At 65.3% G+C, this 57,671-nt stretch carries 48 protein-coding genes (1 of these 48 running past the window's edge); 8 read left to right on the top strand and 40 right to left on the bottom strand.

The features are described from left to right. Positions 1–1,369: the 5' portion of a polysaccharide deacetylase family protein gene (locus Q3866_RS04670; protein WP_301829991.1), read on the bottom strand. It extends 170 nt beyond the left edge of the window; the window shows 1,369 of its 1,539 coding nt (coding positions 1–1,369); its start codon is at positions 1,367–1,369; its stop codon lies off the left edge, out of view. 358 nt (positions 1,370–1,727) lie between these two features. On the opposite strand from Q3866_RS04670, the gene Q3866_RS04665 reads away from it, so the two are divergent. Both Q3866_RS04665 and serB read left to right on the top strand, forming a co-directional pair. Next, positions 1,728–3,815: a glutamine synthetase III gene (locus tag Q3866_RS04665; protein ID WP_301829990.1), complete on the top strand. Its 2,088-nt coding sequence runs from the start codon at positions 1,728–1,730 to the stop codon at positions 3,813–3,815. A 279-nt stretch (positions 3,816–4,094) separates the two neighbouring features. Further along, positions 4,095–5,231, top strand: coding sequence for a phosphoserine phosphatase SerB (gene serB / locus Q3866_RS04660; RefSeq protein ID WP_301829989.1), 1,137 nt, complete (start codon positions 4,095–4,097; stop codon positions 5,229–5,231). Positions 5,232–5,292: 61 nt separating this feature from the next. Here the strand turns inward: serB and Q3866_RS04655 are convergent, their stop codons facing one another. The 3 genes from Q3866_RS04655 to Q3866_RS04645 all read right to left on the bottom strand — a co-directional run bounded on the left by Q3866_RS04655 (position 5,293) and on the right by Q3866_RS04645 (position 8,083). Further along, positions 5,293–5,826: an HdeD family acid-resistance protein gene (locus Q3866_RS04655; protein WP_301829987.1), complete on the bottom strand. Its 534-nt coding sequence runs from the start codon at positions 5,824–5,826 to the stop codon at positions 5,293–5,295. Between the two features lie 209 nt (positions 5,827–6,035). Next, positions 6,036–6,617, bottom strand: a complete 582-nt coding sequence (locus tag Q3866_RS04650; protein WP_367881367.1) for a manganese efflux pump MntP family protein — start codon at positions 6,615–6,617, stop codon at positions 6,036–6,038. 206 nt (positions 6,618–6,823) lie between these two features. Next, the gene (locus Q3866_RS04645) at positions 6,824–8,083 is read right to left on the bottom strand and encodes an MFS transporter (protein ID WP_301829984.1); all 1,260 of its coding nucleotides are present in this window, start codon (positions 8,081–8,083) and stop codon (positions 6,824–6,826) included. A gap of 226 nt (positions 8,084–8,309) precedes the next feature. Between Q3866_RS04645 and Q3866_RS04640 the strand changes: the two genes are divergently transcribed. Beyond that, the gene (locus Q3866_RS04640) at positions 8,310–9,293 is read left to right on the top strand and encodes a zinc dependent phospholipase C family protein (protein WP_301829983.1); all 984 of its coding nucleotides are present in this window, start codon (positions 8,310–8,312) and stop codon (positions 9,291–9,293) included. An 81-nt stretch (positions 9,294–9,374) separates the two neighbouring features. Here Q3866_RS04640 and Q3866_RS04635 read toward each other — a convergent pair whose 3' ends face one another. Continuing rightward, complete coding sequence (locus Q3866_RS04635; protein ID WP_301829982.1) at positions 9,375–10,268, bottom strand: proline iminopeptidase-family hydrolase; 894 nt, start codon at positions 10,266–10,268, stop codon at positions 9,375–9,377. Between the two features lie 348 nt (positions 10,269–10,616). Between Q3866_RS04635 and Q3866_RS04630 the strand changes: the two genes are divergently transcribed. Beyond that, entirely contained in the window at positions 10,617–12,299 is a 1,683-nt protein-coding gene (locus Q3866_RS04630) for an ABC transporter substrate-binding protein (protein WP_301829980.1), read from the top strand. Positions 12,300–12,438: 139 nt separating this feature from the next. Here the strand turns inward: Q3866_RS04630 and Q3866_RS04625 are convergent, their stop codons facing one another. From Q3866_RS04625 to Q3866_RS04605, 5 genes are all read right to left on the bottom strand, one after another. Further along, on the bottom strand, positions 12,439–13,398 hold the full coding sequence (locus Q3866_RS04625) for an isoaspartyl peptidase/L-asparaginase family protein (protein WP_301829977.1): 960 nt from the start codon (positions 13,396–13,398) through the stop codon (positions 12,439–12,441). Positions 13,399–13,586: 188 nt separating this feature from the next. Beyond that, positions 13,587–14,636 (bottom strand): branched-chain amino acid aminotransferase, encoded by a 1,050-nt coding sequence (locus tag Q3866_RS04620; RefSeq protein ID WP_293673226.1) that lies wholly within the window; start codon positions 14,634–14,636, stop codon positions 13,587–13,589. 330 nt (positions 14,637–14,966) lie between these two features. Next, positions 14,967–18,179, bottom strand: a complete 3,213-nt coding sequence (gene carB / locus Q3866_RS04615; protein ID WP_301829974.1) for a carbamoyl-phosphate synthase large subunit — start codon at positions 18,177–18,179, stop codon at positions 14,967–14,969. Continuing rightward, entirely contained in the window at positions 18,180–19,466 is a 1,287-nt protein-coding gene (gene carA / locus Q3866_RS04610) for a glutamine-hydrolyzing carbamoyl-phosphate synthase small subunit (protein WP_301829973.1), read from the bottom strand. It lies immediately after the preceding gene. A gap of 688 nt (positions 19,467–20,154) precedes the next feature. Next, on the bottom strand, positions 20,155–20,751 hold the full coding sequence (locus Q3866_RS04605) for a sugar O-acetyltransferase (RefSeq protein ID WP_301829971.1): 597 nt from the start codon (positions 20,749–20,751) through the stop codon (positions 20,155–20,157). A 68-nt stretch (positions 20,752–20,819) separates the two neighbouring features. Between Q3866_RS04605 and Q3866_RS04600 the strand changes: the two genes are divergently transcribed. Beyond that, complete coding sequence (locus tag Q3866_RS04600) at positions 20,820–21,356, top strand: hypothetical protein (protein ID WP_301829969.1); 537 nt, start codon at positions 20,820–20,822, stop codon at positions 21,354–21,356. A 103-nt stretch (positions 21,357–21,459) separates the two neighbouring features. Here the strand turns inward: Q3866_RS04600 and Q3866_RS04595 are convergent, their stop codons facing one another. Then, positions 21,460–21,621: a hypothetical protein gene (locus Q3866_RS04595; protein ID WP_301829967.1), complete on the bottom strand. Its 162-nt coding sequence runs from the start codon at positions 21,619–21,621 to the stop codon at positions 21,460–21,462. A gap of 76 nt (positions 21,622–21,697) precedes the next feature. Here Q3866_RS04595 and Q3866_RS04590 point away from each other — a divergent pair, with 76 nt between their 5' ends. Beyond that, positions 21,698–22,267, top strand: coding sequence for a GNAT family N-acetyltransferase (locus tag Q3866_RS04590; RefSeq protein ID WP_301829965.1), 570 nt, complete (start codon positions 21,698–21,700; stop codon positions 22,265–22,267). A 720-nt stretch (positions 22,268–22,987) separates the two neighbouring features. On the opposite strand, the gene Q3866_RS04585 is transcribed toward Q3866_RS04590, so the two are convergent. Both Q3866_RS04585 and Q3866_RS04580 read right to left on the bottom strand, forming a co-directional pair. Next, positions 22,988–23,218, bottom strand: a complete 231-nt coding sequence (locus Q3866_RS04585; RefSeq protein WP_301829962.1) for a hypothetical protein — start codon at positions 23,216–23,218, stop codon at positions 22,988–22,990. A gap of 365 nt (positions 23,219–23,583) precedes the next feature. Beyond that, positions 23,584–24,339, bottom strand: coding sequence for a hypothetical protein (locus Q3866_RS04580; protein WP_301829961.1), 756 nt, complete (start codon positions 24,337–24,339; stop codon positions 23,584–23,586). A gap of 91 nt (positions 24,340–24,430) precedes the next feature. On the opposite strand from Q3866_RS04580, the gene Q3866_RS07800 reads away from it, so the two are divergent. After that, positions 24,431–25,264: a restriction endonuclease subunit S gene (locus Q3866_RS07800; RefSeq protein ID WP_367881368.1), complete on the top strand. Its 834-nt coding sequence runs from the start codon at positions 24,431–24,433 to the stop codon at positions 25,262–25,264. On the opposite strand, the gene Q3866_RS04575 is transcribed toward Q3866_RS07800, so the two are convergent. The 18 genes from Q3866_RS04575 to Q3866_RS04490 form a co-directional block, all read right to left on the bottom strand. Beyond that, on the bottom strand, positions 25,230–25,808 hold the full coding sequence (locus Q3866_RS04575; RefSeq protein ID WP_301829960.1) for a restriction endonuclease subunit S: 579 nt from the start codon (positions 25,806–25,808) through the stop codon (positions 25,230–25,232). The two genes, Q3866_RS07800 and Q3866_RS04575, sit on opposite strands and share 35 nt — an antisense overlap. After that, entirely contained in the window at positions 25,798–27,309 is a 1,512-nt protein-coding gene (locus tag Q3866_RS04570) for a class I SAM-dependent DNA methyltransferase (RefSeq protein WP_301829959.1), read from the bottom strand. Before Q3866_RS04570 ends, Q3866_RS04575 begins: the two co-directional genes overlap by 11 nt. A gap of 9 nt (positions 27,310–27,318) precedes the next feature. Next, a complete protein-coding gene (locus Q3866_RS04565) occupies positions 27,319–30,366 on the bottom strand; it encodes a type I restriction endonuclease subunit R (protein WP_301829956.1) in 3,048 nt (1,015 codons plus the stop codon). 253 nt (positions 30,367–30,619) lie between these two features. Next, complete coding sequence (locus tag Q3866_RS04560) at positions 30,620–30,943, bottom strand: hypothetical protein (protein WP_301829954.1); 324 nt, start codon at positions 30,941–30,943, stop codon at positions 30,620–30,622. A 184-nt stretch (positions 30,944–31,127) separates the two neighbouring features. Beyond that, on the bottom strand, positions 31,128–31,787 hold the full coding sequence (locus tag Q3866_RS04555) for a metallophosphoesterase family protein (protein ID WP_301829953.1): 660 nt from the start codon (positions 31,785–31,787) through the stop codon (positions 31,128–31,130). Positions 31,788–31,938: 151 nt separating this feature from the next. Beyond that, entirely contained in the window at positions 31,939–32,919 is a 981-nt protein-coding gene (locus tag Q3866_RS04550; RefSeq protein WP_301829951.1) for a 2-keto-3-deoxygluconate permease, read from the bottom strand. Positions 32,920–32,970: 51 nt separating this feature from the next. Then, positions 32,971–33,642: a class I SAM-dependent methyltransferase gene (locus Q3866_RS04545; protein WP_301829949.1), complete on the bottom strand. Its 672-nt coding sequence runs from the start codon at positions 33,640–33,642 to the stop codon at positions 32,971–32,973. Positions 33,643–33,835: 193 nt separating this feature from the next. Continuing rightward, the gene (locus Q3866_RS04540) at positions 33,836–34,723 is read right to left on the bottom strand and encodes a DegV family protein (protein ID WP_301829947.1); all 888 of its coding nucleotides are present in this window, start codon (positions 34,721–34,723) and stop codon (positions 33,836–33,838) included. A gap of 130 nt (positions 34,724–34,853) precedes the next feature. Beyond that, positions 34,854–35,612, bottom strand: coding sequence for an SDR family NAD(P)-dependent oxidoreductase (locus Q3866_RS04535; RefSeq protein ID WP_301829946.1), 759 nt, complete (start codon positions 35,610–35,612; stop codon positions 34,854–34,856). Positions 35,613–36,260: 648 nt separating this feature from the next. Then, positions 36,261–37,289: an ornithine carbamoyltransferase gene (gene argF / locus Q3866_RS04530; RefSeq protein ID WP_301829944.1), complete on the bottom strand. Its 1,029-nt coding sequence runs from the start codon at positions 37,287–37,289 to the stop codon at positions 36,261–36,263. A 216-nt stretch (positions 37,290–37,505) separates the two neighbouring features. Beyond that, on the bottom strand, positions 37,506–38,849 hold the full coding sequence (locus Q3866_RS04525; RefSeq protein ID WP_301829941.1) for an arginine deiminase: 1,344 nt from the start codon (positions 38,847–38,849) through the stop codon (positions 37,506–37,508). Position 38,850: 1 nt separating this feature from the next. Continuing rightward, positions 38,851–39,249, bottom strand: a complete 399-nt coding sequence (locus Q3866_RS04520) for a hypothetical protein (RefSeq protein ID WP_301829939.1) — start codon at positions 39,247–39,249, stop codon at positions 38,851–38,853. Between the two features lie 214 nt (positions 39,250–39,463). After that, a complete protein-coding gene (gene ruvB, locus Q3866_RS04515) occupies positions 39,464–40,543 on the bottom strand; it encodes a Holliday junction branch migration DNA helicase RuvB (protein WP_301829937.1) in 1,080 nt (359 codons plus the stop codon). Further along, complete coding sequence (gene ruvA / locus Q3866_RS04510; protein ID WP_301829934.1) at positions 40,544–41,185, bottom strand: Holliday junction branch migration protein RuvA; 642 nt, start codon at positions 41,183–41,185, stop codon at positions 40,544–40,546. Beyond that, entirely contained in the window at positions 41,182–41,757 is a 576-nt protein-coding gene (gene ruvC / locus Q3866_RS04505; protein ID WP_293826445.1) for a crossover junction endodeoxyribonuclease RuvC, read from the bottom strand. The genes ruvA and ruvC overlap by 4 nt, the downstream gene beginning before the upstream one ends. A gap of 171 nt (positions 41,758–41,928) precedes the next feature. After that, complete coding sequence (locus tag Q3866_RS04500) at positions 41,929–43,899, bottom strand: hypothetical protein (RefSeq protein ID WP_301829932.1); 1,971 nt, start codon at positions 43,897–43,899, stop codon at positions 41,929–41,931. 112 nt (positions 43,900–44,011) lie between these two features. Continuing rightward, positions 44,012–44,554, bottom strand: coding sequence for a DUF3267 domain-containing protein (locus Q3866_RS04495; protein ID WP_301829931.1), 543 nt, complete (start codon positions 44,552–44,554; stop codon positions 44,012–44,014). Next, positions 44,551–45,621: a GNAT family N-acetyltransferase gene (locus tag Q3866_RS04490; protein WP_301829930.1), complete on the bottom strand. Its 1,071-nt coding sequence runs from the start codon at positions 45,619–45,621 to the stop codon at positions 44,551–44,553. The genes Q3866_RS04495 and Q3866_RS04490 overlap by 4 nt, the downstream gene beginning before the upstream one ends. 463 nt (positions 45,622–46,084) lie before the next feature. Between Q3866_RS04490 and Q3866_RS04485 the strand changes: the two genes are divergently transcribed. Continuing rightward, the gene (locus Q3866_RS04485) at positions 46,085–47,020 is read left to right on the top strand and encodes a hypothetical protein (protein WP_301829928.1); all 936 of its coding nucleotides are present in this window, start codon (positions 46,085–46,087) and stop codon (positions 47,018–47,020) included. 536 nt (positions 47,021–47,556) lie between these two features. Here the strand turns inward: Q3866_RS04485 and Q3866_RS04480 are convergent. The 9 genes from Q3866_RS04480 to Q3866_RS04440 form a co-directional block, all read right to left on the bottom strand. Next, complete coding sequence (locus Q3866_RS04480; RefSeq protein WP_301829925.1) at positions 47,557–49,590, bottom strand: class I tRNA ligase family protein; 2,034 nt, start codon at positions 49,588–49,590, stop codon at positions 47,557–47,559. Positions 49,591–49,762: 172 nt separating this feature from the next. Beyond that, a complete protein-coding gene (locus tag Q3866_RS04475; RefSeq protein ID WP_301829923.1) occupies positions 49,763–51,190 on the bottom strand; it encodes an ATP-binding protein in 1,428 nt (475 codons plus the stop codon). A gap of 2 nt (positions 51,191–51,192) precedes the next feature. Further along, positions 51,193–51,876, bottom strand: coding sequence for a response regulator transcription factor (locus tag Q3866_RS04470; RefSeq protein ID WP_301829922.1), 684 nt, complete (start codon positions 51,874–51,876; stop codon positions 51,193–51,195). Between the two features lie 37 nt (positions 51,877–51,913). Continuing rightward, positions 51,914–52,600 (bottom strand): phosphate uptake regulator PhoU, encoded by a 687-nt coding sequence (locus tag Q3866_RS04465; RefSeq protein ID WP_293826462.1) that lies wholly within the window; start codon positions 52,598–52,600, stop codon positions 51,914–51,916. Beyond that, the gene (gene pstB / locus Q3866_RS04460) at positions 52,600–53,394 is read right to left on the bottom strand and encodes a phosphate ABC transporter ATP-binding protein PstB (protein WP_301829920.1); all 795 of its coding nucleotides are present in this window, start codon (positions 53,392–53,394) and stop codon (positions 52,600–52,602) included. Before pstB ends, Q3866_RS04465 begins: the two co-directional genes overlap by 1 nt. 5 nt (positions 53,395–53,399) lie before the next feature. Continuing rightward, entirely contained in the window at positions 53,400–54,242 is an 843-nt protein-coding gene (locus Q3866_RS04455; protein WP_293674038.1) for a phosphate ABC transporter ATP-binding protein, read from the bottom strand. Next, entirely contained in the window at positions 54,239–55,279 is a 1,041-nt protein-coding gene (gene pstA, locus Q3866_RS04450; RefSeq protein ID WP_301829918.1) for a phosphate ABC transporter permease PstA, read from the bottom strand. The genes Q3866_RS04455 and pstA overlap by 4 nt, the downstream gene beginning before the upstream one ends. Continuing rightward, on the bottom strand, positions 55,272–56,174 hold the full coding sequence (pstC, locus tag Q3866_RS04445) for a phosphate ABC transporter permease subunit PstC (protein WP_301829917.1): 903 nt from the start codon (positions 56,172–56,174) through the stop codon (positions 55,272–55,274). Before pstC ends, pstA begins: the two co-directional genes overlap by 8 nt. A gap of 81 nt (positions 56,175–56,255) precedes the next feature. Then, the gene (locus Q3866_RS04440) at positions 56,256–57,197 is read right to left on the bottom strand and encodes a phosphate ABC transporter substrate-binding protein (protein ID WP_301829915.1); all 942 of its coding nucleotides are present in this window, start codon (positions 57,195–57,197) and stop codon (positions 56,256–56,258) included. Between the last annotated feature and the right edge of the window lie 474 nt (positions 57,198–57,671).

Genomic DNA, 57,671 nt, shown 5'->3' with positions numbered 1-57,671 from the left:
CGTCGGCGATCTTCTGCGCGCCCGGGCGCCTCCAATCCTCGGTGTCGATGTTCCAGCCAATCTCGGCGGTGCAGTGGCTCGCGAGCGTCTTGATGATGTCGCCGTGGTAGTTGCCGCCCGGCGCGCGCATCACGTGGGTCACGCTCGTGCCCAGCACGCTCTCGATGGCCTGGAAGCCCTTGTCGACCTCGCTCACCTGCTCGTCGGTACTCATCTTGGTGAGGTCGACGCCGCCGCCCGAGCCGCTCGCGTGGTCATACGTGTGGGTGCCGATCTGGTTGCCCTCGGCCACGATGCGCTTCACGACGTCCGCGTGCTCGTCCACCTGGTTGCCAATCTCGAAGAAGGTGGCGTGGGCGTCGTTCTCCTTGAGGATGTCGAGGATCTCTGACGTGGTGGTGGGCCAGGGGCCGTCATCGAACGTGAGGGCGATGACCTTGTCGTCGCCCGTGTCGGCCGTGTAGACGTGGTAGCCGGTGTCGACGGGCTGCTTGGTGACCTCGGTCACGGTCTTGCCCGAGACCTTGCCGGTCTTGGTGACCTGCTCGCCATCCTCGCCCTCGGAGTAGACGTGGATGGAGCCCGCCCAGTAGAGATTGAACGAGTTCATGTCGTCACCGCTCTCGCCGTGGGCGATGGGCTCGGTGGTCTCGGTGTACTCCTCGTCGACGTCGTTGCCGTCGGCAAAGGTGACGGTCGAGTGGCGCGGTACGGGCGTGGAGGGGTCTGCCGTGGTCGCGCCATTGAGGTTGGCCTCGAAGGGATCGCCGCCGCCCTCGGTGGCCACGGAGCCGTCGACGGCGATGAGGTTGCCGGCCTTAGGGCTCGAGAAGCCTTCGCTGATGAGGTCGCCCAGCGTGGAGCCGGCGCGCACCATGCGCTCGGTGCCGTCGACCGACACACGGTAGATGGGCGGGTTGAAGTAGAGGAACGCACCGCCGCCGGCCAGCGCCGCGATGACGACGAGGACCACCACGAGCATCGGCACGCGGCGCTTGCGCTTGCGCGGGGCACCGGGCACGCCGGCGTTGCGCGCGGGGCGGCCGTGGCCCGTGCCCACCTGCTGGGGCGTGAAGCCCGCGGCGCCGGAGGCGGGGCCGCCCACGTAGGGGTTATTCTCGCCCTGCGGCACGTAGGCGCCACCCTGGGGGACGTAGGCCCCACGCTGGGTGGGCGCGTCGACGCCAGGCTGGGACGCGGGCGCGTGGCCGTAGGCGTCGTCCGTGCTGGCCTGCGGCACGTACTGCGGCGCGTCTCCCGCACCAGGCTGGGGCACGTACTGCGGCGCGTCGCCCTGGGGCGCGCGGTCAACGCGACTCTGATGCCGGAAGTCGCCCGGCTCGGGTGAGGTCTTGAAGTGCTTGCCCATCGAGGGGCCTCCCGTTCGCTGAACATATAGGTAACGTATCTATCCTAGCGCCTGCCCCTCATAAATAGTGGGCGCAAGTAACAGAGGGGACACGTAGCCCGCGCAATCATGGGGCCGAGAAGGGCGCGGTGGCCGAGAAGCGCGACGACTCGCGGGTGTCTCTCTCGCCCACCGCCGCGCGCCAGAAGACCCGTCCCCTTGGCACGCCCTCGCCAACCGTTTGGCAACGCCTCGTTCAAACTTTTGTCGCTTGCGAGAAGTCCGCGCGTTGCCAAGGCTTAATTACGCCGTAATATTGCCTCGTTAGAGTGTTTCGACGTCAGGGATCCAAGTTCTCCAGAAGAGAAAGCGAGTCCACATGGCTTCAAAGGTCACCGAGGAGTACGGCAGCCTGGTGTTCAGCGACTCCGTCATGCGCGAGCGTCTGCCCAAGCCCACCTACAAGGAGCTCTCCCGCGTCATCAAGGAGGGCAAGGCACTCAACCTCGACATCGCCAACGAGGTTGCCCACGCCATGAAGGAATGGGCGCTCGAGAAGGGTGCCACGCACTACACGCACTGGTTCCAGCCGCTCACGGGCATCACGTCCGAGAAGCACGACGCCTTCATGGAGCCCACCGGAGACGGCCGCGCGCTGGAGACCTTCTCCGGCAAGGCCCTCATCCAGGGCGAGCCCGATGCCTCGAGTTTCCCGTCCGGCGGCCTGCGCGCCACGTTCGAGGCCCGCGGCTACACCGCCTGGGACCCCACCTCCCCCGCCTTCATCAAGGACGAGGTGCTGTGCGTCCCCACGGCGTTCATCTCCTACACCGGCGAGGCGCTCGACAAGAAGACGCCGCTGCTGCGCTCCACCGTCGCCCTTGACGAGCAGGCCAAGCGCGTCCTTGCGCTCTTTGGCAAGGACGTCAAAGCCGTGACCACCACCGTGGGCCCCGAGCAGGAGTACTTCCTCATCAAGGAGGAGGACTACGCCGCGCGCCCCGACCTCATCATGTGCGGCCGCACCCTCTTTGGGTGCGAGCCGGTCAAGGGCCAGGAGCTCGAGGAGCACTACTTCGGCGCCATCCGTCCCACCGTGAACGAGTTCATGAAGGAGCTCGACGACGAGCTGTGGAAGCTCGCGGTGCCCGCCAAGACCAAGCACAACGAGGTTGCCCCCTGCCAGCACGAGCTCGCGCCCATCTTCGAGACGAGCTCCAAGGCCATCGACCACAACCTGGTCACCATGGAGAAGATGAAGATCATCGCCTCCCACCACGGCCTGGTGTGCCTGCAGCACGAGAAGCCCTTTGACTACGTCAACGGCTCGGGCAAGCACAACAACTGGTCAATCTCCGCAGACGGCAAGAACCTGCTCGACCCGTCCGACACCCCCGAGGACAACCTGCAGTTCCTCGTCTTCCTCTCGAGTGTCATCGCCGCGGTCGACGACTACCAGGACCTCATGCGCGCAAGCGTCGCCTCGGCCGGCAATGACCACCGTCTGGGTGCCAACGAGGCTCCTCCCGCGATTGTCTCGATCTTCCTGGGCGACGACCTGGCCGCCGTCGTCGACGCGCTCATCAACGACAAGCCCTACTCGAGCCACCCGCGCGAGAAGATGGACCTGGGCGTGCCGCAGCTGGCCGACCTCACCAAGGACAGCACCGACCGCAACCGCACCTCCCCGTTCGCCTTCACGGGCAACAAGTTCGAGTTCCGCATGTGCGGCTCGCAGCAGAACCTGTCCGACCCCAACATGGTGCTGAACACCGCCGTTGCCGAGAAGCTCGACAAGTTCGCCACCGACATGGCCGACGTTGCCGAGTGCGACTTCATCGTCAAGGCCCTCGAGTGGGTCAAGGCCACGCTCACCGCGCACCAGCGCATCATCTTCAACGGCAACGGCTACTCCGACGAGTGGCCCGCCGAGGCCGAGAAGCGCGGCCTGCTCAACATGCGCACCGCGCCCGACGCCCTGCCGTGCCTCATCGACAAGAAGAACCTCGACCTGTTCGAGAAGTACCACGTGGCCTCCCCCGACGAGATGCACGCCCGCTACGTCTCCAAGGCCGAGCAGTACGCCAAGCTCCTCAACATCGAGGCCAACACGATGGTGTACATGACCAAGCACATGTACCTGCCGGCGCTGTTCGACTACTCCGGTGACATCGCCACGACCGTGGCCACGAAGGCCGAGCTTGGCATTGCCGCCAAGGCCGAGAAGGCCCTCGTCCAGACGCTCACGGACGCCATCGACAAGATCACGGACCTCGTCGCCGACCTCGAGCAGAAGAACGCAGCCGCCCAGTCCCTCGACGACCCCACCGAGCAGGACAACGCCTACCGCGACTCCGTCATCCCGGCCATGGACGCCCTGCGCGTCTCCGTCGACGAGATGGAGAAGGTCTGCGGCCACGACTACTGGCCCGTCCCGAGCTACAACAAGATCCTCTTCTACGTGTAGCCCTTCGCGCGCCCGGCACGCCCGGCGCCGCAAGCCGACCGCGGCAACGCCGCATCCCCAGGAGCCTCGCCCCATCGGGCGGGGCTCCTTTCTTTGGAACGGTTTCGCCCGCAGATGGGACAAATTAGCCCGGAGCTTATTTGTCCCACTTTTCCTGGGTTTTGGGACGATAAAGCTCCGGGCTAATTTGTCCCAGGCAGCAAGGCGCCCGCGTCCGGGCTGCTGCGCTACAGTAGAGACATCGTACACGCATACGAGAGGAGCGCCATGGGGGCACGCATGAGGGCCGTTAAGACCGCGGCAGACCAGGAGGAGCTCGCAAGCCTCGCCAGCCAGATCTGGAACGAGTACTGGCCCGCCCTCATCGGCCAGGACCAGACCAACTACATGGTCGAGCAGTTCCAGAGCCTGCCCGCGATCCAACGCGACATGGCGGAGCACGCCTACGAATACTGGTTCGTCATGGACGAGGACGGTCAGACCTGCGGCTACACCGGTGGCCACGTCGAGCCCGAGACCAATCGCTTCTTCATCTCCAAGATCTACCTCAAGAGCAGCTGCCGCGGCCGCCACCTCGCCGCAGATGTCATCTCCTTCTACGTGGGCCTGTGCCGCGAGCGCGGCCTTGCCGCCATGTACCTCACGGTCAACAAGCACAACGAGCTGGGCATCCGCTGCTACCGCGGCCGCGGCTTCGCAGTTATCGACGCGGTGGAGACGAGCATCGGCGAGGGCTTCTTGATGGACGACTACATCATGGAGAAGAAGGTGCCCGCGCTTACGCCCGACGCGCGCCTCATCGTGATGGACATCGACTCCACGCTCATCAACCAGGAGGTCATCGACCTTCTGGGCGAGGAGGCCGGCGTGGGCGAGAAGGTCGCGGACATCACCGAGCGCGCCATGCGCGGCGAGCTCGACTTTGCCGCGGCGCTCACCGAGCGCGTGGGCCTGCTCGCCGGTCTCGACGAAGACGTGTTCGACCGCGCCTACGAGCGCGTGACGTTCACGGAGGGTGCGCTCGAGCTCGTCTCGACCGCCCACGAGCGCGGCTGGAAGGTGGGCGTGGTCTCCGGAGGCTTCCACGAGGTGGCCGACCGCATCGTTGCGGCCGCGGGCATCGACTTCTGCCTGGCAAACCGCCTCGAGGTAGTGGACGGCAAGCTCACGGGCAAGCTGGCCGCGCCCATCGTGACCAAGGACCGCAAGCTCGAGGCCCTCAAGGACTGGGCTAGCGAGCTGGGCATTCCGCTCAAGCGCTGCGTTGCCCTGGGCGACGGCGCCAACGACATCCCCATGATCTTGGCGGCGGGGACGGGCATCGCGTTTTGTGCCAAGCCACGCGTGCGCGAGGCAGCGCCCTACGCCATCGAGGAGCGCGACCTCATGCGCGCTCTCGACATCATCGACCAGTAGCAAACAGGGCGCGCCCGCAAGGACGCGCCCTTCTTACGTGGCGATATGTCGGCCGTCTCCGCTACGGCATCGAGATGCCGGCGACGATCTCGGTGATGCCGTCGAATACGAGGGCCACGCCGGCCACGAGCATCACCAGCTCGGCCATCGTGAAGGGCGAGGCCACCACGACGAGCCCCACGACCACCGTGGCGACACCTAGTGCCATGCGCCAGCCCCAGCCAACGCCCACGACGTGGCGCAGCGCGTTGGCCTCGGTGATGTCGTTGATGCCCGTCACGAGAATCACGACGCCAATGAGCGCGTAGACTACGCTCACGAAGGCGTCGGGCCAGATGACGAGGCAGGCGCCGGGCACGCACTCGAGCAGGCCCATGAACAGGTCTGCCTGCCGCAGCCCCTCGCTGTAGTGGCGCCAGCAGCCCGCGAGCGTGAGGGCGCCCGCGGCGAGCAGCACCCAGCCCACAACGCGAACCACCAGCAGCGTGGCCCCGATGGGGCTCACGAACAGCGCGATGCCCAGGACGAGCAGCGCCACGCCCATGAGGATGACCGTCGTCTTCGTGCGCCTAAAGAACCTCTCGAACCAATCCATGCGAACCTCCTCGCTCTCGCTCACCCTTGGCATACCCATCTGCGGCCAGCCCAAGACATCGGGGACACAGGGACGTGTCTTTTGTCACCTTTTGGCGGGGACAAAAGACACGTCCCTGTGTCTCCGCGCGAAAATGCCCCTCGCCTTCTGCGGGGAAGACGAGGGGCACGAGAAAAGCGGGGCATGGGCCAAGACGGAACTGGCGGCCCCTACGCGAAGAACGCCTTGAGGCCGATGAGCACCAGCACGATGCCGCCGGCGACCTGGGCGCGGTCTCCCAGCACCTCGCCCAGCTTGCGGCCCATGGCAAGCGCCGCGAGGCACAGCACGAACGTCGTGAGGGCGATGATCGAGGCCGCGACCACGATGTTCACCGCCTGGGCGCGCAGGCTCACGCCCACGGCGAAGGCGTCGATCGCAGTGGCGAAGGCCTGGGCGAGGATTGTGACCATCGTGAGGCGCTTGGCCACGGGACCCGCGTGCTCGGCTTCGTCCTCGCCGGGGTGCAGCAGCGCCTCGGCGCCCTCGCGGATCATGTTGCCGCCCACGATGCCCAGAATCACGAGTGTGATGATGCCGGCGTAGCGCTCGATGACCTCGGCCGCGAGGCCTCCCACAAAGTAGCCCAGTAGCGGCATGAGGCCCTGGAACAGGCCAAACATCACGGGCATGAGCACGAGGCGACGCTTGGACTCGCTTGCGTAGACAAACGTGTTGGAGATGGTCACGGCAAAGGCGTCGGCCGAAAGGGCCGCGCCCAGCAAGATGATCTCGAGAAGGCCCAAAGTCATTCTCCCAAGGTTGAGATGCATAACGAGCCGCTATGATACCCCGCTCACAACAGTAAGCGCAGGCAAACATGCACGCCCGGTGAAGACGGCAACATCTGATGTGACAGAGAGGCCCTCCCCCTTCTCGCACAAAAGAAGCGGCGGGGGAGGAACGCGTCCTCCCCCGCCGCAGGCGGTCAACTTATTACGTCAAGCAAACGCGCGTGCTAGGCACGCTCGCCACGCGCATCGGGCAGCGTCAACAGCATCACGAGGCCCACGACGAGCAGTACGCCAATCGACAGCACGCCCAGGCTCGCGTCGCCCGTGAGCGAGGTGATGATGCCCACCAGGAACGTGCCGAACACGCTGGCGTAGCGGCCAAAGATGTCGAAGAAGCCATAGTACTCGTTGCTGTGCTCCTTGGGTACGAGCTTGCCAAAGAAGCTGCGCGAAAGCGCCTGCACGCCGCCCTGGAAGAGGCCCACGAGAATGGCCAGGATCCAGAACTCGACAGCCGTCTTGAGCGCAAAGGCCGCGAACAGCACGATGCCGCAGTACGCGAGCACCGCCACGATGATCATGCGCAGGGTGCCCACCTTGCCGGCGAGCTTGCCGTAGATGATGGCCGACGGGAACGCCACGAACTGCGTCACGAGCAGCGCCAGCACGAGTTGGGTCGAGTCGATGCCCAGGGCCGCGCCATAGCTCGTCGCCATCGAGATGACGGTGTGGACGCCATCGATGTAGAAGAAGAACGCCACCATGTACACGAGCAGCGTGCGGTTCTTGGCGATGCTCCTCATCGTGTCGACGAGGCCCAAGAAGGTGGAGCCCACGATGGTGCCCAGCGTCTCGCCCGGCTCGCGCTCTTTGCCAAAGCGCTGCTTGTAGGTGCGGATGAGCGGCAGGGTAAAAGCGAGCCACCACAGGCCCGTGATCACAAACGACAGGCGCGTGCACAGCATCGTTTCGAGGCCCAGGGCGGGGCCGCCAAAGATGAGGGCGAGGCAGACGATGAACGGCACGGTGGAACCCACGTAGCCCCAGGCATAGCCCGAGCTCGAGACCGTGTCCATGCGCTCGTCGGTCGTGACGTCGGTGAGCATAGCATCATAGAACGTCATGGACGAGTTGAGGCCAATCGTGCACAGCACGTAAGCCACGAGGAACGGCAGTGCCCCCATGGGGATGGCCTGGGCAAAGCACAGCACGAGGCCCGTGAGGAAGAAGCCAATGAAGAACTTGATCTTGTTGCCCGCGTAGTCTGCGAGCGAACCCAGCACGGGCATGAGCAGCGCCACCACAAGCGAGGCGATGGCCTGGGCGTTGGCCCAGGCGCTCACGAGCTCGGCGGCGGAGGCGCCGGTGTTGATCGCGTTGAAGTAGATGGGCACAATCGAGGTGTTGAGCAGCACAAGCGCCGAGTTGCCCACGTCATACATCACCCAGTTGCGCTCGAGCTTGGTGTACTTGGTCTTTGCCATGGGCATCTCCATAACGTTTGTCGTGCGTCGGCGCGGTGCACGCGGCGCGGGTCCCATCCATGGTAGCGGGTTTGGCCGCTTGCCCACGTAAGGTACCCGAAAAGAATCGATGGCCCGCCTTGGCCCGCGAGCGGGCGGCAAGCGGCAGCGAAACGCCCGCAAGACTGTTCTTCTCGCGCACAGACGGGGCATAATGAGATGGACTTAGCGTATGAAAGGACATCCCATGCCCGCACTCATCACCCATCACCTGTTCGGCGAGCGCTCGGCCACCTTGCTTCCCGAGGGCGTCATCACCAGCGAGGAGGAGCTGCTGGCGTTTCTGCTGGGCAACCAGGGCCCCGACCCCTTCTTCTTCCGCATGCTCACCACGCCAGAGCGCGGCTCCGAGGCCCGAGCCCTTGCCCACGAGATGCATGACGGCCACATGACCAGCGCCTTCACCGCCCTGCGCGAGGGCGTAGGGCACCTGCCCGCCGCAGACGCCGGCATTGGCCGCGCGTTTGCCCTGGGCATGCTCTCCCACTACGCGCTCGACCGCGTGGCGCACCCCTTTGTCTACGCGCAGCAGTACGCCATCGTCGAGGCGGCCGACGACCTCTATGACGCGGACGGCGAGGTCCACGCCGTCATCGAGAGCGACCTCGACACCTGGATGCTGTGGAAGCTGCGCCGCGCGACCGTGCACGACTGCCCGCCGGCGTCGGAGCTCGTCCACACCGAGCGCATCTGCCGCGTGGCGGGCGCCCTCATGAGCCAGGTCGCGTGGGAGACGTTTGGCCTCAAGGTGGGCGCGAGCGAGTACGCGGGCGCCGTGGCCGACATGGAGCTGTGCTACCGCTCGATCGAGCCGCACGGCTCGCTGCGCGGCGTGGGGCTGGGCATCATCGAGCGCGCCGTGCGCTCGCACTCGCTGCTGCAGGCCCTCTCCCACCGCGTCTCGACCTCCGACGAGTGCGCCGCGGCCAACCTTGACCACGAGGAGTGGGTGAACCCCTTTACGCGCGTCGCGTCCAACGAGAGCTTCCCCGAGGTGTTCGACCGCGCCCTCAAGGGCTGGCCGACGCTCTCCGAGGCGTTCACGCACGGCGGCGAGGAGCTGCGCGCCGCGGTCGCCGGCCTCAACTACTCCGGCATGCCGCTGGGCGCCGACGAAGCTCCCGAGTCTGCCGACGCTGCCGAGCAGGGCGGCGCGACCGTCGAGGCGTAGCGCGGCGGCGTCAAAACGTGCGCAAACCACAGGAGGGCCCGGCAACCACACGGCTGCCGGGCCCTCCTTTGTCACACTCGCCTACTCGTGGCGCTCGAGAAACTCCTCGACCACGGCGTTGTACTGCTCGACGTGCTCGAGGTGCACGCAGTGGGTGCCTTCGAGCAGGGCCCACTCGGCACCGGGGATGCCATCGGCGACCTGCTTGGCGATGAGCGGGGTGCACTCGTCGGCCGTGCCCGAGGTCACGAGCGTGGGGATGCAGATGTTGGACAGCTGGTCGACCACGCTCCAGTCCTTGAGCTTGCCCGTGAACACGAACTCGCTCATACCCTGCATCGTGTGGTAGACCTCGTCGCCCACGGGGTCGGCGAAGGGCTTGCGCCACTCGACGGGACGCTCGTCCTCGGGCACCGCGGCCACGTGGCGGCGGTAGTACTCGGCGCTCGCAGCCTTGACCTCTGGGCGGTCGTAGTCGCCGTCGACATCTGCCCGGGCAAGCGCCTTCTCCATCTCGCGAGGCAGGTAGGAGCGCAGGCGAAGCGCCTCAGAGAGCCACAGGTGCGCGTCTGCCGGCGAGCTCGCCACCACCATCGACGCCACGCCGCTCGGGCGGTGCGTGGCGTACTGCAGCTCGAGCATGCCGCCCCAGCTCTGGCCCAGCAGGTGCACGTGCTCGAGGCCCAGGTGACGGCGCAGGGCCACGAGCTCCTCCTCGAAGAGCTCGGCGCTCCACATATCTGGGTTGGAGGGCGTCTTGGAGTAGCCGCAGCCAATCTGGTCGTAGTAGATGACCTGGCGGTGGTACTTGCGGGCGAGCTCGTCGAGGGAGCGCAGGTACCAGTGGGTGTTGCCGGGGCCGCCGTGGATGGTGAGCAGGGGCAGGCGCCCCAGGTCGTTCTCGCCCACGATGCGATACCACGTCTTGTATCCGGCAAACGGCATGTACCCCTCGACGACCTTGAGCTCCTCCATGGGTCTCCCTTCCTTCCGCCCGGCCACGCGGGCCGACCCGTCCAATGCCCGGCGCGCACGCGGGCCGTGCGCATCGCCGGCCACGCAACCAGGCTGTAACCATGCCTTGGGTGTGGAGCCATATACTAGCTGCACAACGCACGCAGGCGGGCCGTCCGCCCATTCTGTAACGATGCGATTACAAGGGACCGCGACGCTCTGCTCGCGCTTGAAAATACCCTTATTCATAGTAAGGTAGTAGGAAATAAAAGCAACCCGCCGGAACCAGCGCCCCAGGCGCCGCGCGAAACGGGCCAAGAGCGCCGGCCAGCGCACGTGCGCAGCCGGCACCAGAAAGGATGAGAACCCATGGACGCGAGGAAGCTCCTCTCCACCCCCCTCTCGCGCCGCGGTGTCATCGCGGGCAGCGCCGCCGCGGCCGTCGCCGCACTCGCCGGTTGCAAGAAGGGCGACGACACCGCCGCGCAGGTCGCCACCACCGGCACCGCGGGCGGCACGCTCTCCTACCACATCGAGAATCCCACGGGCATCGAGCCCTACACCCTCGAGGACGAGAACGCCGTGGCCGTGGCGTTCAACCTCTTTGACGCCCTCACCTACTACAACTTCAAGACCGGCGAGCTCGAGGACCTCGTTGCCGAGAGCCACGAGCACAACGACGACGACACCGCCTGGACCTTCCACGTGCGCAAGGGCACCAAGTTTCACGACGGCTCCGAGGTCACGGCCAAGTCGTTTAAGTACGCCTGGAACCGCCTGTGCAACCCGGCCACGTCTGACCAGCCCTCCAACGTCTCTTACCACCTGTCGATGGTGAAGGGCTACGAGGACGTCACCGCAGGTACCGCCACTGAGCTCGCAGGCCTCACCTGCCCCGACGACTACACTTTGGTGGTTGAGCTCGAGCAGCCCTACGCGGACTTCGACTACGTCTGCGCGGCGCCGGTCCTCTCGCCCATTCCCGAGGGCCAGGGTTCGGGCGACGGCTACAAGGACTTTGCCCTGGGGCCCGTGGGCAACGGCCCCTTCAAGATGAAGGGCAGCTGGGTCGACGGCCAGTACGTCGAGACCGAGCGCTTCGAGGACTACACGAATGGAGACGCGCCCAAGGTCGACGGCGTGCGCTTCGCGATCTACCGCGACTCCAACACCGCCTACAAGGAGCTCGACGCGGGCTCGCTCGACTGCTCGCTCGTGCCCATCAACGCCACCAAGCAGGCCAAGGAGAGCTACGGCGAGTCGGCCGACGGCTACACCGCCACGCCCGGTAGCCAGTTCCTGGGCGGCACGATGCTCTACACGCAGTTCCTCTCGTTCAACGTCGACGACCCCGTGATGGGCGACGTGCGCGTGCGCCGCGCCCTGTCGCTGGCCATCAACCGTCAGGCCATCTGCGACGCCATCTACGAGGGCTCGGCCAAGCCGGCAGACGACATCGTCCCCGAGGCCATCGACGGATACCGCGAGGGCGCCTGGAAGTGGGCCGCCTACGACCCCGACCAGGCCGCCCAGTTGCTCGACGAGGCGGGTTACACCGCCGACGCCGACGGCAAGCGCAACCTGTCGTTCAAGCTCATGACCAACGCCGCCAACACGCAGGACGAGTACCAGGCCATCCAGGCCGACTGGCAGAAGCTTGGTCTCGACGTCGAGATCGACAAGGTCGAGTACGCCGCGATGTACCAGTCCTACCTCGACGGCACCTACTCGGTGGGCGCCCGCGCGTGGTATGCGGACTACCCCATCGCCGACAACTACCTCTACCCGCTGTTCCACAAGGGCAACGGCGACAACGTGAGCCACTTTGCGGACGACAAGTACGAGGAGCTCATCGCTACCGCCCGCGCCACGGCCGACCACGACGAGCGCGTGGCCGCGATGCAGGCCGTCGACGACTACGTGGCAGACCTCGTGCCCTACGCGCCGCTCAACTACCGCTCGCTCGCCCGCTGCACCGACAAGCGCGTGGCCGAGCTCACGGTGAGCCCGCAGATCCTGCCGCTGCTGAGCGAGGCCAGCCTCTCCGAGTAGCGAGCACGCCCCGAGACAAGAGCGGCCCCGATGCGGTTGACGCCGCGTCGGGGCCGCTCCGCCGCTCGGGGACAGAGGGACGTGCCTTTTGTCCCCGCTCTCTTTTCAGGAAAGGTGACAAAGGGCTTTGACCCCTTTGTCACACGCCGGTGAAGCGCTGGCCCTCCCAGGCCCAGGCGCGGTTCATCTGGGCGCCGCACGTGTAGCCAATGGCGCCCGCGCCCTCGGCGGGCAGGGCGATGACGCCGCCGTTGCCACCGCGGGCATCGACCGCCTCGAGCATGTGCGCACAGGCCTCGTCAAGCGCCTCGCCGGCCATGCTCACGCGCGCATGCACCTGGTAGGCGGCCACCTCCTGGATGAACGTCTCGCCCGTGCCGGTGCAGCTCACGGCCACGCTCCCGGCATTGGCATAGGTGCCGGCGCCGCACAGGGGCGAGTCGCCCACGCGGCCGCTCACCTGTCCCGTGATGCCGCCGGTCGAGGTGCCGGTCGCGATGTTGCCGCGTGCGTCTCGCGCAACGGCGCCCACGGTGCCATGACGGGTCGCGTCGGCAGCAGCGACGTCGGCCGCGCTGGCACCCGCGGCGTGCAGCTGCTTCCACTCCTCGAGCGCCGCCGCGCGGGCTGGCGTCACAAAATAGGCGTTGTCGACCTGCTCGATCCCCCACTCGTCGAGAAGCGCCGGCGACGGTGCCGAGAAGAGCACGTGCGGTGTGCGCCCCATCACGGCACGGGCCACGTCGATGGGATGCTTGGCCGAGGTAAGGCCGCAGGCGGCGCCCGTCTCGCCATTGCCCAGCATGAGACAAGCGTCGAGCTCGGCCGTGCCGTCGAGCGTGAGGGCCGCACCACGGGCGCAGTTGAAGCACGGGGCCTCCTCCATCACGTGGATGGCTACGATCACGGCGTCGGCGGCCGTGCCCTCGGCCGCAAGCACCGCATAGCCCGCGTCGAGGGCCGCCGCCAGCGCCGCGTTCGTCTCGGCCTTCTGCTCGAGAGTCATCTCGTGCAGGCGCCTGCCCGCGCCGCCGTGGATCACCAGCAGCGGTCCCTCTCCCCCAACGCGCTCGACGTGCACAACGTCGCCCATGCTCATGCGCCTTCCTTTCGTCCTAGGGAGATATGACAAAAGGCACGGCCCTCTGTCATGCCGCCCCTCTTTTCAGAAAAGGTGACAAAGGGCTCTGGCCCCTCCGTCACGCTCCTACAAAACGGGCGGCTCCGTCAACGCACGCGCGCCGGCGGAGCCGCCCAACAAATCAAAGTTCAAACAACCAAGAAGAGCTAGCAGACCTTGAAGACCCAGTTGTGCTTGTCCTCGACGGCGCCGTCCTGGATGCCGGTGAGGGTCTCGCGCAGCTTCTTCATGACCGGGCCGCACTCGACGTGGCCGGCCGGGAAGACGACGGTCTCGTCGGCACCGTAGACCTTGTTGTCGATCTCGCCCACTGGGGAAATGACGGCGGCGGTGCCGCACATGCCGCACTCGGAGAACTTGCCACTCTTGACCTCGGCCCACTCGACCGGGCGCTCGTCGACGACCATGCCGAGGTCCTGGGCAACCTGGACCAGCGAGCGACGGGTGATGGAAGGCAGGATCGAGTCGGTGTGGCTCTTGGGAACGACGAGGGTGTTGCCGTCGACGAACAGCACGTTGGCGCCGCCCGTCTCCTCGACGTAGGTGCGGGTCTCGGAGTCGAGGTAGAGGTTGTCGGCATAGCCGGTGGAGTGGGCCTCGACGGAGGGCTTCAGGCTCATGGCGTAGTTCAGGCCGGCCTTGATGTTGCCGGTGCCGTGGGGCGCGGCGCGGTCGTACTCGGAGACGCGCAGCTTGACGGCCTTGAGGCCACCCTTGTAGTAGGGGCCCACCGGCGTCACGAGGATGCGGAAGGTGTACTCGGGGGCGGGGGCGACACCGATGACGTTGCCGGAGCCAATCATGAACGGGCGGACGTAGAGCGTGGCGCCGGAGCCGAAGGGCGGCACCCAGGCGGCGTTGGCCGTGACGACCTGCTTGACGGCGTCAACGAAGCGGTCGACCGGGAAGGGCGGCATCTCGAGGCGCTGGGCGGAGTCGTACATGCGCTGGGCGTTCTGGTCCGGGCGGAAGCAGACGATGCTGCCGTCAGCGGTGGTGTAGGCCTTGAGGCCCTCGAAGACCTCCTGGCAGTAGTGGAAGATGCCGCCGCACTCGGAGACGTGCATCGTGTGGTCGGTCGTGAGGCCGCCCTCGTCCCACTCGCCGTCCTTCCAGTGGGCCTCATAGCTGTAGTCGGTCTGCATATAGCTGAAGCCGAGGCTGCCCCAGTCCAGGTCCTTCTTCTCAACTGCCATGCTGTAACGCTCCTCACGTACCTTGCCGTTCGTAAAGCGGCACTTCTATGTCGCGGTATCGCCACAGGATAGCCCCGTTATGTTACGGCGCGGTAACGGGTGCGGCGGGTGTGCGCAATGGCCGAGACGAGCGGGCCGACAGCAGGCGGCCGCGTGCCGGCAGACCCGTCCCCCGGCACGAAAGCGGGGCGAGAGGCACGCACCCCTCGCCCCGCTCGGCAAGCCAACTCAGCCTGGGACAGAATTGCCCGGAGCTGTTTCGTCCCACGTTACCTGGGAGTTGGGACGATAAAGCTCCGGGCTAAATCGTCCCAGGCCCGCCGGGCTCTGCTACCTGCCCAGGTCCTGCAGGGCCACGACGTCAAGCGACCCCTCGCGCGCCGTGCGGATGGCCTCGGCCATCGCCTGGGCACCGGCGAGCGTCGTAACGTTCGTGACGCGGTAGCGCACCGCAAGCTGACGCAGCGTGTAGAAGTCGCCGCGGGTCTCGTGGCCGCCAGGTGTGTTGATGATGAGCTGGATGTCGCCACCCGAGAGCATCGTGGCGATGTTGGGGCGCATCTCGCTCGCACGGCGCACGCTCTTGCAGGCGATGCCCGCCGCGCGCAGGGCCTTGGCCGTGCCCGAGGTGCCCACGAGCTCAAAGCCCATGCCAACCAGGTCGCGCGCCACGCCAATGATCGCGCGCTTGTCGCGGTCGCGCACGGAGATGAACACGCGGCCCTTCGTGGGCAGGCCGTAGGAGATGGCCAGCTGCGTCTTGGCGTAGGCGGCCGGGAACGTGGGCGCCACACCCATGACCTCGCCGGTCGACTTCATCTCGGGGCCCAGCGTCATGTCGGCGCCCGGGAAGCGGTCGAAGGGCAGCACGGCCTCCTTGCAGGCAAAGTAGTCAAACGTGCGGTCCTCGGGCGGCAGGCCCAGGTCGCAGATCTTCTCGCCCGCCATGATCTTTGCCGCCATGCGCGCGAGCGACACGCCGGTCGACTTGGACGAGAAGGGCACCGTGCGGCTCGCGCGGGGGTTCAGCTCGATGACGTAGAGGCGACCGTTGTGCACCGCGTACTGGACGTTGAGCGCGCCTACGACGTGGCAGGCCAGCGCCAGCTTGTGGGTGATCTCGCGAATCTCGGCGATCATCGAGTCTGCGAGCGAGTAGGGCGGCATGCAGCACGCCGAGTCGCCGGAGTGGATGCCCGCCTCCTCGATCTGCTCGAGCACGCTGCCCACGTAGCACTCCTGCCCGTCTGTCAGGGCGTCGACGTCGAGCTCGACGGCGGAGTCGAGGAACGAGTCGAGGTAGATGGGGTGGTCCTTGGAGACGCGCGTGGCGGCCTCCATGTAGCTCTTGAGGTGGCGCTCGTCGTAGGCGATGACCATGCCGCGGCCGCCCAGCACGTAGCTCGGGCGCACCAGCAGCGGGAAGCCGATGCGCTTGGCGACCTCGACGGCCTCCTCGTAGGTCTCGGCCACGCCGCTCACCGGGTAGGCGATGCCCAGCTCGTCGAGCAGAGCGCTGAAGCGCTCGCGGTCCTCGGCAAGGTCGAGGGCGTCGGGCTGGGTGCCCATGATGGGCACGCCCGCGGCCTTGAGGCGCGCGGCAAGGTTGATGGGGGTCTGGCCGCCCAGCGTGCAGATGACGCCCTCGGGCTGCTCGACGTCGACGATGTCCATGACGTCCTCGAAGGTGAGCGGCTCGAAGTAGAGGCGGTCGGAGGTGTCGTAGTCGGTCGAGACGGTCTCGGGGTTGCAGTTGACCATGACCGTCTCGTAGCCCTTGTCGTGCAGGGCGTAGGCGGCGTGGCAGCAGCAGTAGTCGAACTCGATGCCCTGGCCGATGCGGTTGGGGCCGGCCGAGAGGATCATCGCGCGCGGCTTGTCGGTGTCGCGGCGCTCGGTGGCGCCCCACTCGTAGGTCTTGTAGTGGTAGCTCGTGCGGGCCGGGAACTCGCCGCCGCAGGTGTCGACCGTCTTGATGGCGGGCGTCACGCCCTTGGCCTTGCGCCAGGCGCGCACCTCGAGCTCGGTGGCGCCGGTGAAGTGGGCGATCTGCTCGTCGGAGAAGCCCATCTGCTTGACCGAGCGCATGTCGCGGCCCGAGATGTCGGTGAGGCGGCGCTCGGCGAGCCAAGCCTCCGTGTCCGTGAGGTTCTTGAGGTGGTTCAGGTACCACGGGTCGATGCCCGTGAGGTCGTGGATCTCGTCGATGTCCCAGCCGCGGCGCAGCGCCTCGATGACGTAGTAGATGCGCTGGGCGGTGGGTACCGAGACGCGCTGGCGGAAGTCGGGTACGTCATAGAGCGCGGGGTCGTCGGCGCCGAGCATGTTCTCGCCCGTCTCGAGCGAACGCATGGCCTTGTTGAAGCTCTCCTCGAAGGTGCGGCCAATGGCCATGACCTCGCCCACGGCCTTCATGCGGGTCGAGAGGGTGGCGTCGGTGCCCTTGAACTTCTCGAAGGCAAAGCGCGGGACCTTGACCACGCAGTAGTCGATCGAGGGCTCGAAGCACGCGGGCGTTGCCTGGGTGATGTCGTTGGTGACCTCGTCGAGGGTGAGACCCACGGCCAGACGCGCCGCGACCTTGGCGATGGGGAATCCCGTGGCCTTGGAGGCGAGCGCCGACGAGCGGCTCACGCGCGGGTTCATCTCGACCACGATGATGCGGCCGTCCTCGGGGTTCACGGCGAACTGGACGTTGGAGCCGCCGGTGGCCACGCCCACCTTCTCGAGGATGGCGAGCGAGTAGTCGCGCAGCTTCTGCAGCTCGGTGTCGGCCAGAGTCTGTGCCGGCGCCACGGTGATGGAGTCGCCGGTGTGGACGCCCATGGGGTCGAGGTTCTCGATGGAGCAGATCACGATGCCGTTGCCGGCGCAGTCGCGCATGACCTCCATCTCGATTTCCTTCCAGCCCTGGATGGACTCCTCCACCAGGACCTCGCCCTCGGGCGACAGGTCGACGCCCTGGGCCACGATGCGGCGCAGGTCGTCCATGTCATAGGCGATGCCGCCGCCGGCGCCGCCCAGCGTGAAGCTCGGACGGATGATGACGGGAAAGCCCAGCTCGGAGACGATGCGCTCGGCGTCTGCCACCGAGTAGGCGAAGCCCGAGCGGCAGATGTGCAGGCCGATGTCCTCCATGGCCTCGGCAAAGAGCTTGCGGTCCTCGCCGATGCGGATCGACTCGGTGTTGCAGCCGATGACCTCGACGCCGTACTTGGACAGCACGCCCGCCTCGTCGAGCTCGATGGCGCAGTTGAGGCCCGTCTGGCCGCCCATGTTGGGCAGCAGGGCGTCGGGGCGCTCGCGCTCGATGACCTTGGCGACCGCATCGGCCGTGATGGGCTCGACGTAGGTGCGGTCGGCGATGTTGGGGTCGGTCATGATCGTGGCCGGGTTGGAGTTCACCAGCACGACCTCGTAGCCCAGGGCCTTGAGGCTCTCACAGGCCTGCGTGCCCGAGTAGTCGAACTCGCACGCCTGACCAATGACGATGGGGCCAGAGCCAATGACCAGGATCTTCTTGATGTCGGTACGCTTCGGCAACTAGAAGCGCCTCCCCTCGCGGACGTCGATGGCAAGATAGTCGGGCTCGCCCTCGATGAGGCGACGGAACGCCTCGAAGAGGTAGACCGCGTCGTGCGGGCCGGGCGAGGCCTCGGGATGGTACTGCACCGAGAACGCCGGGATGTCGAGGAACTGGATGCCCTCGGGCGTGCCGTCGTTGAGGTTCACGTGTGTGAGGCGGATGCGGCCGAAGCGCTCGGTGTTGGCGACCGGCGCGATGCGTCGCTCGCTCCAGAAGCGCAGGTCGGAGGTATTGGCGGCGCGCCAGGCGTCCACGACCTCCTGCCCGCCGGACAGCTCGACGTCGAGCTCACCCAGGCTCGGGAAGACAAGGCCATAGTTGTGGTTCTGGGCCGTGACCTCAACCATGCCCGAGAGCAGGTTCATGACGGGCTGGTTGCCGCCGTGGTGGCCGTACGGGAGCTTCTCGATCTGGGCACCCGCGGCCTGGCAGACCATCTGGTGGCCCAGGCAGATGCCAAAGACGGGGACGCGGCCCAGGAGCTGCTCGGCGCAGGCGGCGGGCTCGGGCAGCTCGCGGGGGTCGCCGGGGCCGTTGGAGAGGAACACGCCGTCGGGGTTGTCGGCCAAGATCTTCTCGGCCGGGGTGTCCCAGGGCACGACGTGCACGTCGATGCCGGCACCGATGAGGCCGCGCAGGATGCCGCGCTTCTCGCCGCAGTCGAGGGCGGTGACGCGCAGGCGGCGTCGCGGACGGTCGAGATCGACTTTGGCGTCGACGTCGTAGGCGTCGGCCGTCGAGACCTTGGCGACCCAGTTGGTCTCGGAGATGGAGGGGGCTCCCTTGACGCGGGCCACGAGGCTCGCCGGGTCGAGGTCGGTGGTCGAGATGGCGCAGCGCATCGTGCCGGCCTCGCGCACGCGCAGCGTGAGCTCGCGGGTGTCGACGCACTCGATGGCCACGATGCCATGCTCGGCGAGGAAGTCGGGCAAGGTGCCCTCGGCACGCCAGTTGTTGGGCGTGTGGCACATGTCGCAGACGACGACGCCCGCAAGGTCAACGCCATCGGACTGCATGTCGGCGGCGCACACGCCGTAGTTGCCAATCTGCGGGTAGGTGAAGGCAACGACCTGGCCGGCGTAGGAGGGGTCGGAGATGACCTCCTGGTAGCCGGACATCGAGGTGTTGAAGACGAGCTCGCCGAACGTCTCGCCGGTGGCGCCCACCGACAGACCCTCGAACGTGGTGCCGTCCTCGAGCGCAAGCAGCGCCTTGGTGGCGCCCTTTGCCAGAAGTGGGTTCACGCGTTCCCCTTTCGGTTGGGTTCGCGCGGCAAGAAAAAGACGCCCGGGGTGCCCGAACGCCATAAAAATAGACGCCCGGCATGGCCGAGGGCGTCCCCACAAGACGGGTGCGCATGCGCCGCGCGCCCTTTGGCCCAACGTAAACCCGGCATGTCCAGCGCCGAGTCAGGCCGTTTGCCTTGCAGGTATCCCGTACCGTGCTTAAAGGTCGTGGGTACTATAACGCCTTGTTTTGATGAGCGACAGCTAACTTTTGGTTTGGCAACCTTACATACCTGCAGGTAGAGCAGGTAGGCACGCGGTTATGCGCTCTTGCGGGCAGAATATCCATTTCTTGTGAAGCGCAGTGGGATGGGCGCGGGCGGCCGATGCATGCGAGAAGGGCGGGGCTCGCAGGGCGTTGCACGGATACCGGGCTCGTGCGTTCACGTGGGCATGGCGGGTCCGACTCGCTGCACGGATATCGGCTTCGTGCATCCCCGCAGGCCTGGCTGATTCGGTCTGCTGCACGAAAATCGGCTTCGTGCGTTCACGGGGGAACGCACGAAGCCGAATTAAGTGCAGCCAAAAGAACTCGGTCACCTCAATTGAATGCACAACCCCAAAAGTTGTGCAGCCCAACGCCCTCGAGTGCCACGGACAAATGCACAACCCCGACTTGTGAGCAGCAAGGCCGTCCGCGACCTCGCTAGGCGCCACAATCACAGGCGGACGAGGCCTTCTCGCCCACCTCGAGAGAGCGAATGGGCCTGCAGGGATTGCCCACCGCCACGCAGTTGGAGGGGATGTCACGCACGACGACGCTGCCGCCGCCAATCACCACGTTGTCGCCAATGGTCACGCCCGGCATCACGTGGACGCCCGCACCAATCCAGACGTCGTGCCCCACGCGGATGGGGCGAGCGTACTCGATGCCCTGGCGACGCAGCGCGGCGTCAACGGGATGCCCCGCCGTATAGAAGCCGCAGTTGGGCGCCACGAAGGCGTTATCGCCAAACGTCACCCTGGCACCGTCGAGAACCACGAGGTTATGGTTGGAGAAGAAGTTCTCGCCCAGCTCGATGTTGTAGCCGTAGTCGCACCAGAAGGGGACGGTGACGCAAGCGCCCTTCCCCACCTCGCCGAGGAGCTCGCGAAGAATCGCGCGCTGGCCCGCCGCATCGGAGGGCCGCAGCTGATTGAAGTCGTAGCACAGCTCCTTGGCATGGGCGCGCTCGGCAAGCAGCGCCTCGTCGTTGTTGGCGTCGTACAGCTCGCCCGAGAGCATCTTGTCCTTCTCGGTCATGGCATCCTCCGGACGCACCTCGTTGCCTCTTGCGACTACAGTAGCAGGAGGCGAAAGAGGAGGCGCGCGTGACATACGAGACGAACGACGAGACGCGCGGCCGCTTCCTTGCGGCGCTCGCGCGACGGGACATGCTGGGCGAGGATGGCCTCACCATCTGGGGAGAGCCCGCCTGGCGCCATATCGCCGCAGGTAGCGAGCCACAGGCGCTCGATGACGCAACCATGGCGCAGCGAAACGTCGTCGTTCGCGCGCATGCCACGCCAGCCCTTGCGGGCGAGCACTGCGCCGGATGGGTCGAGGCGGTCTTTGCCGGCTGTGGTCTGCGGCTTTATGCCGGGGACGCCCGCGAGCTCTATGAGCGTTACTGCCACGAGAGCAACGCCGCCCGCCTGCTCGTGGGCATGATCGTGGCCGTGCCCGCCGCCCCTTACACGCCGGGCGCCGCGCGCTTTGGCCACGTGGGGCTCTACATCGGGGACGACCAGGTCATGGACTGCGCGAATGCCCAGGTGCGCAAGCTGTCGCTCGACCTGTGGCTCAGCAACTACGGTGTGCAGGCCCCTCCTCGCTGGGGCTGGTACGGAGACGTTGCCCTGGCTTAGGCGCGGCGGCGGAACACGCGCCTGGAGCCTCTGTCGCGCTGGGACACTTGCTCAGGCAGGTATTGTCCCACTCCCCCGCTTAACCTGAGGTTTCGCGCTCCCCTTACGCATGCTCGCGCCAGACGGGAAGGGCGCGGCGCACGATCCACCAGACGGCGGCGACGGCAAGCACGCCAAAGAGCACGAGCTTGGCCATGTCGGTGGCCCAGCCAACCTGGTCGGCCACCTGCTGCCAGGCGTTGCCGGCCGCGGCACCTAGACGCAAGCCACAATACGGCAACGGGCCTTCCCACCCCGCGACAAGCGCGATAATTGGAAAAGGCCCAATGGGAGGAACGCGAATGCCAACACTGCCGAACGTCATCGAGACGAGGCGCCTGACGCTGCGGCCCTGGAACGAGGGCGATGCAGCCAAGCTCTATCGCTATGCGAAAGATCCCGAGGTAGGGCCTGCCGCCAGCTGGCCTGCGCACACCTCGGCCGAGGAGAGCCGCCAGATCATCCGCGACGTTCTTTCCACCCGCGGCACCTACGCCATCGTGCTCAAGGAGACGGGATTCCCCGTGGGCAGCATTGGCGTCATGAGCCCGCGCATGCATCACGCAGACGTTCAGAGCGGCGACCGCGAGCTGGGATTTTGGATTGGCAAGCCATACTGGGGTCGCGGTCTCATCCCCGAGGCCGTGGACGCGCTTCTCGGCCAATGCTTTGCCGACCCCGTTTGCCATGCCGTCTGGTGCGGCTATTACGAAGGCAACGAGAAGTCGCGGCGGTGCCAGGAGAAGTGCGGCTTTGCCTTCCACCACGTTGAGCCCAACAAACCCGTTGAGCTTCTGGACGAGGTGCGCACCGAGGTCTTCATGCGCCAGACTCGCGAGCAATGGCTTGCGAGAAGGGGGCGAAGGGGTTAGGCCGAGTGCGCCCTAGGCCTTCCCGCGCTAGGATGGGATGCCGCACGCTTCTCGATGGACTCAACGGTGACGTACGTCCTGCGCCCCCTGCGATAGCCCTGCAGGTTGTCAGAGTCGAGCAGGTGGGTTACGCGGCCGGCACTCACGCCAAGCATGCGCAAGGCCTCCGCCGCAGAAACGGTCTTGCCCCTCAAGACATAAGAGGCATCAAATTAGCAACTATTGCTATTTACTCGAACACGCAAGCGAGCCCGCCGCTACCGATACTTGTAGTGGCGCTTCCAGTAGGCGCGGGCTTCTTCCTCTAAGCTAAACGTGCGAGCGGTGCGGCCCCACCTCTTGAACTGCTCCCACGAGCAGCCAAACTTCCAGGACAGCGAAGTGCCGCAATGCTGGCCACGGCGGGCCTGTACCGCAGGCAAGCAAACCTTGCGAGATATGCGGACAAAAACGCGGGAGTGGTCTATTTAGACTTGCGCCACGAGCCACGAGCCACGAGCCACGAGCCACGAGCCACGAGCCACGAGCCACGATTAGTGTACATGAGTCAGAGAAACGCCCACTAGTTACGAGCATAATCAGAGTTGAGCATTGGCACGTTCGCAACTTGTGCACACTAGCTCGCCAAAGATGCGCACAGGGAGGGCACACGGCCCAAAGGAACCAGGTACCCAAAATGCGCGCTCGCCCGACAAGGGGCACCACGCCAACGCGATCAAACTACAGCAGGTAGTCAGGCGTTCCCGTCTCGGAGTTAAAGCGCATGTTGCCAACGGTGTACTCAAAGTGAGATCCGTTGTTGCTGGTGACGGTGTTCATGGGGTCACTGCTAATTACGGTGCTCACCTCGCCCGTCGAAAGGTCCATGCGTGTGCGGACCGTCCCCGTGCCAATCTCGCTCTCGAAATGCAGCGAACCATCAGACTTGAAGACGCTCCTGAGACCAGACATGTTCGGCTCCCTCCGCCGCAGACTCGTTTGATTAATACCCGGGTATCGGCGCGGCAAACCGCTGCTCGGACGCCATACGCTCCACCAATCGACCGCGGCAGGCCTGATGCCAATGACCTCGGTCAATCGCGCAGGCAGGACTGAAACGGGTAAGATAGATAGCAACAGGGGCTTACGCCCTCCTGTTACAACTTCTGTTTTGTGGGCCATGCCCAAGAAACAGCCGCCGGCCAGGGCGGCTGTTTTACGTTTAGCGGCACGACCCACGAGGGCTAGAGCTTAGAGATCAAGCTCAGAATCGCCGAGACTGCCGCCTCATCCATAGGCCTCCATGCTTCCCGACAACGCCAATTAAGCACGCACGCCTACGCTTGGATAAGTCTCTCGCGATAGGCAAGCAGTTGCTCGCCCAGTTCGTCGAGCAGCCGGCGCCCCTCGCTGGCCTTGGCCACCATGGGAGCAACGTATCCCTCAGGCTGGGGGTCGTAGAGCATATCGGGGTCGGGAAGCCACTCACCCGTCTCGTCGTAGCACATGCCATCAAGAATCGAGCTCTCGAACTCTTGCAAGGAAGCATAGGCTTCCGTATTCCCCACGACGGGATAGGCTCGACGCAGAGAGCGGCTATACGCGTTTAGCACCTGCTCATGAAGACCCAGGCTAAGGATAGAGTTGGGCTCCCCATCCACAGAAGCGTCTTCAACAACAACGGCGTCACGGTGCAGCGAGGGAGGGATACGGTCAAGGTCGTAGTCGCTCCACACGAAATAGTCGGTTTCCTTTGCGAGCTCAAGGAAATCAAAGGCCTGAGCCCACAAGTCGCACAGCACGTCGAGCTGTCGCTCCGTAAGATGTTCCTCCATGCTTTCGTCTCCCATCTTAATAAGAAGCTGGCAGGTCTCGACACCCAACCAGCCCGCCACGTCCCTGACCTTTGCGATATCGGACGGCACGTGGGCGCCACTGCGCCAATCCTTGATTGACGAGACGGAGACATTCACGACATGGGACAGCTCGCGCATCTTGCTCGCGCCAACGCTCCCATGGCCGAGAAGAGCGTCGAATGATCCGGACGAAAAGGCATACGTGGCATCGCCCATCTGGTAAACGTTTCTTTTCACGCGTCCTCCTTCAATGCGCTCACATCGTAGGAGTCGGGCGGGACACAAATAGGACGAAGCTGGGACGAACCACACGGACGGCACCCAGGCCATCACGCAGCCTGGACGCCAAGCTCTACTCCGTGCCCTGTATTATGTCAAACAAGTCCAGGTAGCTGTATACCGCGTCGTAGCGTACATCCTCAGCAAATATTCTCGTCGCACTCAGCGCATACAACTAAATGGCTATTTAGCTGATCTGGTAACGGCGGCTTCCAAAAAGCTGTATTGGGAGTACGAGACGAATGGCACAAATTTACCGGCTGATTGGCAATGGGTTCATATCGAAGATATCGCCAAGCTCGTTTCACGAGGGATAACCCCTAAGTACAACGAGCATAGTAACGAGATAGTTCTTGGCCAAACCTGCATACGCGGCAACCTCGTTCTTGTTGAGAACGGAAGACGTCACTGTCCAAAAAGGATTAACGAGAAATGGCTTCAGAGAGGCGACCTGCTTATCAACTCCACGGGAGTTGGATCGCTCGGACGCACCGCTCAGGTTTGGTTTGACCCAGAGAAACTCACGGTAGATTCGCATATCACAATAGTCAGAACCTCAAACCCGGAGCATGCTCTCTATCTTGGCTTTTGGGCTTTTGCTCATGAACGCTATATCGAAGCGCTCCATACTGGCAGCACAGGGCAGACTGAGCTCCCACGTGACTACGTAAAGTCGATGAGCTTAGTGCTGCCAGACGCCGAGACACTAGACAGGTTCAATACAATCGCAAAACCGGCGGTGAAAGCTATTGTCTCCAATCAAGCCGAGAACAAGCAGCTTTCAGCTCTTCGCGATGCCCTTCTACCCAAGCTTATGTCCGGCGAGATTGATGTCTCGAAGGTTGACCTCACGCAGCTAAATAGCCATTTATCTGGTTGTTGATAAGAGAACGCTCGAATATCGCATCAAGGATGCCAACGACCCGTCGCTGATCATCAATGGAAGGAATCTCGATTTCAATTCGAGCCAAATCATCTGGATGGACGCGAAAGACTTTCATCCCCTTCACATACTGCCTGAGAAGTCGCTTAAAACGGTCAGATTGAAGCAGCCAGTTCAGGTAAGAGGGAAGCACAAGATCTGGACGGTTAACATGCACAACAGTCGTCTCGGTGCCAGCGACTGCAGGCAGACCATCAGGGTTGTTAAACAAGAAAGCATGGCCCAAATCATCGACCGTTTCCGAGGTCAGGACATACACGATGTCCTGATCGCTTAGCCATTGATCTTCACGGATGGTTTCACTGTCGACAATGTATGGAATGGGCTTCTGCGGATTATCTACGTCGATGCGGACGTCAAACCCTTTGTAAAGGTCGCCGTAGTGAATATAAAGATAGTCCCCCCGATCAAACATGCGCGCACGCGGAATACTCGCTCCGCGAGAAAATGAGCAAATCTCGCCCAAAGCAACCTTACATCCCATAACCAATCGCCTCCAGATTCTTCTTGATCTGCTCCTGCAGACGGTTGGACTCCTCGAAGCACTTGGAAAGCTCGCCGGTCAGGCGCGCCATCTTCTCGTCGAAAGGCTCGTCATCCTCCTCGGCGTCGGCGATGCCCACGTAGCGGCCGGGCGTTAGGATGAAGTCCTGCTTGGCGACCTCATCGATCGTCGCGACCTTGGAGAAGCCCTTTTCCTCTTCAAGCTCGCCGTTGCGGAAGGCGTCGAACGCCTTCGAGACCTTGGCTACGTCCCCGTCCGAAAACTCGCGTAGCTTGCGGCTCACCATCGTGCCCATTTCGCGAGCGTCGACGAAGAGGGTCTTGCCCGCTTGCTTCTTAGCCTTAGAGATAATCCATAGGCTCACGGGGATGCCCGTGCTGTAGAACAGCTTGTCGGGCATAGCTACGATGCCCTCTACCAGGTCGGCCTCCACAAGTGCCTTGCGGATGTCACCCTCCGTGCCCGTCTGGCTGGAGAGCGAGCCATTCGCCAGAACCATGCCCATGCGGCCCGTGGCGTTCAAGTGGTGAACCATGTGCTGTACCCAGGCGAAGTTGGCATTGCCCTCGGGCGGGATGCCGTAATCCCAACGTGGATCGTCCTTGAGCTTATCGCCGCCCCAGTCCTTCAGGTTGAACGGCGGGTTTGCCAGGATGAAGTCGAAGCGCTCATTCTTGTGCACGTCGTTGAAGAACGTGTCGGCGTTGTAGGGTCCCAAATCGGCATCGATGCCGCGGATGGCCAGGTTCATGGTGGCCATCTTCCAGGTGGTGGGGTTGCTCTCCTGGCCAAAGATGGACAGGTCGTTTATGTTGCCGGAGTGGCGGCGCACGAACTCGGCTGACTGCACGAACATGCCGCCCGAGCCGCAACACGGATCGTAGACACGCCCGTGATAGGGCTCGATGATCTCGACCAGCGTCCGCACGATGCAGGCGGGCGTATAGAACTCACCGGCGTTCTTGCCCTCGGCCTCGGCGAACTTAGCCAGGCAGTACTCGTAAGTTCGTCCCAGGATGTCTCGTGTGTCGCCCTTCTCGGCCATCTGCACGTTGGTGAACAGGTCCACCACTTCGCCCAAGCGGCGCTTGTCAAGTTCCTGGCGGGCGAAGTTCTTGGGCAGGATATTCTTAAGCTTGTCGTTCTCGGCCTCGATTTGGCGCATCGCCTCGTCGATGACCTTGCCGATCTCGGACGTGTGAGCGGCGGCGGCTACCGTTTCCCAGCGCGCCTCGATGGGGACGAAGAAGATGCCCTCGGCGGTGTATTCGTCGCGGTCCTCCTCGAAGCCCTCGCCCTCGGCTACCAGCTCCTCGTGCTTCTGCTCGAACTTGTCCGAGATGTACTTCAGGAAGATGAGTCCCAGCACAACGTTCTTGTACTCGGAGGCGTCGATGTTGCCACGCAGCTTGTCGGCGGCCTTCCAAATCTGCTCCTCAAAGCCTATTTCGGCGGTGTTGTCAGTCTTTTTCTTTGCCATATGGGTTCCTTAGTCGTAGATTTTCGTGTCGGCCCACAGCTCACACTGGGCCATGACGGTTTCCATTGCGTCGGCCACGCCCTCGGGCGGGTACTTGTACTTGCGCAACAGGCGTTTGATGGCGCGGCGCATGCCAGCGCGGGCGCTTTCCTTCTTCTGCCAGTCGATGGTGGCGTTCCTGCGCATCGCGTCGGTCAGCTCGCGGCTGATTGCCACCAGCTGATCATTGTCGTAAAAGTCCTTTACAGCCTGCGGTTTGGTTATGGCGTCGTAGAAAGCCATCTCCTCGTCGGAGAGGCCGAGCTTCGCGGCCTCGTCGCGGTCGGCCATCATCTCCTTGGCCATCTTGACGAGCTCCTCGATGACCTCGGCGTTGCTGAGCATGCCGTTCAGATAGGCGTTGAGCGTCCCTTGGAGAAGCTCGCTGAACTTGCGGGCCTTCACCACGCTCGCGCGCCGGTACGCACGTACCTGCTCCTTGACGAGTCTCTTCAGAGCTTCAACCGCCACGTTCTTCTCCTTCATAGCGGCGACTTCGGCCAGGAAGCTCTCGTCGAAGAGGGATATCTCGACGCTCTTCTCGTCGAACAGGTCTATGACACCCTCGGCGCGCACGGTCTGCTCCAGGATCGCGGTCACGCGCTTGTTGAACTCGGCGTAGGTCATCCCGCTACCGCCTGTGCCCTTGCGTCCAGTAAGCCTTAAGACCTGAACACGCAGGACTGAGAGATATGCTGCCTCGTGCTGGTCCTCTTCCGATACGAGGCTCTTACACAAGGAGAGCGCCTGGTTCATGAGTTGGCACTGTTTGAGGAAGTCCTCCATGTCGTCTGAGCGCTCGGGTGCAAGCAGCCAGTCGGTGCCGTCGGCGATGGCATCGGCCAATCTTCCGCGGTTACCACTGAATATGTCTTCGTGGTAGTCGAAGCCGTACAGCAAGTCTCGGCAGACATCCAGCTTATCCAGGAACTTGGGGTAGGCGGTGGCCGCGACGTCCATGTTGCCGTAATTGTTCTGGTCGCGGTTGGTGTAGTCCCTCATGGCCTGTTTCAGGGCACGCGCGATTCCGATGTAGTCGACCACCAGGCCGCCCTCTTTGTCCTTGCACACGCGGTTGACGCGGGCGATGGCCTGCATCAGGTTGTAGCCCTTCATGGGCTTGAAGACGTACATGGTCGAAAGGCTCGGAACGTCGAAGCCCGTAAGCCACATGTCGACGACGATGGCGATCTTCAGCGAGTCGGAATCGTCCTTGAAGCGGCGTTCCATCTCTTTCTTGTGGGTCTTGCCGCCGCAGACATCGAACCATTCCTCGGGGTCCTGGTTCGACATGGTCATCACTACGCCTAGCATGTCTTTCCATTCGGGGCGCAGCTCGAGCAGCTTGCAGTAGATCTTCATTGCCATGGGGCGGCTGTAGGCTACGATGAGGGCCTTGCCGGCCAGCACGTCGGCGCGGTTGTTTTCGTAGTGCTCCACGATATCGCGGCACAGCGCGTCGACCGTTTCGGGCGCGCCAAAGATGGCATCGAGTCCACCGGTGTCGCGCTTGGCCTTCTCGACGCTGGCTTCATCGGCCTGCTCGGCGAACTCGGCATACGTCGCATCGAGCTGCGCCAGAGTGCCTTCGTCGAGCTTGAGTGCGACAACACGGCTCTCGTAGTAAACGGGCTTTGTCGACTCGTCTTCCACCGACTGCGTCATGTCGTAGACGTCGATGTAGTCACCAAAAATCTCGCGGGTGTTGCGGTCCTCCAAGGCGATAGGCGTACCGGTGAAGCCGATGTATGAGGCGTTGGGGAGAGCCTTGCGCACCACGCGGGCCGCACCTACCGATACCTTGCCGTGCTCGTCCATCTTTTCGGTCATGCCGTACTGACCGCGGTGCGCCTCGTCCACCATCACCACGACGTTGCTTCGGTCGCACAGGGGCTCGTCGCCATCGGTGAACTTCTGCATGGTGGTGAAGATGATGCCGTTTGCCTCACGACCCACGAGCAGCTCCTTGAGGCTCTCGCGGCTCGTTGCCTGAATAGGCGACTGACGCAGGAAGTCCTTGCAGCGCCCGAACTGGCCAAACAGTTGGTCGTCCAGGTCGTTGCGGTCGGTTATCACCACGATGGTGGGGCAGTTCAAACGCTCCTGCAGGAGGTGCGCGAAGAACACCATGGAAAGCGACTTTCCCGATCCCTGCGTGTGCCAGAACACGCCGATCTTGCCGTCGCCGTCCACGGCCTCAACTGCGCGGTCGATGGCCTTGGTCACGCCGAAGTACTGGTGGTAAGCGGCGAGGATCTTTATGACTTTCTCGCCCGAGTCATTGAAGCAGACGAAGTTTTTGATGATATCTATCAGGCGAGCCTTGGGCATCATGCCGTCGATCATCGTCTTCCAGGTCGCTGCCTTGGTCTCGGAGTAGTCTCCGTCGACCGACTTCCAGGCCACATAGCGGTCCTCGTCGGCGGTGATGGTTCCCACGCGCGTCTCGGCCATATCGCTCATAACGCAGAAGACGTTAGGGACAAACATGCTGGGAATGTGATGCATGTAGTTCCTCAGCTGCAGATAGGCATCCGAAGCGTCGGTCTCCTCGCGCGAGGGACTCTTCAGTTCGAACAGCACAAGCGGCATGCCATTAACGAAACAGATGATATCGGGGCGCTTCTCCGAATACTCTACGAAGGTCCACTGGTTCACAACGTGGAAGAAATTGTTTTCAGGACGCTCAAAATCGATTAGCTTAACGATATCGTTGCGGTCTTCTTTGCCATCGAAATAGCGAACCTCGACACCGGATTGAAGATAATCCGTGAAGGTCTCATTTCGCTGAGCAAGAGATCGGCCTTCAATGTTCGAGATCTTGAGAATTGCCTCACGAATCGCGCTGGAAGGAAGGTTCTTATTAATCGAGCTCAAAGCCATTGAAAGAACGCCAGGCAGAAAAATGTCATGATATCCGTCAGATGTTCTCGCTACGTCAGGCCCGTACAAGTAGTCATAGCCTTCGCAGTCCCTCAGATGTTCAATGATGACCTGCTCGTAGAAATCCTCGTTCATGCAGCAAGTCTCCGAGTTGTATTCGACTACCGAATTCACCATTGACTCCTCTGATAGCAAGAACCAAGACCGGCGTCATACACACCGGAATGCAGCCTTATACACTATTTCTAAGTATCGCAGTTTTGCCCATGCGCTCGATGGTCAACGCCTCCAACCGCTAGCTAAATCCCCTCGCTTCGTCCATAGTGAAATGCCCCGCAATCACATCCGCCTCACATCAACGGATGCAAGACGGCGTCCACGCAATCGCCTAGCAATGGCGATGGAACCAACTTGCCAGCTCTTCAGGAGCGCGCTCGTCCAGGCACTCAAAAACGAACTTGCCGCCGCCGCGAGAGCCACGGCGAAAGAACGTCAAGCAGCGATGCTTGTCGGAGCACGTATAGCAATGGGAGGTCCTGACTTTCTGCACCTCTCCAGCGTCATCGAGAAAGGTGAACTCCCCGTAATACCTCTCCTCAAACGCTCGGATGTCATACCTTTGGCGCACGACGCCGCAGCGTCCCACATACTGGGCGCACATGGTATCCTCGGGCGCCTCGACGAGCTTTACCATCCGCATGCTGTCAGTCATTCGCTCGCCCTCCATTGCGACATCTAGCTATAAAAGGTCCACGGGCTGATTAGTGAACAAATGTCATCGAAAGTGGCTTAGTTACGAGCAAACCCCAGTTGAGTGAGGGGCACTTAGCAACTTATGTGCACTAATGAGTCTGTGCGTGAGACCACAAGCCAACTACCCACGCCACCGCCGCTCGCTACACTCCCGCCCTTCTCGCCCTATCCTCCTCGAGCACACGCTGCTGGAATGGCGCCAGGTCCCGCTCGAGTTCGGCATCGCCCGTCTGGTTGACCCAGAATGGCCACTTGACGCGGTTCGCATACTCCACGCCCGCAAACCAGCTGCCCAGCTCGGCCAGACTCACGGGCATGTACCCGTTGGCGTCGACCCCAACGTCGTATCTCAGCAACCCCTGCCGCAGGTTGGCCTCGTTGTAGCTGCTCCCCTGCGAATGGATGTGCCCATGCAAGTGCCAGCTCCCGTGGCTCATGCCCTGCCAGTCCGCCATGGGATAGTGGCTCATCACGAGCTTCTGCCCATCAACCTTGAGCACGCAGATGGGCTGCTCCACGACGAATGCCCCAGCCACCGCCGGCTGGCTCCAGTCCTTGTCGTGGTTGCCCCGCACCAGGTGCACCTTGCGGCACCTGATCTGCCGCCGCAGCTCAAGCGCCTGCTGTACCGTAATCGAGAAGCTGAAGTCTCCCAGCACGTACAGCTCGTCGCCCGGCATGACCCGCGCGTTGATGTTGTTGATGATGCCGCGATTCATGGCATCGATGCCGCTCCACGGCCTGTCCGTGAACCCCAGCACGTTCGCGTGCCCAAAGTGCGTGTCAGACGTAAACCAAAGCATGGCCCGCTCCCCTCGCCCTCGGCTTGGTTTGCGAGCCATGCTAGCACGTCATTCGGACACTATTTGGTTGTAGTTGCGGATGTGCCAGTCTATTTAGACATCGCCTCGCCCTTCTCGGCAATGTACCAGCAGGCCCGTTCCCGTGGCACGCCTACTTGGACTCGGCCTCGCCCTGGCAGAAGCGCTTGTCAACCCAGCCCGTGAGAATCGGGGCCAGCACCGCCGTGATAATCACGGCCGTCGCAATCTGCGCGTAGGCCACCGGGGCAATCGCCGCGTACTTGGGCGCAACCTCGGCCAGCGCCGCGGGCGTGGTCATGGCCGTGCCCGCGATCGTGGAGCATGCCACGGCCGGCTTGCCCGTACCGCCCATGAGCCGCTCGAACGCAAACGTCACCGGACCCGCCACGAACACCGTGATGAGGCCCAGCAAGATGCCCGAGATGCCGCCCGTCACGAAGCTCACGAGGCTCATCGAGCAGCCCAGCTGAAAGCCCAGCACCGCAATGGCGGGATTCGTGCCCGGCACGAGCAGGTTGCGAATGAACGGGAACAGGTTGCCCAGCACCATGCCAATGACCAGCGGCAGCACCGAGCCAACCACCGTTCCCAGGGGGATGTTCGCCAGGCCGCTCACGCCCAGGATGATCATCGTGACCGTGGGACCCGCGGTGAAGAACAGGATGCCAACCGCGCCCTGCTCGGACTCGTTGCCATACTCGCTCATGATGCCCGTGTAGAGCGCCATGTTGCAAAACGAGATGCCGCCGATGATCGACACGCTCGAGAGGCCCAGGAAGTTGTCGTTGAACAGGTAGGCCACGCCCAGACCCAGCGCCGCCGCCAGCACGAGCTTGGGGATGAGCACCACGATGCCGGTCTTGACGACGCCCGGCGTCGACTTGAACGAGATGCCCGCGCCAACAAACAGCAGGATGGCGGCCACGACAGCGTTGGCTCCGCCGCGCGTTGCGTTGGTGAAGAAACCACCGATCTCGAGCACCTGCGGGCAGAAGGTGTTGATCAACAGGCCTGCGATCATCGGGTAGATCATGATATCGCCGGGGATGCGCGGCACCTTGAAGCGCTTAGCGGGGGCGGACTGATTTGCTGTGGTTTCGCTGCTCGCCATGCGGCCTCCCTACTCCGGGGTCAGTCCGGCCATGGTAACAGACGAGATGGTTCACACCTTGATATGTTTCAGGACGGCAACATTACGCGGCCTGCGCGCTACGAGATGGGCGCGAAAGCCCTTCTGGGCCTCCATCACAAGAACCTCGAAGCCCGCGGCCTGGGCCAGCTCCACAAACTCGCGTTGCCTAAGGATGCGCACGTCACCGTGACCCACCAGGCGCGCAAGCGGCAGCTCCACGTGGTTCATGAGCCACACGACGGGGTCGCTCGAAGTGTAGTCGCGCAGGATGAGGCGGCCACCCGGGCGCAGCACGCGCAGGGCGCCGGCGAGAAACGCTGCCGGGTTAGGATAGTGGTGGAAGCTGTTGGAGCACAGCACAGCGTCGAAGCTCGCCTCGTCAAACGGCAGGTTTTCGGCGTCGCCCACCACGAACTCCATGCCAGGCGCCACCTTGGTGCGCGCCACCTCGATCATCTCGGGCGTAAGGTCAAGGCCAACGTAGCGCCTATCCGGGTACTTCTCGTGGAGCAGGGCGAGCACCGCGCCGGTTCCGCAGCCAACGTCGAGCACCGCGTCGAACGGCTCCTTCTCGAGCTCGGCAAGCATCTGGGGATAGTCGTCGCGGCACATCTCGTAGATGCCCGCGTGATCGCTGTCGTAGGCGCGCGCCGCCTCGGTAAACTCCCTAATGGAAAGCTGCTTGTACTCCTCGGGCGTCATGGCGCCTCCGCTCTCGCTCGCCGTTGGCAATTGTTAGCCTAGTTTAACTCATTGGCAGCAGACGAGCGGAGCGAAGGAGGGCGGCGCATAAAGGAAAGAGGTGCGGCGGGGCCCAGCTCCCCCACCGCGCCCTTCGCGCTCATGGCGAAACGGGGACAAAAGGCACGTCCCCCTGTCCCCGCCGCGCAGCCCGCTACTCCCCGCGGACGTCTCCCATGAAGAACAGGGCCACGGTGCCAGGCCCGGTGTGCGAGCCAATCACCGTGCCGATGTCGTTAATCTCCACCTTGCCCGCGAGCGCGGGAAAGCGCTGCTCAATGAGGTCGCGGACGCGCTCGGCGTCCTCGCGGCAGGCGCTCATCGACAGCAGGCACTTGCCCGCGTAGTCGTGCCCGTCCTGCGCGTGCTGCTCCATGCGCCTCACCATGTCGTCGATGGCCTTGGCCTTGGTGCGAATCTTGTCGCGCGGAATGAGCTTGCCGGCGTTGTTCATGTTGAGCACCGGGCAGATCTTGAGCGCCGTGCCCACGAAGCCGCTCACGCGCGAGACGCGGCCGCCGCGCACGTAGCTCGTGAGGTCGGTCGAGAAGAACCAGTGGTGCACGCGCAGGCGGTTCTCGAGCGCCCACTCGTAGGCCTCGTCAAGCGTAGCTCCCGCGTCGCGCATGTCGGCCAGGTACTCGACGAGCATGCCGTAGCCCGAGCTCGCACCCAGCGAGTCGACCACGAGGATGCGCCTGCCCGGGTGCGCCTCCATCATCTGGGTCGCCGCAATCTGGGCGCTCTCGAACGCACCCGAAAGCCCGCTCGACAGGCTCACGTGCAGGACGTCGCCGCCGCCCGCCACGATGGGCTCCCACAGCTCGACGAACTCGCCCACGCTGACCTGCGACGTCGTGGGCGTGGCGCCCGCCTTGATCTGGGCGTAGAAGTCGTCGGGGCTGATGGACTGGTAGAGGTCGTCGAGGTGGTCGACGCCCGACTCGTTCCAGTGAAAGCACGCGAAGGGAACGCCGCGGACGTCGAAGAACGACTTGGGGCGGTCTGCCGTCGAGCAGCAGGTGAGGGTGAAGTTTGCCATGGTGACTCCTTGCGTCGCAGGCTTGGGCCCAGTGACTTGATTGTAGCGCCGCGCGGCCGCGCACAAATGAGGGGCCGCCCGGCGATTGCCGAGCGGCCCTCGAAGCTAAGGCCAGGTTGTCTGGCGTCGCCTACAGCATGGAGCCAAAGTCGCTCACGAGAATCTGGCCGGTGAGCGCACGACTCTCGTCGCTTGCCAGGAACAGCGAGATGTTGGCAACGTCCTCGGGCATGCAGGGCTGCGTGCGGAGGTTGGAGTGGGTCGCCATGGCGCCCATCATGTCGGGATCCATGTCGGCGGCGGTGGTGCCGGCGACCATGGGCGTCACGATGGTGCCCGGGCAGATGGCGTTGCAGCGAATGCCCTCGGCCTGGAAGCGCAGCGCGGTGTGCTTGGTCACGCCAATGACGGCGGCCTTGGTCGAGACGTAGACGGCGCCGCCGCAGCCCTTCTCGCCCGCGACCGACGCGATGTTGACAATGCTCGCGCCGGCGGCCATGCGCTTGGCGGCCGCGCGCATACAGCGCATCGTGCCCTTCTGATTGGTCTCGACGATGCGGTCGAGGTCTTCGTCGGTGAAGCGGTCGATGGGCTTGAGACCCTTCTCGAGGATGCCGGCGTTGTTTACGAGGACGTCGATCTTGCCAAACGCGTCGACCGCGGCGGCCATGAGGCGCTCGGGGTCGTCGGGCTTGGAGATGTCGCAGGGAACGGCGAGCGTGCGACCGCCAGCCTGGTTGATTTCGTTGGCGACCTCGTCGAGCGCCTCCTTGCGGCGCGCCGCCATGACAACGCTTGCGCCTTCGGCTGCGAACAGCTTGGCGATGGCGGCGCCCACGCCGGAGTTTGCGCCAGTGACGACGGCGACCTTGCCCTCGAGCCTTCTCATGATGGTTCCCCTTCTGCTTGGCCGGGCAAGACGCCCGGCAACTTGCCCGAGGTGTGACCCCGGGCGCCCAACGGGACGCAGCGTAGAGGATGCGGGGCAAGTTAGTTGCAAGTTTTTGGCAGGCGGGAGCCGCCTATCGGCAGCTGCACGCAATCTACCGGGGAGGCGCTCTAGAATTTGGTCATTCGACCGAGTTCTGAACGAACTAACGGCTGAATTTGGCTTTAGCCCGAGTATTCCTTTAATTGTTACCTGCGGTTTTGCTGCGCAGCTGTCCTCTAATTTGGCTCGACCTCGTTCAGAACTCGGTCGAACGACCATAACGAAGCGCATGCGTCCGGTAGATGGCTTGTGCGGATGAAATTGGACGGCCTCGCACCCGGCAAATGGCTCGCAGGGACGCCAGCGCCCACCCATCGCCACGCCTTGCGCCCGGCAGGTGGCTCGCGCGGGCGTCATAATTAGCCCGACAACCCACCTAATTAGCAAAAAGGGCCGCCCGCGCGGCTCACGCCTACGTTGACGCACGGGCACACACCTGCCTCGCCAACGAAAAGGGCCGCCCGCGCGATGGCGAGCGGCCCTTCCATGAGAGGATTTGGGACAAAGAGGGACTCGGACTGCCCGCGCCAGCCCGTCTACCTGCGCCTACTTAAGCGTGGCGTACATGACGGCCTTGATGGAGTGCATGCGGTTCTCCGCCTCGTCAAAGACGACGGACTTGTCGGACTCGAAGACCTCGTCGGTGACCTCCATCTCGGCGATGCCAAACTTGTCGTGGACCTCGACGGCCGTGGTGGTGTTGAGGTCGTGGAAGCTCGGCAGGCAGTGCATGAAGATGGCGCCCGGCGCGGCCTTGGCCATCGCGGCGGCGTTGACCTGGTAGGGGCTCAGCAGCTTGATGCGCTCGCCCCAAAGGTCGGCGCTCTCGCCCATCGACACCCAGATGTCGGTGTAGACGACAGTGGTGCCGGCGAGGCCCTCGTCGAGGTCCTCGGTGAGCGTCACGGTCGAGCCGTTCTCGGCGGCGATGGCGCGGCACTGCTCGACGAGCTCCACGGGCGGCATCTGGGCGGCCGGGCCGCAGGCGCAGAAGTCGATGCCCAGCTTGGCGCACACAACCATGAGCGAGTTGCCCACGTTGTTGCCAGCGTCACCCATGAACGTGAGCTTGTTGCCGGCGAGCTTGCCGGTGTGCTCGCGCACGGTGAGCATGTCGGCGATCATCTGCGTGGGGTGGAACTCGGTGGTAAGGCCGTTCCACACGGGCACGCCGGCGTTGGCGGCGAGGTCCTCCACGATCGTCTGGGCAAAGCCGCGGTACTCGATGCCGTCATACATGCGGCCAAGCACGCGGGCCGTGTCCTCGATGGACTCCTTCTTGCCCATCTGCGAGCTCTTGGGATCGAGGTAGGTGACGCCCATGCCCAGGTCCATTGCGCCCACCTCGAAGCTGCAGCGGGTGCGCGTGGAGGTCTTCTCGAACAGAAGCACGACGTTCTTGCCGTGCAGCCAGTCGTGGCGCTCGCCGGCCTTCTTCATGGCCTTGAGCTCGGCCGCAAGGTCGATGAGGTAGAGGACCTCATCGGTGGAGTAGTCGAGCAGCTTGAGGAAGTTGCGGCCCGAGAGGTCGACGCCCTTGGCTGCGTAGGTCTCGTCTGTCTTCGTGTGATTCATGGTGGCCCCTCTCAGATGCCGTGCATCATTGCTTTGAATATTCAAATTCTTGCATAAATCTGTATGTAATCCAATGTTTTGTGATTATAGCGAGATGATATAGCCAATTCAACCCATCCATGCGAGAAGGACGCGGGGCCAGGAGGAGAGGCACGACACCCACGCCCCCAACGGAGACGGGCCGCCAACCGTCAAGGCTGGCAGCCCTCCCGGAGGCTACAGGTTGTCTCTCACGAACGGCATGCTCATGCAGCGCGGGCCCCCGCGGCCACGCGATAGCTCGGAACTGGGCAGCACCACGAGCTCGAGGCCCGCGCGATAGAGGGCCTCGTTGGTGGCGGAGTTTCGTTGGTAGACGCAGATGCGCCCGGGAGCGATGGCGAGGGTGTTGGACCCATCGTTCCACTGCTCGCGCGCGGCCGCGATGGGGTCTCCCCCGCCGCAGCGGATGAGCTGCACGGCGTCGAGCCCGAGGATGCGCGCGAGGATGCGGTCGAGCGAGTCGCGCACCTCCTCGACGGTAAGCTCGCCCGGCTGGGAGCCGCGCGTGATGCGGAAGACCTGCAGCGTGCCAAGGACGGCCGGGTGAACGGTAAACTTGTCGACGTCGATCTGGGTGAGCACGGTGTCGAGGTGCATGAACGCACGACTCTCGGGGATGCGCAGGGCAAAGAGGCGCTCGATGGGACAGGCGTCGTCCCAGATCATGCGGCTCGCGAGGGTGTCGATCGCAGCCGCCTCGGTGCGCTGCGAGATACCCACGCAGATGGTGTCGGGGCCCAAGACGAGGACGTCGCCACCCTCGATGTGATAGGCAAGGTCGCGGTCGTACCACAACGGAACGTTGCGGTAGCCAGGATGGCACGCAAACAGGAAGCGCCCGTAGATGGTCTCGCGGCGGCGCGTGTGTTCGTACATGCGGTTAAGGCTCACACCCGGCCCCACTACGCAGAACGGGTCGCGCGTGAAGTAGAGGTTGGGCATGGGGTCGACGATGAGCTCGGTGTCGGGCTCGGCCGAGTCGCCAAGCGCGGCGACGAGCGTGGAGGTGGAGCCGAGTCGTGCGCTGGTCGCAGCCACCACACCCGTGCCCGCGACGTAGCGGCTGCCCAGCGGCAGCTCGAGCTCGCGGCGCGTGACGCCCGACATGGTCTTGAGCACGAGGTCATAGGGGTCGCGAATGGAGTCGAGCAGCTCGCGGATGGCAGCAAGCGCCACGTTGTCGTGCACGCCGCACTCGGCGAGGAACTGGTTCGTGAACTCCTGGCGCGCGCCCGGCACGGCGGCCAGGGCATCTGCCACGAGACGCTCGAGGTAGACGACCTCGACCCCCTCGTTGCGCAGCAGCTCGGCAAAACGGTCGTGCTCTGCCTGGGCGACCTCGAGGAAGGGGATGTCATCGAAGAGCAGGCGGCCCAGGTCTGCCGGCATGAGGTTGAGCAGCTCTTCGCCGGGGCGGTGCAGGCACACGCGGCGCAGGCGGCCAATCTCGCTGGGCACGTGAAGGGGGCTCTCGGACGCGGGGCGGGCCTGGACGGCGCCGACGTTAGCGGCGGCCATGCTAGTGCTCCCCCAGGCTGGCGTCAAGCTCGGCCAGCTCAGCCGGCACGAAGGAGGGCTCGCAGAGAAACGAGGTGCACACAGCGTCGGCCTGGACGCGGCGCGTCTGCGCAAGCGCGGGCTGGCCCTGGGCATCGTAGGCGTCAGCGATGCGACGCAGCGCATAGTTGGCATAGGACGCGAGCGAGTCTGCCACGCCCGACAGCTCCATCATCGTCACGAGCGAGCTGGGATCGAGCGACATCGCGGTGACGCCGTCGAGGTCGAGCAGCGACCCCACGGCGTCCTCGAGGTCCTTGATGGCCTCGGGGTCGGTGTCGAGGAGGGCCGCGCGCAGGCGACGCGCGAGGACGTTGGCGAAGCGACGCACCATCTCGGTGAGGTAATCACGTTGCAGCATGGTCAGTCCTATACGCTTTGAGCAGGCCCGCCAGCTGCAATGATGCAGGTGGCGGGCCCTTCTCTCTATTCCGGTCTCACTCATTCTATGCGTTTTGGCACCTTGTATATGCGCGCTGGCACAAATACACGGGCTTGCTACCCCTGGGCGGGCGGCGTAAGTAGAGCGGATTGGCGAACGCAGCGGTCGCCAACCGCCCAATCGCCCGCAAGTCCTACCCCTGGGTGGGCGGCGTGACCCCCAGGTGCTCGAAGGCTGCAAGCGTTGCCTGCCTTCCCTGCGGCGTGCGGATGATGAGGCCACGCTGCAGCAGGTAGGGCTCGTAGACGTCCTCCAGGGTCGAGGGGTCCTCGCCCACCGAGCTCGCGATGGTCGAAAGCCCCACGGGCCTGCCGCGGAATGTCACGGCAAGCGCCTGCAAGATCTTGGTGTCCATCCAGTCGAGGCCCAGCTCGTCGATCTCGAAGAAGGTCATGGCCTCGGCGGCTACCTCGGAGGTAATGGCGCCGGCCGCGCGCACCTGCGCGTAGTCCCTCACGCGCTTGAGCAGGCGGTTTGCCAGACGCGGCGTGCCACGGCTGCGGCTTGCCACCTCGAGCGCGGAGTCATGGTCGATGGCGACGCCCAGGATGCCCGCGCTGCGCTCGACGATCTGCGCCAGCTCGTCGACCGAGTAGTAGTCGAGCCTGAACGAGATGCCAAAGCGGTCGCGCAAGGGACCGGTGAGCAGGCCCGTGCGCGTGGTGGCGCCCACCAGGGTAAAGCGCGGCACATCGAGGCGAATCGAGCGGGCCGCGGGGCCCTTGCCAATCACGATGTCGAGGAAGAAGTCCTCCATCGCCGGATAGAGAACCTCCTCGACGTTGTGGTTGAGGCGGTGAATCTCGTCGATGAAGAGCACGTCTCCGGCCTCGAGGTTGGTGAGGATGGCCGCGAGGTCTCCCGTGCGCTCGATGGCCGGGCCGCTCGTGGTGTGGATCTTGGTGCCCATCTCGTTCGCCACGACCGAGGCGAGCGTGGTCTTGCCAAGACCCGGGGGGCCCGAGAAGATCACGTGATCGAGCGGCTCGTGGCGGCTCTTAGCGGCCTCGATGAGCACCCGCAGGTTCTGGCGCACGCGCATCTGGCCACAGTACTCGTCGAGCGTCTGGGGGCGCAGGCTGCGGTCGATGTCGAGGTCGTCGGCCGTGAGCTGGGCCGACACGCCGCGCGGCTGCTGCGAGCCCGCACCATGCGCGGTGCCGGCGCCCGCGCCGTCTGCGAACAGGTCACGCGAGGGGTCTGCCTCCCACATCTACGACCTCCTCCCCAGGCGCTTGAGCGCGTACTCGAGGGCCGTCTTGGTTGTGGTGGCGCCCGCCTGCTCGTAGCCATCGAGCGCAAGCGTGGCCTCCTCGCCCGTGAAGCCCATGGCGAGAAGCGCGGCCGTGACGTCTGCCTCGACGCCCGAGACGCCAACCGGGGTGGGCGCCACGATGCCCGACTTGCTGGGAACGCTCGCGGCGGTGGCAAGGCCCACGAGCGTGGGGTCCTTGGCAAAGACGCCCTCGAGCTCGAGCAGCAGACGTCCGGCGAGCTTCTTGCCCACGCCGGGGGCGGTCGCCATCATGCCGGCGTCGTTCGCCACGACCACGCCCGCGAGCTGCGAGGGCGTAAAGGTCGAGAGCACGGAGAGCGCGAGCTTGGGACCCACGCCCGAGATGGCGCACAGCCTGTCGAAGAGCGAGCGCTCCTCGCGCGTGGAGAAGCCAAAGAGCGTCATGGCGTCCTCGCGCACCTGCAGGCGCGCGAGCAGCGTGACGCCCGGGGTGCCCACCTCGGGCAGCGACCCGGCCGTGACGGCCGAGATGCCGAGCTCGTATCCAACGCCGCCCACGTCAAGCACGGCGCACGAGGCCGTGAGCTCGATGAGCGTACCAGTAAGCTGGACGATCATGCGCCCCTCCTCCTGTCATGTTCGGTCGAGGCGGTGAGCCCCGACTTCGTGGCCGCCATGGCCTTGGCAGCCGCGGCGCCGTGGACGGCCGAGGCCGCGAAGGTGCGGCTGAGGTTTGCGTGGCACACGGCCGCCGCGAGGGCGTCCGCGCAGTGGTCTGGCTTTGGGTCGTGGTCGAGCGCGAGGACGTTGCGCACCATGTACGTTACCTGGCGCTTGTCCGCGGCGCCCGTGCCCACCACGGCCTGCTTGATCTGCATGGGCGTGTAGCTGGCCACCTCGACCCCGCACTGCGAGCACGCCACGAGGGCGGCGCCGCGCGCGTGGGCCGTGAGGATGGCCGAGCGCGTGTTCTGGCCAAAGAAGATGTCCTCGATGGCGACGCTTGCCGGCTCGTAACGGCCGATTGCCTCGGACAGCTCGTTGCAGATGCGGCCCAGGCGCTCGTGGAGCGGCTCGTCGGCCTCAGTGTGGATGCAGCCGTAGGCACGGGCACGCGCAAGCGACCCGCGTGTCTCGATGACGCCCCAGCCCGTGTTTGCCAGGCCGGGATCGATTCCCAGGACGATCATGCGCACCTCCCCGCGAGTTCGTGGCCACCGCGCAAGCGCCGGCCAGCGTCACTACCCGAACACAGGTTCTATTCTAGCATGGCCGCGGGCACTTCTCGCACAGTATACGAAAATATGTTCGAGAAGATGGCAAGCCCAGGCAACCAGCCCCCATAAGCGCAGCTCACAAGCCTAGTTATCCGAGAAGAGCCCACCCATCCAGGGGCCAGGGCCGTCCTTGCCGGGCCTGTTCGACTCGCCCCGCAGGCGTCGGCCGTCTGCAAGCTCCTTGAGAAAGCCCATGAGCTCGCCGGCCTTGGGGCCAATCTGGTCCCTGACCTCGTCGGGAATGGAGAAGTCGAGCCCTGCGGCCGGGGCGCCCGCCGCCTGCCATCCCGCGGGCGCGGACGACGCCGGCGCCATGGGAGCGCCAGCGGGCCTCGTCGAGGCGGCGCGCGGCATCGCGCGAGGCCCGCTGGGGCGCACGCGGTCGACCTCGGCCAGCTCCGCCTCGCTCATCACGCGGTCCCTCCAGGCGTCGGCCACGGGGCGGCCGCACTCCGCAAGCGAGCATGCCGAGACCACCGGGTAGGTTGGCCCCTGGCGACGGCTCGCCTCGCACAGGGCCAGGCGCCCGAGCACGCGCAGGGTGCCCTGCTTGCCCAGGCGCGAGGCAACGAGCTCGGAGGTCTGCGCATGTCGCTCGATACGCAGCAGCAGCACCGCGTCGAGCTCGGAGAGGCGCCCCTCGTCGCTTGTGGCAACGGACTCGAGGCCCAGGCCGCAAGGAACGCACAGACGCTCGAAGCAGCCCGCGCCCATCACGGGCGAAACGGTGTTTCTCCAGCGTGCGGCTCGTGCCACGTCGGAGCGGTAGACGTCGCCAAACGGCGCGAAGGCCCGCGCGGCCACGCAGGCGCCGCCAAGGTGCGCGCCGGCGCCAACCGCGAGCTCGGTCTTGTCGGCACTCGACAGGGCAAGCAGCCCCTCGCCCCGGGCAAGCGCGCCCAGGCGCACCTGCAGAAGCGCCGCCGTGAGGTCGGCCTCGTCATCGCCCAGGGCAGACGCGGCCTGATCGAGGTCGCGGGCGGACACCTCGTCCACGTCGCGGATGCGCAGCAGGCGCACGAGCGCCCGGGCATCATCGAGCGCGGCGCGGTCCCGTGCCGAGACGAGCGCGTGCACGCGCAGCGGCCCCACCGCGTCGACCGCCAGGGTCGCAACGGCGCTGCTCGCAAGCGTTCCGTCGACCACGAGCGCCACGCCGGAAAGGCCGCGCTTGGAGACCTGGTCGCGCACGGCGGCCGCGAGGGCCTCCCATATGAGTGCGGGGCGATCGTAGGCGGGCGCATCGACGGGCTGCGCGAGCGGCCCCTCGTCGAGCACGCCAATATCGCAGGTCAGCAGGTCCTCGGTGTTCGAGGGGGCCACTGCGGCGAGCTCGCCCCAGGGCGCCATCACGAAGCTGCCGCCCACGTAGACCATGTCGTCGTAGGCGCCGGCAGCACCCGCTGCCACCAGCCAGGCGTTGGCGTCGCGAACCTCGCGCGCGTAGCAGCCGTCGGCCACCGAGGGGGCCAGGCAGCTCTGCTCGTCATCGGCGTTGAAGGCGTCGACGGGCATGTAGCAGATGACGTCTGCGGTGAGGTCCTCGGCAAAGGCCGCGAGGTCGGCCGCGGAGAGCGCCAGGCCCAGGGCGATGCCACGATAGTCGACGACCGTGGGCTCGACGAGCTGCGCCACGTCTGCGGCGACGGGCGGCGCGAGTGGGTCGGCGGCGGGGAAGATGCCTCGTCCGGTGTCGCCGAAGGTCCCCAGCGGCAGCGACCCGTCGACCGCCGAGGCGGCCTTGAGCGCGCCGCCGCAGATGACCGCGACGTCGAAGCGCGGCGAGCCGGACGCGCACGAGACGAAGGGAACGAGCGCGTCGACCTTGAGCCCGCAGGCCAGGCGCTTGAGCGCGAGAATCATCGCAAGCTGGTAGGACTCATCGGCCACAAGCGTCTGGGGGTCTGGGCCCATGAGGGCAGCGGCCGGATAAACCACGAGGCCACAGCCCTGCTCGGCTGCTTGGTTGCCATACGCGAGCATTGCGGCCACCGTGCGGTCAAAGTCGCCCGGCGTCGTGTTCATCTGGGCGACGGCAATCTTCAAGCTATCCATACGCATACCTTTCGCAAGCCCGCCGCGGCCGCAAGACGGCTGACAGGCAGAGGTTTCTCGCACAGCATCCTACCGCGGGCCTGTGACGGGCGCGAGCGGGGCAGGAACGCGCCTACGCCTTGGCGGCGAGCAGGCGCACGCCCACCTCGGTGTCCTGGCAGTGCGTGCAGGCGGACTCGCGGGTAACGATCCAGGCGGCGAGCAGGTCTCCCGCGCATCCAGACAGGTGGAAAGACGCCGCAAGAAGAGCAATAAACAGCAGGTCAAACACCATACCAATTAGAACGTGCGCAACGGTGAGCACCACCGTGGGCGCAAGCAGCACAACGAGGAAGCGCCCGCGGGTGAGCACGAGCCCCGGGCACCCCGCGTAGAGCATGCCGTCCGCGTGCCCAAAGCGCACACGCACGCCGCGGCCGCCCAGGAGCCTGAAGAAGAGGGCGTGGACGAGCTCGTGGACGGGCAGCGACACCAGCGTGACGCCCGCAAGCAGGGCAAGCGCCGTCAGCGGGTGAAGGGCGACGCCGCTCGTAAGCAGGGGTGCTACCGCAAACGTCGCCACGAGGCCACACGCGAGGAGCACAAGGCTCCAGCGCGTGAGCCGGGCACGCAGCCGCTCGTCTCCCAGGAAGTCGATGTCAAGAAGCTCGGTCATCGCACGGGCTCCCCGTCAGGTGAGACGGCGGAGGCGCGGGGCGCAGCGTCCTCAGTGTGGGACGCGCAGCACACGGCACGGGGCGCGGCGGGGTCGCCCTGGGGCACGATCCCCTCGCCATCGAGACGTAGCTCGTAGACGTTGGTCCACCCCGTAAGGGACAGCCCCTCATAGGGGAACCACACCGGCTTGTGGAGAACAAATCCCAGCTCATGGTACAAGTTGTTGGAGAGGCTCTGCGGCGAGGTGTTGATACGCAGCGCCTTGCAACCCCGTGCGATGCCCTCGCGCGCATAGACGGCGAGCAGCGCCGTCGCCACGCCACGGCCACGCGCCGCGGGGTCAGCCGCGAGCAGGTGACACGTGAGCCACTCGCCCGGCTCGAGGGGAGCAAGTGGCAGCTCGACGCCGGGAAGGCCAAGGTCGCCGTCGAGCGACATGGCCCCGAGGACGGCGTCGCCGGGACCGCTGGCGGCCGCGTCCTGCGCCACCCAGGTCGTGCCCGCCTCGATGCGATTGCGCACGTCGTTGGGCAGCGGCCAGTAGCCGCGCTTCCAGCCGCACGTCTCGGCACCGGGAACGTCGCAGGAGTCGAGCAGGTGATCATACATCGCCTGGACGGCGGGCTCGTCGTCCATGATGGCGCGGCGCACGACAAGCGAGTCGCCCGTCTCGCGCACCTGGGGTCCCAGCTCGCCAAACGTCACAAGGGGACGATGGCGGCGCACGGGCTCGGCATCGAGGATGCGGGCGGGGGCGAGGGCGCGCGCCTCGTCGACGTCGGGCCCGGCCAGCCAAAACTGCGTGATGCCCAGGCGACTCGCCACCTCGAGGACGTCGGCCGGCTCGACGTTGTCCTCGATGACCACGACGCTGCCACCACGGGAGACACGGTCCTCGAGCATCCCAGAGACGGGCCGACTGTCCACGAAGATGAGGGGTGCCGGGCCGTAGGTCACCGCGAACGGTGTGCCCGGCTCGTCGGTGACGCCAGCGGGAGCGAAGACGCGCGCGCCCGCCGTGATGCCGCTGGGAACACGCACCCCCACCTCGCAGGTTGCTTTCATCCTCGCCCTCCCCTTTCGTTCTGCCCCGCCCGTTGCGTGCCACACCTGCGGCGCGCGCGTGGACCCCGCTCGCTGCGCGCCACGCTTTCGGCACAACGCGGGCGCGTCCCGCCCGCTACGCACCACGCTTCCGGCACGACGCGGGCGCGTCCCGTCCGTTGTGCGCTGAGCGCCCCGGCCTCGTCGCGCTTCTCGTGCTGCTCGCACCTCTCGCGCTTCTCGTGCTGCTCGCGTTTCTCATGCGAATCGCAACGCGTCGACGACCCTCGCGTGGCCGCATCTCTCGCACCTCTTATCCACGATGATACCTTTTGCGGCCGCGATGCCGCCGCCCGCCGATTGCGCCACCCCGCCACTTGCGCGCCACAAGCCGTCCACCTCGCGTGTTAGGTTTGTGTTTGCCCAAGCACGGGGATTTGTTAGACGCAACCGCTAGCATGGCCCAAACGAGCGAGGAGGAGTCATGCCCAGCGATGAGGTCATCGTGTCCCACGAGAGCGCCCTGCTCTACCACCGTGCCCGTCGCCTGGCCGAGGCCCGCGGCAATGACCTCGAGGTAGAAAGCGTGACCGACCTTCTCGCCCTCCTCGGCCAACCAAAGCTCGACGTCCTGGTGTTGGATGGACACAACCGTTCGCGGCACACAGACGTCCGCGAGCACGCAAGCTCCCGAGAGACCCTCTCGTTCACCACGCCGATTGTCCCAGGCTTGCGCATCAGCACCCCCGAACTTGCCCTTTGGCAGCTTGCAGGGGTTAAGCACCCCACGGACGTCGAACTCATGGCCTACGAAGCCTGCGGCTCATATGTTCCGGACAATACGAGTACGGTTGGTTGCATATGCGACCTGGCACCCCTGTGCTCGACCGGCTCCATCGCAAGGATTGCCGACGAGCTTGACGACACAGTGGGTCGAAGGAGAAGGGCCAGGGTGAGGAACCTGCTCGCATCCGTTGTCGATGCTGCGGCCTCGCCCGCAGAGGCAAAACTGTGTCTCGCCATGGTTTCGCCGCGACTCGCGGGCGGATTTGGCCTGCCCAAGCCGATTCTCAACAGCGAGGTGATTCTTACGGGCGATGCGCGAGCGCTAACCAAGAAGCGAATCGTCATGCCCGATGGCCTTTGGGCTGCCGAGGGCCTGATGTACGAGTACCTCGGAGCGATTCATGCGAGTCAAAAGAAGATGGAAGAGGACGCCGGGCGCGACAACGCCCTTCTCGCAATGGGGTATCAGGTCATGCGTATCACGCGCAAGCAGGTCAACAACTATGACCTCTATCGAGGGCTGATGGAGACGATCAGACTCAACCTGCACGTGCGGCTCGAGCTTCCCAGTCCGCGCATTCTCGAGCAGCAGTATTCGCTGTGGAAGAAACTGTATAGGTCTAACGGCGATTGAGGACCCACTGGAATGGCGGCTCGTCAATCGCCGGGATGGCATCTCGCCCACCGACCGTCCGACGTTTGCATCAAACAGCCGTTTTGTGTAATGCACGATTTGGCGGTTTGTTGCAGTTGACCAGTTTATGCGGCAAAACGATCTGCACAAACCGGCAGTTTGTTGCGAAGAATCGGTTTGGGAAGATGGGTGCCTTACAGGAATCGGCCGTTTGCTGCAAACAACCATGCGCGAGCGGCTCATAGCCCTACACAGAACGGCACTTTGCAGCAAACGGCACCCACGGGAAGGCAACCGACTTACAGGAATCGGTCGTTTGCCGCAAACGACCATGCGCGAGCGGCTCATAGCCCTACACAGAACGGCACTTTGCAGCAAACGACCACGGACGAGCGACCCATCGCCCCACACAAACCGGCACTTTGCAGCAAACGGCAGTCACGAGCACGCGGGCACGCCCGCCGCCCGCGCTCGCGGCGCATACAAAAAGGCCGCCGCCCGCATGTGGCATGCGGGCGGCGGCCAAGCGATGAGCCCTACTTCTTGTACTGGCTCTCGTGCTTGCGGAAGAAGTCGAAGCGCGGGGGCAGCTCCATGAGCGCGTGCTCGCTCGCATCCTCGCCCAGGGCCTCCGCCAGCTGGCGCGGCGTCTCGAGCGCGTGCTCCCAGCTGAAGAAGTCGTGCTTCTCAAAGCCCATGTGCTCGCAAATCAGCTCGCAGCCGGCGGGCACCGCGGGGTGCATGAGCAGCGCCGTCGTGCGAAGCGCGGCGAACGCGTCGGCCAGGGCGGCCACGTAGGCGGCCTCGTCGTCGCCCGCGGCCTTGCTCGCCGCGTCCCAGCGCTTGTTGGCCGCGCGGGCGAACTCCTCCACCGCGGCAAGCGCTCCGTGGAAGTCCATCCCGTGCACCGTGCGCTCAAACGCCAGCGTGGCGGCCCGGCACTCCTCGATGACCTCGGCAGACGCCTCGACCGCGGGCAGCTTGCCGCCGCACGCCCTCTGCGCGCCGTAGAAGCAGCTGCGCGCGAGGCGGTTGAAGATGTTGGTGAGGAAAGCACTCTCCTTGAGGGCCGGGTCGACCACGCGCGGGTCGTTGCAGACCAGCACGTCCTCGCCCGTCTTCTTGTCCTTGTGGCTCACGCTCGTGTCGTACACCTTGGGCGAGAAGCTCACAGCCTTGGCGTCGAGCGCCAACGACAGCCAGTGGGCGCGCAGCTGCTCGGGGGTGTAGTGGTCGAGCAGCTCGGCGGCCATGGGCGGCTTGATGGCGCCCGAGCTCGAGGCCTTCTTGTTCATGAACAGGATGTGGTAGTTGGCCACGGGCGTCGTCTGCTTGAGGCCCCAGCCCATCGCCTCCCACATCGCGGGCTGCGCCACGCAGTAGAAGTAGATGTTGTCCTGGCCAATGAACTGGAAAACGCGCGCGTCGTCGGAGCACCACCAGTCGCGCCAGTTGTCACTGCTGTAGCGGCCCTCGTCGGCGCCGGCCAACGCGGCCTGCGTGAACGAGATGGGCGCCCACAGGCTCTCGGGCCAGCACCACACGGTGAGGCCCTCGGTGCCCTCGAGGTCGGGCGCGGCCACGCCCCAGTCGATGTTGCCGGTGATGCGGAACGGCAGCAGGCACTTGCCGGTGCGGAAGCGCACGTGCGCACCCTCGAGCACCTCGCGCGCCTCGTCGCGAGCCTCCCAGTTGGCGAACTCGACCGAGAAGGACGCCTGGTTGCCCTGCGCCTCGTGAACGGTGTGCTTAGGCAGCTTCTCGGCCACGGCGTCGAAGTCTGCGCGCAGTTCGTTCTTGATGTAGATGACCGGCGCCACGAGGCTCTCGCGCACCGTCTTGGTCACGATGGAGCGCACCTGCGGGTCGGCGTCCCACTCGTCCATGAGCTCGTCGAGCGCGTCGCGGAAGGCGGGCAGGTCAAAGTACCAGTTGTCGCACGGGCGCAGCTCGGGCTTGGTGCCAGTGAGCTGCGACACGGGGTTGATGAGCTCCTCGGGGTCGAACTGGTGACCCAGGTCGCACTCGTCTGCATAGGCCTTCTCGGACTTGCAGCCGCGCACGGGGCAGCGGCCAATGACCTGGCGGCCGTTGAGGAACGTCTTGGCCTCGGTGTCATAGAACTGCAGCGTGGAGCGCTTCTTGAGGACGCCCGCCTCGTACAGGCGGCGGATCCACTCGTCGGAGAGCTCGGCATGGAAGGGCGCGGCCGGCTCCAGGCCCGAGCCGGAGAAGATGTCGAGAGAGATCTCGTAGGCGTCGAGCGCCGCCTTCTGGTTGTCGTGGTGGCCGCGCACGTAGTCGGTGATGGTGCCGGTAAACTCGCCGGCCTCGGTGAGTTTACGGTAGCCCTCCATGATGGGCGAGCCATAGCAGTCCGTTCCTGAGACGAACAGGACGTTGCGCTCGCCAATACGGTCGCGCAGGAAGCGGGCGAAGAAGTCTGCCGGAACGAACACGCCGCCAATGTGGCCAAAGTGCAGGTCCTTGTTGCCATAGGGCATGCCGGCCGTGACGACGGCACGCGCCGGGAAGCTGGGACGCGAGGAAGTGGAAGCGTCAGTTGCCATGTGAGCCTCTCTGTTGAGCTAGATAACCTGTTTATTCTAGCGCAGCCACGCAGGCCGAGAAGCGCGCGGCAGTACCCGGACGCGGCCGAGAGGCACGGGCACGCCCTCGCGCTAGAGGTGGATTGCAGACGCGGCGGGCGCCGGGGCGGCCGAGAAGCGCACGGCAGGTGCCCTACTCCCCCAGGGTCGAGACGAGCGACTCGGCCGGGAAGCGCACGCAGATGGTGGTGCCGCGCCCCTCCTCAGAGTCGAGAGTGAGCTCTGCGCCGTGCAGCATCGCGGCGTGCTTCACGATGGCCAGGCCCAGGCCCGTGCCGCCGGTGTCCCGCGAGCGGCTCGCGTCGACGCGGTAGAAGCGCTCGAACACCTTTCCCTGCTGGGCCGTCGGGATGCCGCGGCCGGAGTCTGCCACCACGACCACGGGCCGGCCGTCCTCGATGCGCGCCGAGACGTCGACGAAGCCGCCTTCGCGGTTGTAGCGAATGGCGTTGTCGCACAGGTTGTAGACGAGCTCGTCGAGCAGGTGCGGCATGCCACGCACCACGCAGCTCTCCCCCGTCGCGGCGATCTCCACGCCCGCGGCCTCGGCGGCGGGCGCGAGACGGCGCGCCACCTCGCTCACCGTGCGGCCCAAATCGACCGGCTCGACCGAGCCCAGCAGGCCCTGGTCACCGCTTCGCTCGGACTCGTCGAGCTTGGAGAGGGTGAGGATGTCGTTCACGAGCTCGGTCATGTGGTGGGCCTCGTCGTAGATGCGCCCGGCGAACTCGGGCACGTCCTCGGGACGGGCGATGCCGTCGCGGATGAGCTCGGCCGCGCCCTGGATCGAGGAGAGCGGCGTCTTAAGCTCGTGGGTCACGTTGGAGGTGAACTCGCGGCGCATGAGGTCGGCCCCGCGCAGCTCCTCCACCTGGTCGGAGATGCGCTCGATGAGCGGCTCGAGCTCGACGTAGCTCGAGTGCGGCTCGGGGTCTGCCGGGTCGATCGCGTCGATGGGCGCCACGAGGCGGTCTGCCACGAGGCGTGAGGCCGCCCAGCACAGCAGCACCACGGCCGCGACCACGGTGCAGACGAGCAGCATGTCATGCTTGATGGCCGTCATGGCGCCGTCGCGGTCGACGGCGAGACGCACGACGTTTCCGTTGGAGAGGCGCACGGCGCGATAGATTGACACGTAGCCACTCGTCTCGGAGTCGCGCTCGGCCGCGCCCGCGCCGGTCTGCAGGGCCTGGGCGATCTCGGGGCGATCGGCGTGGTTGGGCATCTCGGCCACGTTGTTCTGGTTGTCATAGAGCACGTTGCCGTCTGAGGCCACGAGCGTAACGCGCACGTCCTGCGAGGCAAACGAGGTAAGGCGCATGACGTCCACGTCGCTGCCCGACAGCGCCGAGCGCACGATGCGGCACTCGCGCTCGAGCATCTTGCCGGCGTCGTCGACGCTCGCGCTCTGGTAGATGAGCGAGGAGCACACGAGCACGGCCACCGCGGCGACGGCGGAGAGCACCGCCAGGGCCACGAAGAAGCGCCGGGCAAGCGAGGGCTGCCGACGCGCGCGGGCGTCCTCGGTGGGGGTGGTGTCCGTCGTGGCCGTGTCGCTCATGGCTAGCCTCTCAGTCTGTAGCCGACGCCCCTCACCGTCTCGATGAGGTCGGCATGCTCGCCCAGCTTCTGTCGCAGCGTCTGGACGTGGACGTCGACCGTGCGGCTACCGCCGTCGAAGTCCCAGCCCCACACGCGCTGCAACAGCGTCTCGCGGTTGAAGACGACCCCCGGAGACCTCATAAGGAAGGATAGCAGCTCGAACTCGCGCACGGTGAGGCTCATGGGGTCGCCGGCGCACGAGACCTCGTGGCGCGAGTCGGACAGGCGCAGCGGCCCCACCTCGACCACGTCGGAGGCCGCGGGCGCGTCCGCGGGCCCCTGCTGCGAGCGGCGCAGCAGGGCCCTCACGCGACTCACCATCTCCATCATGCCAAAGGGCTTGGCGAGGTAGTCGTCGGCGCCGTCGTCGAGGGCGGTCACCGTGTCGAGCTCGGAGTCGCGGGCCGTGAGCATCATCACGGGCACGTGCGCGAGGCCGGGCGTCTGGCGGATGCGGTGCAGGATGGACAGGCCGTCCGTGTCGGGGAGCATGATGTCGAGCAGCACCGCGTCGGGCACGCGCTCGGCGCAGGCGCGGCGAAAGGCCGCGTCGTCCGCCAGGCCCTTGGCCTCGATGCCGGCCTGCGCCAGCGCATAGACCACAAGCTCGCGAATGTTCTTCTCGTCCTCGACGTAGTAGATCACAGGGGCGCTCCCCATCCCGTTGGCCTCCACCTCGGGACTACGCCTCCTCGGAGCCGGACGGCGCATCCCCATAGGAAAGGATACGCTCGCCGCTCACGCGGAAGAACGTCCAATCGGCGACGCGCTGCGCCTTGTCGCCGATGCGCTCGAAGTACTTGGCCACCATGAGCAGCTCGGGCAGGCTCGCCGCGGTGCCCTGGCCGCCCTTGATGAGGTCGACGACCTCCTGCTCGCAGGCCGTGTAGAGGCGGTCGAGCTCGTCGTCGGCGTCGATGACGGCACGGGCCTGGACGGTGTCGGAGCCCACGAAGGCCGCCACCGCACCCTCGACCATCGCGGCGGCGCGGTCGGCCATGGCCTGGAAGTTGCCGCCGAGCTCGGTGGGGGCGTCGGCGGGCATCTCGGAGTAGATGAACGCGACGTCGCGGGTCATCGAGTCAATCTGGGCGAGGTCGGAGACGATGCGGAACGTCGCCGAAACGAAGCGCAGGTCCTCGCCCACGAGGGGCTGCTGGAGCAGCATCGTGTCGAGGCAGATGCCCTCAATCTGGGTGCGCAGACGCTCGGCGGCCTTGCGGCCCTCGATGATGCCGGCGTCGGCACCGGCGTCGCCCGTGGCGGCGAGGCCCGCCGCGCGGACATCTGCCGCGGACTTCTCGCCAAAGCGCATGATCAGCGCCTCCATGTCCTTGAGCTGCTTGAGAAACTCGGTGCGGGTAGCCATTAGCTGAACCTTCCTGAGAGGTATTCCTGCGTGCGGGTCTGCTGGGGGTTCGAGAACAGGTCGCGGGTGCGGCCGGCCTCGACGAGCTCTCCCAGGTAGAAGAAGGCGGTCTTGTCGGCCACGCGGGCGGCCTGCTGCATGTTGTGCGTCACGACGACCACCGTGTGCTGCTTGGCGAGCTTGAGCATGAGCTCCTCGACCACGAGGGTCGAGATGGGGTCGAGGGCGCTCGTGGGCTCGTCCATGAGCAGCACGTCGGGACTCGTGGCAAGCGCTCGGGCGATGCACAGGCGCTGCTGCTGGCCGCCCGACAGCCCCAGGCCGCTGTGGTCGAGCTTGTCCTTGACCTCGTCCCAGAGAGCCGCCTCGGTAAGGCAGCGCTCCACGAGCTCGTCGGCCTCGGCGCGGCCCAGCTTGCGCATGCGCGACGGGCCGTAGAGCACGTTGTCGCGGATGCTCATCGGGAACGGGTTGGGGTGCTGGAAGACCATGCCCACGTGCACGCGCAGGACGTTCGCGTCCATCTCGAAGACGTCGCGGCCGCAGAACTCGACGGTGCCGTTGGTGTGCACGCCCTCGACGAAGTCGCACATGCGGTTGAACGTGCGCAGAAGCGTCGACTTGCCGCAGCCCGACGGGCCGATGAAGGCGCAGCAGCGCTTCTCGGGAATCTCGAGGGAGATGCCCTTGAGGGCCTGGAAATCCCCGTACCAGAGGTTGAAGTCGCGCACGCTGATGGCGCTCGCGACGCCCTCGATCTCGCGGCCGGTCCTCGTTTCGAACTCCTTAGCCATCCGTATCAGCCAAACCTTCCGCTCAGGTAGTCGGCGAGACGCTGGTCCCTGGGCGCCATGAAGACCTGCTTCGTGGGGCCGCACTCGACCATGTCTCCCATGTAGAAGAACGCCGTGCGGTCTGAGACGCGCGTGGCCTGCTCCATGTTGTGCGTCACGATCGCCACGCAGATGCCCGCGTCGGCGATGGCGCGAATCGTTTGCTCGACCGTGAAGGTCGAGATGGGGTCGAGCGCCGAGCACGGCTCGTCGAACAGCACCACGTCGGGCTGCATCGCCAGGGTGCGCGCGATGCACAGGCGCTGCTGCTGGCCGCCGGAAAGGCCCAGGCCGCTACGGTCGAGCTTGTCCTTGACCTCGTCCCACAGGGCCGCCTGACGCAGGCTCCTCTCGACCAGCTCGTCTGCGGCCTCCCTGCTCGCGATGCGACCATGGCGGCGCGGGGCGAAGAGAATGTTCTCGCGAATCGACTTGCGAAAGGGCGTGGGCTGCTGGAACACCATGCCGATGGAGCAACGCAGCTCGTAGAGGTTCTCCTGGCGCGTGTTGACGTCGCGGCCGTGGTAGTAGATGTGGCCGCCCACGTCGCAGCGGGCGATCTCGCGGTTCATGAGGTTGAGGCAGCGCAGGAAGGTCGACTTGCCACAGCCCGACGGGCCGATGAGGGCCGTGACGGTGCCGGCATCGAAGGCGAGACTCGTGGGGTGCAGAGCCTCGTGGGTGTGGTCGTAGCGCACCGTGACGTCCTGCGTGGCGAGCAGGTGCTCGTCGGGGCTGGGGGCGCAGGCGGCGGCCGCCTGGGCAGCGATGATCCTGTCGGCCAGCTCCTCGTTTACGGTCTGGGTCATTCGCTCGTCAGCCTCCTCGAGAGCTCCTTGCCGGTCACGCGGGCAAGCACGTTGAACAGCAGCACGCAGATGATGAGCACCGCGGCGGTGCCCCAGACGATCTCGTCGTTGCCGGGAGTGGGCTCCATCTTGAGCTTCCAGATGTGCACGGCAAGCGTCTCGGCGGGGCGGAAGATGTTCCACGGGCTGCGCGGGCTCGTGATGGCGGCGGCGAAGTTGATGCGCGCGGCGGCCGAGCCCGAGGTGAAGATCAGGGCGGCAGCCTCGCCGAACACGCGGCCGGCCGAGATGACCACGCCGGTCGCGATCGCGGGCATGGCGGCCGGGAGCAGCACGTTGATGGTGGTCTCCCAACGGGTGAGGCCCATGGCCAGGGCGGCGTCGCGCTGCGACTGGGGAACGTCGGCGAGCGCCTGCTGGATGACACGCACCAGGATGGGGATGTTGAACATCGTGAGGGCGAGGGCGCCGGCGATGATCGAGATGCCCCAGCCCAGCACCACGACGAAGAACAGGCTGCCAAACATGCCCACGACGATCGACGGCAGGCTCGAGAGGGTCTCGATGGCCGTGGAGGCCGCGGTGGTGACCCAATTGTCGGGCGCGTACTCGACCAGGAAGATCGCCGCGCCCAGGCTCACCGGCAGGCTGATGATGAGCGTGATGACGAGCATGTAGAACGAGTCGAACAGCTGCGTGGCGATGCCGGGCAGGACCTTGTCGGCCGAGTCGTTCACGAGGAATCCCGGCTGAAAGACCTTGCCGATGCCGCGCGAGAGGATGTAGGCGACGATGGCTGCGAGCAGCAGCAGGACGAGACCGGCGATGGCGGTGAGCACGCCGGTGGCGATGCGGTCCTGACGTCCGATGCGACGGGCGTGGGCGTCGAGGTCGACGGCGGCGGTCGCGGAGTCGGTGGCGGCCGCGGCGGCGACGCGCCCGGCGCCCTTATAGGTGCCCTTCTCGGCCACGCCCTGGTCGGCGGGTTGGTCGGCGCGGAACTCGGCGGGATCGCTGGCAAACGTAGAGCTATCCATTCTTCTTTGCTCCCCTCTTGCCAATGACGTGGATGATCATGATGAACAGCAGCGACATGCCCATGAGCAGCAAGCCCAGGCTCCACAGGGCGTGGTACTCGACCGAGCCCGTGGTGGCGTTGGCGAGGCCGCTCGTGAGGGCCGTGGTGAGCGTGGCCGCCGGGTCAAGAAGGCCGGAGGGCATGGCCTTCTCGACGCCACCGATGACCATCTGCACGGCGAGCGTCTCGCCAAAGGCGCGGGTCATGCCCAAGATGACGGCCGTCATGAGGCTGGGCAGCGCACTCTTGAGGACGACGTGGGTCACGGTCTGCCAGCGGGTGCAGCCCAGGGCGTAGGAGCCCTCGCGGTACTCGTTGGGAACCGCGGTGAGCGCGTCGATGGACAGCGTCGTGACCGTGGGCAAGATCATGACCGCAAGCACGATGGCACCCGACAGGATGCCCGCGCCGGTGCCGGCAGCCTCGCCAAAGATCGCGCGCATCGCGGCGTTCACCACCGTGAGGCCGATGAGGCCGTAGACGACCGAGGGGATGCCCACGAGCAGCTCGACCAGCGGCTGGAAGACCTTGCGGCCAAAGACCGGCTGGACCTCGACCACGAAGATGGCCGAGCCCAGGGCGATGGGCAGCGCGAACAGGGTGGAGAGCAGCGTCACGGAGAAGGAGCCCACGATGAGCGGGGCCGCGCCGTAGCGCCCGTCGGACGGGATCCAATTCTGTCCGGTGATGAAGCTGCCAAAGTCAACGCCATCGGTAAAGAACGTGGTGAGGCCCTCGGTCGCCACCATGACGATGAGCGTCACGACGACGAGCGCCACGAGCGCCACGCAGGCGCCCGTGAGGCCCAGGCCCACGTTCTCCAGGCTCCTCTTTGGCATCAGGCGTTTTGCCATGAAGTGTCCTTTGCGAGTGGGGAGAAAAAGGGACGAGGCGCGCCCCCGAGTCGAAGACGCGCCCCGCGAAGGGAGGTGAGACTAGGCGGCGGAGATGGTGCCCGAGGCGTCCTTCTTGACCTTCATGCCGGTCAGGGGGATGAAGCCCTTCTCCTCGACGAGCGAGCCCTGGACCTCGTCAGAGAGCATGTAGTCGATGAAGGCCTTGGTGACCTCGTCGGCGTCGGAGGCGGTGTACATGTGCTCGTAGGACCAGATCTTGAAGTCGCCGGACTCGACGTTCTCGCTCTTGGGCTCGACGCCGTTGACCTTCAGGGCCTTGAACTTCGTGTCATCGAAGTAGGAGAAGGCGAGGTAGGAGATGGCGCCAGCGGTCTGCTGGAGCTTCTCGACAACGGTGCCCGAGGAGTCCTCCTCGGCAACCGGCTTGAAGGAGTCGGGCACGGTGGCGCCGGCGAGGACGGCGCTCTCGAAGGTGGCGCGGGTGCCGGAGCCGGCCTTGCGGTTGATGACCTGGATGGGGCCGGCGGTGCCGCCCACCTGGCTCCAGTCGGTGATCTCGCCGGTGAAGATGCCCTTGAGCTGCTCGGTGGTGAGCTCGTCGACGTCGACGTCGCTGTTCACGACCGGGCCCATGCCCACAACGGCAACCTGGTTGTCGACGAGCTTGGCGGCGTCGGCGGCCTCGAGCTTCTCCTCGGCGAAGATGTCGGAACGGCCGATCTGAGCCTTGCCGTCCTTGACGTCGGACAGGCCCTGGCCGGAGCCGCCGCCCGAGATGGTGATGGTGACGTTGGCGTTGGCGTCCATGAAGGCGTTGGCGGCGTCCTCGACGAGCGGCTGGAAGCTCGTGGCGCCCGAGCAGGTGACGGAGCCGGAGAGGTCGGCGGCAGTCTCCGTGCTGGCGGCGGCGGTGGAGGCGGAGCCGGAGCCACCGCAGCCAACGAGGCCGAGGCCGGCGAACGCGGCGAGGCCACCGGCCAGGCCACCGAGGAACTGACGACGAGACATGTCCATGCTCATGATTCTCCCTTGAGAGTGGTGTGTGGGGGCGTGCGGGCGACCGGCTTCCCTGTCGGCCTTTGGGCCCGCGCCTCCGTGTCGTGAATCAATCTATAGGCCAGCGGTTGCGATTCCTCGTTCAACGGCCGTCCCTTACGTTTGCCTGACGACTCCTTACAGCCGCGTGACGCGGGCTTACGTTTCGTTTACATTTCGCGGGCTGGCGAACGTTGCTGCAGGGTGTTGCGCTTACACAAGGCGGTCGTTTGCTGCAAGAGGCCGTTCTCGGCAGGGGCAGGGGCTTACACAAATCGGCCTTTTGTTGCAATCCACCGTTCTCGGCAGCACCACGCCCTGAAGGAATCGGTCGTTTGCTGCAATCCGCCGTTCTCGGCAGCGCTGCGGCTTACACAAAACGGGCGTTTGCTGCAATCCACCGCTCTCGGCAGCGCTGCGGCTTACACAAAACGGGCGTTTGCTGCAATCCACCGCTCT

Source organism: uncultured Parolsenella sp. (assembly GCF_958346945.1).
Lineage (GTDB): Bacteria > Actinomycetota > Coriobacteriia > Coriobacteriales > Atopobiaceae > Parolsenella.
The sequence above is the reverse complement of the archived record's forward strand: the minus strand, read 5'-3'. Positions and strand labels throughout refer to the sequence as shown.

Bases quoted from the DNA above. Each gene is read 5' to 3' on its own strand.
- Q3866_RS04570 (WP_301829959.1), bottom strand. From the start codon at position 27,309: ATGGCAAAGAAAAAGACTGACAACACCGCCGAAATAGGCTTTGAGGAG.
- pstB (WP_301829920.1), bottom strand. From the start codon at position 53,394: ATGGCTAAGGAGTTCGAAACGAGGACCGGCCGCGAGATCGAGGGCGTC.
- serB (WP_301829989.1), top strand. From the start codon at position 4,095: ATGAGGGCCGTTAAGACCGCGGCAGACCAGGAGGAGCTCGCAAGCCTC.
- Q3866_RS04565 (WP_301829956.1), bottom strand. From the start codon at position 30,366: ATGAACGAGGATTTCTACGAGCAGGTCATCATTGAACATCTGAGGGAC.
- Q3866_RS04490 (WP_301829930.1), bottom strand. From the start codon at position 45,621: ATGAAAGCAACCTGCGAGGTGGGGGTGCGTGTTCCCAGCGGCATCACG.
- ruvC (WP_293826445.1), bottom strand. From the start codon at position 41,757: ATGATCGTCCTGGGAATCGATCCCGGCCTGGCAAACACGGGCTGGGGC.
- Q3866_RS04535 (WP_301829946.1), bottom strand. From the start codon at position 35,612: ATGAGAAGGCTCGAGGGCAAGGTCGCCGTCGTCACTGGCGCAAACTCC.
- Q3866_RS04555 (WP_301829953.1), bottom strand. From the start codon at position 31,787: ATGCTTTGGTTTACGTCTGACACGCACTTTGGGCACGCGAACGTGCTG.
- Q3866_RS04625 (WP_301829977.1), bottom strand. From the start codon at position 13,398: ATGAGCATGGGCGACGTTGTGCACGTCGAGCGCGTTGGGGGAGAGGGA.
- Q3866_RS04550 (WP_301829951.1), bottom strand. From the start codon at position 32,919: ATGGCGAGCAGCGAAACCACAGCAAATCAGTCCGCCCCCGCTAAGCGC.
- Q3866_RS04630 (WP_301829980.1), top strand. From the start codon at position 10,617: ATGGACGCGAGGAAGCTCCTCTCCACCCCCCTCTCGCGCCGCGGTGTC.
- Q3866_RS04665 (WP_301829990.1), top strand. From the start codon at position 1,728: ATGGCTTCAAAGGTCACCGAGGAGTACGGCAGCCTGGTGTTCAGCGAC.
- Q3866_RS04650 (WP_367881367.1), bottom strand. From the start codon at position 6,617: ATGACTTTGGGCCTTCTCGAGATCATCTTGCTGGGCGCGGCCCTTTCG.
- ruvB (WP_301829937.1), bottom strand. From the start codon at position 40,543: ATGTGGGAGGCAGACCCCTCGCGTGACCTGTTCGCAGACGGCGCGGGC.
- Q3866_RS04540 (WP_301829947.1), bottom strand. From the start codon at position 34,723: ATGGCAAACTTCACCCTCACCTGCTGCTCGACGGCAGACCGCCCCAAG.
- Q3866_RS04545 (WP_301829949.1), bottom strand. From the start codon at position 33,642: ATGACGCCCGAGGAGTACAAGCAGCTTTCCATTAGGGAGTTTACCGAG.
- Q3866_RS04605 (WP_301829971.1), bottom strand. From the start codon at position 20,751: ATGACCGAGAAGGACAAGATGCTCTCGGGCGAGCTGTACGACGCCAAC.
- Q3866_RS04495 (WP_301829931.1), bottom strand. From the start codon at position 44,554: ATGACCGAGCTTCTTGACATCGACTTCCTGGGAGACGAGCGGCTGCGT.
- Q3866_RS04485 (WP_301829928.1), top strand. From the start codon at position 46,085: ATGCCCAGCGATGAGGTCATCGTGTCCCACGAGAGCGCCCTGCTCTAC.
- Q3866_RS04500 (WP_301829932.1), bottom strand. From the start codon at position 43,899: ATGGATAGCTTGAAGATTGCCGTCGCCCAGATGAACACGACGCCGGGC.
- Q3866_RS04465 (WP_293826462.1), bottom strand. From the start codon at position 52,600: ATGGCTACCCGCACCGAGTTTCTCAAGCAGCTCAAGGACATGGAGGCG.
- Q3866_RS04640 (WP_301829983.1), top strand. From the start codon at position 8,310: ATGCCCGCACTCATCACCCATCACCTGTTCGGCGAGCGCTCGGCCACC.
- Q3866_RS04455 (WP_293674038.1), bottom strand. From the start codon at position 54,242: ATGACCCAGACCGTAAACGAGGAGCTGGCCGACAGGATCATCGCTGCC.
- Q3866_RS04635 (WP_301829982.1), bottom strand. From the start codon at position 10,268: ATGGAGGAGCTCAAGGTCGTCGAGGGGTACATGCCGTTTGCCGGATAC.
- Q3866_RS04655 (WP_301829987.1), bottom strand. From the start codon at position 5,826: ATGGATTGGTTCGAGAGGTTCTTTAGGCGCACGAAGACGACGGTCATC.
- Q3866_RS04585 (WP_301829962.1), bottom strand. From the start codon at position 23,218: ATGTCTGGTCTCAGGAGCGTCTTCAAGTCTGATGGTTCGCTGCATTTC.
- Q3866_RS04440 (WP_301829915.1), bottom strand. From the start codon at position 57,197: ATGAGCATGGACATGTCTCGTCGTCAGTTCCTCGGTGGCCTGGCCGGT.
- Q3866_RS04575 (WP_301829960.1), bottom strand. From the start codon at position 25,808: ATGGGATGTAAGGTTGCTTTGGGCGAGATTTGCTCATTTTCTCGCGGA.
- pstA (WP_301829918.1), bottom strand. From the start codon at position 55,279: ATGGATAGCTCTACGTTTGCCAGCGATCCCGCCGAGTTCCGCGCCGAC.
- Q3866_RS04480 (WP_301829925.1), bottom strand. From the start codon at position 49,590: ATGGCAACTGACGCTTCCACTTCCTCGCGTCCCAGCTTCCCGGCGCGT.
- Q3866_RS04645 (WP_301829984.1), bottom strand. From the start codon at position 8,083: ATGGCAAAGACCAAGTACACCAAGCTCGAGCGCAACTGGGTGATGTAT.
- Q3866_RS04560 (WP_301829954.1), bottom strand. From the start codon at position 30,943: ATGACTGACAGCATGCGGATGGTAAAGCTCGTCGAGGCGCCCGAGGAT.
- Q3866_RS04590 (WP_301829965.1), top strand. From the start codon at position 21,698: ATGCCAACACTGCCGAACGTCATCGAGACGAGGCGCCTGACGCTGCGG.
- Q3866_RS04475 (WP_301829923.1), bottom strand. From the start codon at position 51,190: ATGAGCGACACGGCCACGACGGACACCACCCCCACCGAGGACGCCCGC.
- ruvA (WP_301829934.1), bottom strand. From the start codon at position 41,185: ATGATCGTCCAGCTTACTGGTACGCTCATCGAGCTCACGGCCTCGTGC.
- Q3866_RS04620 (WP_293673226.1), bottom strand. From the start codon at position 14,636: ATGGCAGTTGAGAAGAAGGACCTGGACTGGGGCAGCCTCGGCTTCAGC.
- Q3866_RS04525 (WP_301829941.1), bottom strand. From the start codon at position 38,849: ATGGCCGCCGCTAACGTCGGCGCCGTCCAGGCCCGCCCCGCGTCCGAG.
- Q3866_RS04520 (WP_301829939.1), bottom strand. From the start codon at position 39,249: ATGCTGCAACGTGATTACCTCACCGAGATGGTGCGTCGCTTCGCCAAC.
- pstC (WP_301829917.1), bottom strand. From the start codon at position 56,174: ATGGCAAAACGCCTGATGCCAAAGAGGAGCCTGGAGAACGTGGGCCTG.
- argF (WP_301829944.1), bottom strand. From the start codon at position 37,289: ATGAATCACACGAAGACAGACGAGACCTACGCAGCCAAGGGCGTCGAC.